Origin of the sequence: Chromobacterium vaccinii (assembly GCF_001855275.1) — a bacterium.
In the GTDB taxonomy this organism is placed as follows: domain Bacteria; phylum Pseudomonadota; class Gammaproteobacteria; order Burkholderiales; family Chromobacteriaceae; genus Chromobacterium; species Chromobacterium vaccinii.
Genome location: NZ_CP017707.1, coordinates 2,242,797 through 2,298,576 on the forward strand (window position 1 = coordinate 2,242,797; position 55,780 = coordinate 2,298,576).

At 60.2% G+C, this 55,780-nt stretch carries 52 protein-coding genes, 3 tRNA genes, 2 rRNA genes, 2 pseudogenes and 1 riboswitch (2 of these 60 only partly in view); of the genes and pseudogenes, 16 read left to right on the forward strand and 43 right to left on the reverse strand.

The window, feature by feature from the left end:
* The 4 genes from BKX93_RS10410 to BKX93_RS10425 all read right to left on the reverse strand — a co-directional run.
* Positions 1–2,095 (reverse strand): 23S ribosomal RNA (locus BKX93_RS10410) (it extends 796 nt beyond the left edge of the window).
* Between the two features lie 255 nt (positions 2,096–2,350).
* Positions 2,351–2,426 (reverse strand) — tRNA-Ala (locus BKX93_RS10415).
* Positions 2,427–2,429: 3 nt separating this feature from the next.
* A tRNA-Ile gene (locus BKX93_RS10420) sits at positions 2,430–2,506 on the reverse strand.
* Positions 2,507–2,599: 93 nt separating this feature from the next.
* Positions 2,600–4,135: ribosomal RNA gene (locus tag BKX93_RS10425) — 16S ribosomal RNA — on the reverse strand.
* The 16S and 23S rRNA genes sit together here with 2 tRNA genes alongside, the layout of an rRNA operon.
* 464 nt (positions 4,136–4,599) lie before the next feature.
* Here BKX93_RS10425 and nadB point away from each other — a divergent pair.
* Both nadB and BKX93_RS10435 read left to right on the forward strand, forming a co-directional pair.
* Positions 4,600–6,189: an L-aspartate oxidase gene (nadB, locus tag BKX93_RS10430; protein WP_046158614.1), complete on the forward strand. Its 1,590-nt coding sequence runs from the start codon at positions 4,600–4,602 to the stop codon at positions 6,187–6,189.
* A gap of 345 nt (positions 6,190–6,534) precedes the next feature.
* Positions 6,535–7,614 (forward strand): chitosanase, encoded by a 1,080-nt coding sequence (locus tag BKX93_RS10435; RefSeq protein WP_070979719.1) that lies wholly within the window; start codon positions 6,535–6,537, stop codon positions 7,612–7,614.
* A gap of 67 nt (positions 7,615–7,681) precedes the next feature.
* On the opposite strand, the gene BKX93_RS10440 is transcribed toward BKX93_RS10435, so the two are convergent.
* The 3 genes from BKX93_RS10440 to BKX93_RS10450 all read right to left on the reverse strand — a co-directional run bounded on the left by BKX93_RS10440 (position 7,682) and on the right by BKX93_RS10450 (position 9,170).
* Entirely contained in the window at positions 7,682–8,119 is a 438-nt protein-coding gene (locus tag BKX93_RS10440; protein WP_046168747.1) for a DUF411 domain-containing protein, read from the reverse strand.
* A gap of 60 nt (positions 8,120–8,179) precedes the next feature.
* Complete coding sequence (locus BKX93_RS10445) at positions 8,180–8,533, reverse strand: hypothetical protein (protein WP_070979721.1); 354 nt, start codon at positions 8,531–8,533, stop codon at positions 8,180–8,182.
* Positions 8,534–8,600: 67 nt separating this feature from the next.
* Positions 8,601–9,170, reverse strand: a complete 570-nt coding sequence (locus tag BKX93_RS10450; protein WP_070979723.1) for a histidine phosphatase family protein — start codon at positions 9,168–9,170, stop codon at positions 8,601–8,603.
* 55 nt (positions 9,171–9,225) lie between these two features.
* Positions 9,226–9,387: riboswitch (adenosylcobalamin (AdoCbl) riboswitch) on the forward strand.
* A 2-nt stretch (positions 9,388–9,389) separates the two neighbouring features.
* On the opposite strand from BKX93_RS10450, the gene BKX93_RS10455 reads away from it, so the two are divergent.
* Both BKX93_RS10455 and BKX93_RS10460 read left to right on the forward strand, forming a co-directional pair.
* Complete coding sequence (locus BKX93_RS10455) at positions 9,390–9,602, forward strand: CbtB domain-containing protein (protein ID WP_200896058.1); 213 nt, start codon at positions 9,390–9,392, stop codon at positions 9,600–9,602.
* A 13-nt stretch (positions 9,603–9,615) separates the two neighbouring features.
* Complete coding sequence (locus BKX93_RS10460) at positions 9,616–10,359, forward strand: CbtA family protein (RefSeq protein WP_046158619.1); 744 nt, start codon at positions 9,616–9,618, stop codon at positions 10,357–10,359.
* 92 nt (positions 10,360–10,451) lie between these two features.
* Here BKX93_RS10460 and BKX93_RS10465 read toward each other — a convergent pair whose 3' ends face one another.
* From BKX93_RS10465 to BKX93_RS10495, 7 genes are all read right to left on the reverse strand, one after another.
* Positions 10,452–10,730: a hypothetical protein gene (locus BKX93_RS10465; RefSeq protein WP_070979724.1), complete on the reverse strand. Its 279-nt coding sequence runs from the start codon at positions 10,728–10,730 to the stop codon at positions 10,452–10,454.
* A gap of 89 nt (positions 10,731–10,819) precedes the next feature.
* A complete protein-coding gene (locus tag BKX93_RS10470; RefSeq protein WP_070979726.1) occupies positions 10,820–12,202 on the reverse strand; it encodes an ATP-binding protein in 1,383 nt (460 codons plus the stop codon).
* On the reverse strand, positions 12,178–12,843 hold the full coding sequence (locus BKX93_RS10475) for a response regulator transcription factor (RefSeq protein ID WP_046158631.1): 666 nt from the start codon (positions 12,841–12,843) through the stop codon (positions 12,178–12,180). Before BKX93_RS10475 ends, BKX93_RS10470 begins: the two co-directional genes overlap by 25 nt.
* 141 nt (positions 12,844–12,984) lie before the next feature.
* Positions 12,985–13,620, reverse strand: coding sequence for an undecaprenyl-diphosphatase (locus tag BKX93_RS10480; protein ID WP_222103299.1), 636 nt, complete (start codon positions 13,618–13,620; stop codon positions 12,985–12,987).
* Positions 13,607–13,930 (reverse strand): PepSY domain-containing protein, encoded by a 324-nt coding sequence (locus tag BKX93_RS10485; RefSeq protein WP_046168752.1) that lies wholly within the window; start codon positions 13,928–13,930, stop codon positions 13,607–13,609. Before BKX93_RS10485 ends, BKX93_RS10480 begins: the two co-directional genes overlap by 14 nt.
* Positions 13,931–14,044: 114 nt before the next feature.
* Positions 14,045–14,458 (reverse strand): MerR family transcriptional regulator, encoded by a 414-nt coding sequence (locus tag BKX93_RS10490; RefSeq protein ID WP_046168753.1) that lies wholly within the window; start codon positions 14,456–14,458, stop codon positions 14,045–14,047.
* Positions 14,459–14,509: 51 nt separating this feature from the next.
* Entirely contained in the window at positions 14,510–15,532 is a 1,023-nt protein-coding gene (locus BKX93_RS10495) for a type 1 glutamine amidotransferase domain-containing protein (RefSeq protein ID WP_200896060.1), read from the reverse strand.
* Positions 15,533–15,598: 66 nt separating this feature from the next.
* Here BKX93_RS10495 and BKX93_RS10500 point away from each other — a divergent pair, with 66 nt between their 5' ends.
* Positions 15,599–16,837 carry an NADH:flavin oxidoreductase/NADH oxidase family protein gene (locus BKX93_RS10500; protein ID WP_070979728.1) on the forward strand — a complete coding sequence of 413 codons (1,239 nt, stop codon included), beginning with the start codon at positions 15,599–15,601 and terminating at the stop codon, positions 16,835–16,837.
* 43 nt (positions 16,838–16,880) lie between these two features.
* Here BKX93_RS10500 and BKX93_RS10505 read toward each other — a convergent pair whose 3' ends face one another.
* The 17 genes and pseudogenes from BKX93_RS10505 to BKX93_RS10585 all read right to left on the reverse strand — a co-directional run.
* Positions 16,881–17,420, reverse strand: coding sequence for a GNAT family N-acetyltransferase (locus BKX93_RS10505; RefSeq protein WP_186009519.1), 540 nt, complete (start codon positions 17,418–17,420; stop codon positions 16,881–16,883).
* Between the two features lie 10 nt (positions 17,421–17,430).
* Entirely contained in the window at positions 17,431–17,901 is a 471-nt protein-coding gene (locus BKX93_RS10510; RefSeq protein WP_046168756.1) for a glutathione peroxidase, read from the reverse strand.
* Positions 17,882–18,967 carry a hypothetical protein gene (locus BKX93_RS10515; RefSeq protein ID WP_070979729.1) on the reverse strand — a complete coding sequence of 362 codons (1,086 nt, stop codon included), beginning with the start codon at positions 18,965–18,967 and terminating at the stop codon, positions 17,882–17,884. The genes BKX93_RS10510 and BKX93_RS10515 overlap by 20 nt, the downstream gene beginning before the upstream one ends.
* A complete protein-coding gene (locus tag BKX93_RS10520) occupies positions 18,954–19,874 on the reverse strand; it encodes a cupin-like domain-containing protein (protein WP_046168758.1) in 921 nt (306 codons plus the stop codon). The genes BKX93_RS10515 and BKX93_RS10520 overlap by 14 nt, the downstream gene beginning before the upstream one ends.
* Positions 19,871–20,728 (reverse strand): cupin-like domain-containing protein, encoded by an 858-nt coding sequence (locus BKX93_RS10525; RefSeq protein WP_046168759.1) that lies wholly within the window; start codon positions 20,726–20,728, stop codon positions 19,871–19,873. Before BKX93_RS10525 ends, BKX93_RS10520 begins: the two co-directional genes overlap by 4 nt.
* Positions 20,729–20,748: 20 nt before the next feature.
* Positions 20,749–22,125, reverse strand: coding sequence for a hypothetical protein (locus BKX93_RS10530; RefSeq protein ID WP_070979731.1), 1,377 nt, complete (start codon positions 22,123–22,125; stop codon positions 20,749–20,751).
* Positions 22,126–22,127: 2 nt separating this feature from the next.
* Entirely contained in the window at positions 22,128–23,405 is a 1,278-nt protein-coding gene (locus tag BKX93_RS10535) for an arginase family protein (RefSeq protein ID WP_145929296.1), read from the reverse strand.
* 40 nt (positions 23,406–23,445) lie between these two features.
* Positions 23,446–24,351 (reverse strand): hypothetical protein, encoded by a 906-nt coding sequence (locus BKX93_RS10540; protein WP_070979734.1) that lies wholly within the window; start codon positions 24,349–24,351, stop codon positions 23,446–23,448.
* A gap of 791 nt (positions 24,352–25,142) precedes the next feature.
* The gene (gene cyoE / locus BKX93_RS10545) at positions 25,143–26,051 is read right to left on the reverse strand and encodes a heme o synthase (protein ID WP_046167997.1); all 909 of its coding nucleotides are present in this window, start codon (positions 26,049–26,051) and stop codon (positions 25,143–25,145) included.
* Between the two features lie 11 nt (positions 26,052–26,062).
* Complete coding sequence (gene cyoD / locus BKX93_RS10550) at positions 26,063–26,383, reverse strand: cytochrome o ubiquinol oxidase subunit IV (RefSeq protein WP_046156640.1); 321 nt, start codon at positions 26,381–26,383, stop codon at positions 26,063–26,065.
* Positions 26,383–26,994: a cytochrome o ubiquinol oxidase subunit III gene (gene cyoC, locus BKX93_RS10555; RefSeq protein WP_046156641.1), complete on the reverse strand. Its 612-nt coding sequence runs from the start codon at positions 26,992–26,994 to the stop codon at positions 26,383–26,385. The genes cyoD and cyoC overlap by 1 nt, the downstream gene beginning before the upstream one ends.
* Before the next feature lie 15 nt (positions 26,995–27,009).
* Positions 27,010–29,052, reverse strand: coding sequence for a cytochrome o ubiquinol oxidase subunit I (gene cyoB, locus BKX93_RS10560; RefSeq protein ID WP_046156642.1), 2,043 nt, complete (start codon positions 29,050–29,052; stop codon positions 27,010–27,012).
* 6 nt (positions 29,053–29,058) lie between these two features.
* Positions 29,059–30,003, reverse strand: coding sequence for a ubiquinol oxidase subunit II (gene cyoA, locus BKX93_RS10565; RefSeq protein WP_326980796.1), 945 nt, complete (start codon positions 30,001–30,003; stop codon positions 29,059–29,061).
* Positions 30,004–30,747: 744 nt separating this feature from the next.
* A tRNA-Met gene (locus BKX93_RS10570) sits at positions 30,748–30,824 on the reverse strand.
* Positions 30,825–30,973: 149 nt separating this feature from the next.
* A complete protein-coding gene (locus BKX93_RS10575; RefSeq protein ID WP_046156643.1) occupies positions 30,974–31,585 on the reverse strand; it encodes a thiol:disulfide interchange protein DsbA/DsbL in 612 nt (203 codons plus the stop codon).
* A 31-nt stretch (positions 31,586–31,616) separates the two neighbouring features.
* Complete coding sequence (locus BKX93_RS10580; RefSeq protein ID WP_046156644.1) at positions 31,617–32,369, reverse strand: SPOR domain-containing protein; 753 nt, start codon at positions 32,367–32,369, stop codon at positions 31,617–31,619.
* Positions 32,370–32,433: 64 nt separating this feature from the next.
* A pseudogene (locus BKX93_RS10585) lies at positions 32,434–33,102 on the reverse strand (ATP-binding protein); the annotation flags it as partial.
* Positions 33,103–33,151: 49 nt separating this feature from the next.
* Between BKX93_RS10585 and BKX93_RS10590 the strand changes: the two are divergent.
* The 6 genes from BKX93_RS10590 to BKX93_RS24645 all read left to right on the forward strand — a co-directional run bounded on the left by BKX93_RS10590 (position 33,152) and on the right by BKX93_RS24645 (position 40,009).
* Entirely contained in the window at positions 33,152–33,817 is a 666-nt protein-coding gene (locus tag BKX93_RS10590; protein WP_070981771.1) for a heteromeric transposase endonuclease subunit TnsA, read from the forward strand.
* A 1-nt stretch (position 33,818) separates the two neighbouring features.
* The gene (locus tag BKX93_RS10595) at positions 33,819–35,690 is read left to right on the forward strand and encodes a helix-turn-helix domain-containing protein (protein ID WP_070979736.1); all 1,872 of its coding nucleotides are present in this window, start codon (positions 33,819–33,821) and stop codon (positions 35,688–35,690) included.
* Positions 35,691–35,701: 11 nt separating this feature from the next.
* Entirely contained in the window at positions 35,702–36,592 is an 891-nt protein-coding gene (locus BKX93_RS10600; protein ID WP_070979738.1) for a TniB family NTP-binding protein, read from the forward strand.
* A 12-nt stretch (positions 36,593–36,604) separates the two neighbouring features.
* Positions 36,605–37,741: a TniQ family protein gene (locus tag BKX93_RS10605; RefSeq protein WP_280513639.1), complete on the forward strand. Its 1,137-nt coding sequence runs from the start codon at positions 36,605–36,607 to the stop codon at positions 37,739–37,741.
* A gap of 438 nt (positions 37,742–38,179) precedes the next feature.
* Complete coding sequence (locus BKX93_RS24640) at positions 38,180–39,646, forward strand: hypothetical protein (protein ID WP_145929297.1); 1,467 nt, start codon at positions 38,180–38,182, stop codon at positions 39,644–39,646.
* A gap of 18 nt (positions 39,647–39,664) precedes the next feature.
* Entirely contained in the window at positions 39,665–40,009 is a 345-nt protein-coding gene (locus BKX93_RS24645; protein ID WP_145929298.1) for a hypothetical protein, read from the forward strand.
* A gap of 112 nt (positions 40,010–40,121) precedes the next feature.
* Here the strand turns inward: BKX93_RS24645 and BKX93_RS23670 are convergent, their stop codons facing one another.
* The 3 genes from BKX93_RS23670 to BKX93_RS10625 all read right to left on the reverse strand — a co-directional run bounded on the left by BKX93_RS23670 (position 40,122) and on the right by BKX93_RS10625 (position 44,085).
* A complete protein-coding gene (locus BKX93_RS23670; protein ID WP_083340501.1) occupies positions 40,122–42,326 on the reverse strand; it encodes a S8 family peptidase in 2,205 nt (734 codons plus the stop codon).
* Positions 42,327–43,406 carry an AAA family ATPase gene (locus BKX93_RS23675; RefSeq protein WP_083340502.1) on the reverse strand — a complete coding sequence of 360 codons (1,080 nt, stop codon included), beginning with the start codon at positions 43,404–43,406 and terminating at the stop codon, positions 42,327–42,329.
* A 373-nt stretch (positions 43,407–43,779) separates the two neighbouring features.
* Complete coding sequence (locus BKX93_RS10625; RefSeq protein WP_070979747.1) at positions 43,780–44,085, reverse strand: DUF3892 domain-containing protein; 306 nt, start codon at positions 44,083–44,085, stop codon at positions 43,780–43,782.
* A 51-nt stretch (positions 44,086–44,136) separates the two neighbouring features.
* On the opposite strand from BKX93_RS10625, the gene BKX93_RS10630 reads away from it, so the two are divergent.
* Complete coding sequence (locus BKX93_RS10630; protein ID WP_070979749.1) at positions 44,137–44,316, forward strand: antitoxin PaaA2 family protein; 180 nt, start codon at positions 44,137–44,139, stop codon at positions 44,314–44,316.
* A gap of 23 nt (positions 44,317–44,339) precedes the next feature.
* Here the strand turns inward: BKX93_RS10630 and BKX93_RS10635 are convergent, their stop codons facing one another.
* Both BKX93_RS10635 and BKX93_RS24650 read right to left on the reverse strand, forming a co-directional pair.
* Positions 44,340–45,470, reverse strand: coding sequence for a helix-turn-helix domain-containing protein (locus BKX93_RS10635; RefSeq protein ID WP_222103300.1), 1,131 nt, complete (start codon positions 45,468–45,470; stop codon positions 44,340–44,342).
* Complete coding sequence (locus tag BKX93_RS24650; protein ID WP_070979751.1) at positions 45,433–46,050, reverse strand: hypothetical protein; 618 nt, start codon at positions 46,048–46,050, stop codon at positions 45,433–45,435. Before BKX93_RS24650 ends, BKX93_RS10635 begins: the two co-directional genes overlap by 38 nt.
* A 246-nt stretch (positions 46,051–46,296) precedes the next feature.
* On the opposite strand from BKX93_RS24650, the gene BKX93_RS10645 reads away from it, so the two are divergent.
* From BKX93_RS10645 to BKX93_RS10655, 3 genes are all read left to right on the forward strand, one after another.
* Positions 46,297–46,557: a helix-turn-helix domain-containing protein gene (locus BKX93_RS10645; protein WP_070979752.1), complete on the forward strand. Its 261-nt coding sequence runs from the start codon at positions 46,297–46,299 to the stop codon at positions 46,555–46,557.
* Between the two features lie 65 nt (positions 46,558–46,622).
* The gene (locus tag BKX93_RS10650; RefSeq protein WP_070979754.1) at positions 46,623–47,600 is read left to right on the forward strand and encodes a chromate resistance protein ChrB domain-containing protein; all 978 of its coding nucleotides are present in this window, start codon (positions 46,623–46,625) and stop codon (positions 47,598–47,600) included.
* Entirely contained in the window at positions 47,597–48,757 is a 1,161-nt protein-coding gene (locus tag BKX93_RS10655) for a chromate transporter (protein WP_070979756.1), read from the forward strand. The genes BKX93_RS10650 and BKX93_RS10655 overlap by 4 nt, the downstream gene beginning before the upstream one ends.
* An 81-nt stretch (positions 48,758–48,838) precedes the next feature.
* Here BKX93_RS10655 and arsB read toward each other — a convergent pair whose 3' ends face one another.
* Genes arsB through BKX93_RS10675 form a run of 4 tightly spaced genes read right to left on the reverse strand, consistent with a single transcriptional unit; the run spans position 48,839 to position 51,327 of the window.
* Positions 48,839–49,924 carry an ACR3 family arsenite efflux transporter gene (gene arsB, locus BKX93_RS10660; protein ID WP_070979757.1) on the reverse strand — a complete coding sequence of 362 codons (1,086 nt, stop codon included), beginning with the start codon at positions 49,922–49,924 and terminating at the stop codon, positions 48,839–48,841.
* Positions 49,925–49,972: 48 nt separating this feature from the next.
* Positions 49,973–50,467 (reverse strand): arsenate reductase ArsC, encoded by a 495-nt coding sequence (locus tag BKX93_RS10665; protein WP_070979759.1) that lies wholly within the window; start codon positions 50,465–50,467, stop codon positions 49,973–49,975.
* Between the two features lie 19 nt (positions 50,468–50,486).
* Positions 50,487–50,969 carry an ArsI/CadI family heavy metal resistance metalloenzyme gene (locus BKX93_RS10670; protein ID WP_070979760.1) on the reverse strand — a complete coding sequence of 161 codons (483 nt, stop codon included), beginning with the start codon at positions 50,967–50,969 and terminating at the stop codon, positions 50,487–50,489.
* Positions 50,970–50,991: 22 nt separating this feature from the next.
* Positions 50,992–51,327, reverse strand: a complete 336-nt coding sequence (locus BKX93_RS10675) for an ArsR/SmtB family transcription factor (protein WP_070979762.1) — start codon at positions 51,325–51,327, stop codon at positions 50,992–50,994.
* Between the two features lie 234 nt (positions 51,328–51,561).
* Here BKX93_RS10675 and BKX93_RS10680 point away from each other — a divergent pair, with 234 nt between their 5' ends.
* On the forward strand, positions 51,562–52,872 hold the full coding sequence (locus tag BKX93_RS10680; protein ID WP_070979764.1) for an MFS transporter: 1,311 nt from the start codon (positions 51,562–51,564) through the stop codon (positions 52,870–52,872).
* A 54-nt stretch (positions 52,873–52,926) separates the two neighbouring features.
* On the opposite strand, the gene BKX93_RS10685 is transcribed toward BKX93_RS10680, so the two are convergent.
* The 3 genes and pseudogenes from BKX93_RS10685 to BKX93_RS10695 all read right to left on the reverse strand — a co-directional run.
* Positions 52,927–54,723: a hypothetical protein gene (locus BKX93_RS10685; protein WP_145929299.1), complete on the reverse strand. Its 1,797-nt coding sequence runs from the start codon at positions 54,721–54,723 to the stop codon at positions 52,927–52,929.
* 163 nt (positions 54,724–54,886) lie between these two features.
* A pseudogene (locus tag BKX93_RS10690) lies at positions 54,887–55,732 on the reverse strand (YifB family Mg chelatase-like AAA ATPase); the annotation flags it as partial.
* 4 nt (positions 55,733–55,736) lie between these two features.
* On the reverse strand, positions 55,737–55,780 hold the 3' portion of the coding sequence (locus BKX93_RS10695) for an accessory factor UbiK family protein (protein WP_021478497.1). It continues 244 nt past the right edge of the window; only the last 44 of its 288 coding nucleotides appear in the window; the start codon falls outside the window, past its right edge; the stop codon is at positions 55,737–55,739.

Consider the following 55,780-nt stretch of genomic DNA (forward strand, 5'->3'; position numbering starts at 1 on the left):
AGTCTGTTCAAAGTCCAATGCAAAGCTACAGTAAAGGTTCACGGGGTCTTTCCGTCTAGCAGCGGGTAGATTGCATCTTCACAAACACTTCAACTTCGCTGAGTCTCAGGAGGAGACAGTGTGGCCATCGTTACGCCATTCGTGCGGGTCGGAACTTACCCGACAAGGAATTTCGCTACCTTAGGACCGTTATAGTTACGGCCGCCGTTTACCGGGGCTTCGATCAAGAGCTTGCACCCCATCACTTAACCTTCCGGCACCGGGCAGGCGTCACACCGTATACGTCCACTTTCGTGTTGGCACAGTGCTGTGTTTTTGTTAAACAGTCGCAGCCACCTATTCTCTGCGACCTGTCAAAGCTCCTCCCGCAGGGGATTCACCTCAACAGGCATACCTTCTCCCGAAGTTACGGTATCAATTTGCCGAGTTCCTTCTCCTGAGTTCTCTCAAGCGCCTTAGAATTCTCATCCTGCCCACCTGTGTCGGTTTGCGGTACGGTTCTTATGCAGCTGAAGCTTAGTGGCTTTTCCTGGAAGCGTGGTATCAGTCACTTCAGGTCCGTAGACCCTCGTCATCACTTCTCGGCCTTAAGGAGCGGCGGATTTGCCTACCACTCCAGCCTACCGGCTTAAACAGACTATTCCAACAGTCTGATGACCTAACCTTCTCCGTCCCCACATCGCACTGCATAAAAGTACGGGAATTTTAACCCGTTTCCCATCGACTACGCTTTTCAGCCTCGCCTTAGGGGCCGACTCACCCTACGCCGATGAACGTTGCGTAGGAAACCTTGGGCTTTCGGCGAGCGGGCTTTTCACCCGCTTTATCGCTACTCATGTCAGCATTCGCACTTCTGATATCTCCAGCATCCCTTACGAGACACCTTCACAGACCTACAGAACGCTCCCCTACCACGGACGCTTACGCGCCCATCCGCAGCTTCGGTTATCAGTTTGAGCCCCGTTACATCTTCCGCGCAGGACGACTCGACCAGTGAGCTATTACGCTTTCTTTAAATGATGGCTGCTTCTAAGCCAACATCCTGGCTGTCTGGGCCTTCCCACTTCGTTTACCACTTAACTGATCATTTGGGACCTTAGCTGGCGGTCTGGGTTGTTTCCCTCTTGACGATGGACGTTAGCACCCACCGTCTGTCTCCCATGCTCGCACTTTCCGGTATTCAGAGTTTGCCATGGTTTGGTAAATCGCAATGACCCCCTAGCCATAACAGTGCTTTACCCCCGGAAGTGATACATGAGGCACTACCTAAATAGTTTTCGGGGAGAACCAGCTATCTCCGAGTTTGTTTAGCCTTTCACCCCTATCCACAGCTCATCCCCTAGTTTTGCAACACTAGTGGGTTCGGACCTCCAGTGCGTGTTACCGCACCTTCATCCTGGCCATGGATAGATCACTCGGTTTCGGGTCTACGCCCAGCAACTAAAGCGCCCTATTCGGACTCGGTTTCCCTACGCCTCCCCTATTCGGTTAAGCTTGCTACTGAACGTAAGTCGCTGACCCATTATACAAAAGGTACGCAGTCACGGAACAAGTCCGCTCCCACTGTTTGTATGCATCCGGTTTCAGGTTCTATTTCACTCCCCTCCCGGGGTTCTTTTCGCCTTTCCCTCACGGTACTGGTTCACTATCGGTCGATCACGAGTATTTAGCCTTGGAGGATGGTCCCCCCATATTCAGACAGGATTTCGCGTGTCCCGCCCTACTTCTCGTATGCTTAGTACCAAGAATGCGTTTTCGTGTACGGGGCTATCACCCACTACGGCGGTCCTTTCCATGAACCTTCCACTAACGCAATCTCTATCACATACAGGCTGTTCCGCGTTCGCTCGCCACTACTTACGGAATCTCGGTTGATTTCTTTTCCTCGAGTTACTTAGATGTTTCAGTTCACTCGGTTCGCCTCCTCTGACCTATGTATTCAGTCAGGGATACCGCCTAAGCGGTGGGTTTCCCCATTCGGACATCGCGGGATCAAAGCTCTATTGCCAGCTCCCCCGCGCTTTTCGCAGGCTTACACGTCCTTCATCGCCTGTGATCGCCAAGGCATCCACCAGATGCACTTAGTCGCTTGACCCTATCATTTCAGCAGCCTAAACCACTAAAACAACAAGATGTGTTTGTGCGACGACTGCACCGCCCCTTTTGATATGGCGACGCAGCCTTAGATACAATCAAATACCCAAGATGACGATTTGTCCGCATGCAGAATTAACTGCATGCCTTCATCTCGCCGTCTCAATATATTCGGCTTCTTCAGTTTGTTAAAGATCGGGCGTTTATACAACGCAAACAGAATCAAACTTCTCAATTTGATTTTGTTTGCATTGAGTGGTGGAGGATGACGGGATCGAACCGACGACCCCCTGCTTGCAAAGCAGGTGCTCTCCCAACTGAGCTAATCCCCCAACTGGTGGGTCTGGTAGGACTCGAACCTACGACCCCTGCGTTATCAACACAGTGCTCTAACCAGCTGAGCTACAAACCCAGTAAACTTCTCTGCGCCAGGCCTCTCGACCCGGCTGCCCTTAACTACAAATAACCGATAGGCTGTAAGTGCTTGGCAATCGCCATTCTCTAGAAAGGAGGTGATCCAGCCGCAGGTTCCCCTACGGCTACCTTGTTACGACTTCACCCCAGTCATGAATCCCACCGTGGTAAGCGGCCTCCTTGCGGTTAGCCTACCCACTTCTGGTGAAACTCACTCCCATGGTGTGACGGGCGGTGTGTACAAGACCCGGGAACGTATTCACCGCAGCATGCTGATCTGCGATTACTAGCGATTCCGACTTCACGCACTCGAGTTGCAGAGTGCGATCCGGACTACGATCGGTTTTCTGAGATTAGCTCCACCTCGCGGCTTGGCAACCCTCTGTACCGACCATTGTATGACGTGTGAAGCCCTGCTCATAAGGGCCATGAGGACTTGACGTCATCCCCACCTTCCTCCGGTTTGTCACCGGCAGTCTCATTAGAGTGCCCAACTTAATGATGGCAACTAATGACAAGGGTTGCGCTCGTTGCGGGACTTAACCCAACATCTCACGACACGAGCTGACGACAGCCATGCAGCACCTGTGTTACGGCTCCCTTTCGGGCACCAAGATATCTCTACCAAGTTCCGTACATGTCAAGAGCAGGTAAGGTTTTTCGCGTTGCATCGAATTAATCCACATCATCCACCGCTTGTGCGGGTCCCCGTCAATTCCTTTGAGTTTTAACCTTGCGGCCGTACTCCCCAGGCGGTCAACTTCACGCGTTAGCTACGCTACCAAGGATTCAAACCCCCAACAGCTAGTTGACATCGTTTAGGGCGTGGACTACCAGGGTATCTAATCCTGTTTGCTCCCCACGCTTTCGTGCATGAGCGTCAGTGTCATCCCAGGGGGCTGCCTTCGCCATCGGTATTCCTCCACATCTCTACGCATTTCACTGCTACACGTGGAATTCTACCCCCCTCTGACGCACTCTAGTCGTGCAGTCTCCAATGCCGTTCCCAGGTTAAGCCCGGGGCTTTCACATCAGACTTGCACAACCGCCTGCGCACGCTTTACGCCCAGTAATTCCGATTAACGCTTGCACCCTACGTATTACCGCGGCTGCTGGCACGTAGTTAGCCGGTGCTTATTCTTCCGGTACTGTCATCCCCGCCAGGTATTAACCAGCGGGATTTCCTCCCGAACAAAAGTCCTTTACAACCCGAAGGCCTTCTTCAGACACGCGGCATGGCTGGATCAGGCTTGCGCCCATTGTCCAAAATTCCCCACTGCTGCCTCCCGTAGGAGTCTGGGCCGTGTCTCAGTCCCAGTGTGGCGGATCATCCTCTCAGACCCGCTACTGATCGTCGCCTTGGTGAGCTCTTACCTCACCAACTAGCTAATCAGACGTCGGCTGCTCGTATAACGTGAGGCCTTACGGTCCCCCACTTTCCCCCTCAGGGCGTATGCGGTATTAATCCGGCTTTCGCCGAGCTATCCCCCATTACACGGTACATTCCGACGCATTACTCACCCGTTCGCCACTCGTCAGCGGTGCAAGCACCCTGTTACCGTTCGACTTGCATGTGTAAAGCATGCCGCCAGCGTTCAATCTGAGCCAGGATCAAACTCTTCAGTTCAATCTCAAGCAAATTTTCTGGCACGCAAGTTCAAAGAAATAAACAAGTATCTCTTGTCTCTTGCAGTGCAAGTGTTCGGCTTTCGCCAAGCACTTACACCTATCGGTTATTCGTTCTGTTAAAGAGCAGTGCCGTCCGCTGCGTCGTCCTCACCGGAACCGTTTCGTTTCCGCTGTTTCGTTCGCTGCGTCAGCTGAGGAGGCGAACTATACGCCCGGGCCCCTGACCCGTCAACACCTTTTTCGAGAAAAAATGAACTTTCTTCGGCCGATACGCGCAAGGCGTTGATTTGCAAGAAAAGCGGCGTGAAAAAATTTCAGCCCTGCTCCCGTTGAGGTAAGAAAACCGCCACAGTCTGGCCTGGCGGGCCGCCGGAAATACGGCGGCGGCTACGCGCCAGCAGACGATTCTGCTACGCTCCCATGCGTTTGGCACGCGATGTGCCTGCCGTGGACACTCTATATATGCTCAAATTCGATGTTCTGATTATCGGCAGCGGCCTGGCCGGCATGACGCTGGCGCTGCACCTGGCGGAAAAACGCAAGGTGGGCCTGATCACCAAACGCGATCTGCTGGAAGGCAGCTCCACCTATGCCCAAGGCGGCATCGCCGCCGTGCTGGATACCGATGACTCGGTGGAGGATCACATCCGCGACACGCTGATCGCCGGCGCCGGGCTGTGCAATGAAGATACCACCCGCTTCATCGTCGAACACTCCAAGGAAGCGATCGACTGGCTGATCGAGCTGGGCGTGCCTTTCACCCGCGACGACGAGCATCAGACTGGCTACCACCTGACGCGCGAAGGCGGCCACAGCCACCGCCGCATCATCCACGCGGCCGATGCCACCGGCGCTGCGGTGACCACCACGCTGGGCCAGAAGATCAAGGCGCATCCGAACATCACCGAGCTGGAGCACTATATAGCGATAGACCTGATCACTTCGCAGAAGCTGGGCCAGGACGGCAAGCGCGCCTACGGCGTATACGCGCTGGACAAAAACAGCGACGAAGTCATCACCATCGCCGCCCAGCACACCATCCTGGCATCCGGCGGCGCGGGCAAGGTCTACCTCTATACCACCAATCCGGATACCGCCACCGGCGACGGCATCGCGATGGGCTGGCGCGCAGGCTGCCGCGTCGGCAATATGGAATTCATGCAGTTCCATCCCACCTGCCTCTACCACCCGCATGCCAAATCCTTCCTGATCACCGAAGCCGTGCGCGGCGAAGGCGGCATTCTGAAACTGCCGGACGGCACCCGCTTCATGCCGCAGCACGACCCGCGCGGCGAGCTGGCCCCGCGCGACGTGGTGGCCCGCGCCATCGACTTCGAAATGAAGAAGCACGGGCTGGACTGCGTCTATCTGGACATCTCTTACAAGCCGGCGCAATTCATCAAGGAACACTTCCCCAATATCTACGCCCACTGCCTGGAGTTGGGCATAGACATCACCCAGCAGCCGATACCGGTGGTGCCGGCAGTGCATTTCACCTGCGGCGGCATCGTCACCGACCTGGCCGGCCGCACCGACGTGGCCGGACTGTACGCGGTGGGCGAAGTGGCCCATACCGGCCTGCACGGCGCCAACCGCCTGGCCAGCAACTCGCTGCTGGAGTGCCTGGTGATAGGCAAGGCGGCGGCGGCCGACATCCAGGCGCAGGACGCTATCAAATTGCCGACGATTCCGGCCTGGGACGACAGCCGCGTCACCGACCCGGATGAAGAAGTGGTGATCTCGCACAACTGGGAAGAGCTGCGCCGCGCGATGTGGGACTACGTCGGCATCGTCCGCACCAACAAGCGGCTGGAACGCGCGCTGCACCGCATCGACCTGCTCAGAGGCGAGATCGACGAGTATTACAGCAACTTCCACGTCAGCAATGACCTGATCGAGCTGCGCAATCTGGTGCAAACCGCCGAACTGATCGTCCGCTCCGCGCTGCTGCGCAAGGAAAGCCGCGGCTTGCATTACAGCCGCGACTATCCGGACCTGCTGCCCGAAGCGGCGGAAACCGTGCTGACGCCCGAAGCCCCGCGCGGCGACTGATCTTCCCCGCTCCGCCCAAAAGCCGCCAACTGGCGGCTTTTTTCATGCCCACCAACTCGTACAGACATCAAAACAACACATTGACATTATTTATGATTATAAATAACTCAATTTGAGTTATTCGCGCTTATCATGACCCCGCGCGCAACTCGATGCCATGCGGCCGCCCAAGGCGTCTGCGCCATCGGGCCAAGCCGGCTACGGCGGCGCGGCCGACGACAATGCCGCTCGCCAGCGCGCGGCATTTCTCGAACCGCTCAACGCCCCGCGTACACCGCGCATCATTTCAGCTGTTTCATCAGGAAGCATCTCTTAGGCAGTACCACCTAGACAGGGAGAAGACCCATGAAATACGCAGCAAAACGCCTTTCCTTCCCATCCGCCATCCTCGCCGGGCTCGCCCTCCTCGCCGCCGGCTCCGCGGCCGCCCAGGGCTCCACTGCCGGCGGCGCCGAGAAGCAGGCAAGCCGCCAGCCCGACTGCGCCACCGCCTGGAACCCCGTCACGCCCTATATGGCCGGTAGCGTCGTCAGCCGCGGCGGCGTCAACTACGCCGCCGCCTTCTGGACCCAGGGCAATGCGCCGGAACAGGGCCAGGCCTGGCAGTCCGGCAAGCGCTGTCGCCCCGCGGCCCAAGCCAAAGCCGCCGACCACGACGCCAACTTCCCGCCCAACACGCTGAAATTCCTGAAGGCCAACACCGGCCTGGACGGCGAGCAGTGGGACAACATCATGAAACTGGTCAACAAGCCGGAGCAGGATTCTCTGGAATGGACCAAGTTCTACGGCTACTGCGAGGACATCAAAGACAAGCGCGGCTACACGATAGGGATTTTCGGCGCCACCACCGGCGGCTCCAATGACGAAGGTCCGGATGGCCCGACGCTGTTCAAGGAATTCGACGCCTCCAGCGGCGCATCCAATCCGTCCATCGCCGGCGGCCTGGCCCGCGCCGGCGTGCACGGCAGCATGCAGGGCAAGATCCTGAAGATCAGCGACAGCGCCAAGGTGTTCTGCGACAAGATAGGCGGCCTGCAGAACAATCCCGCCTGGCGCGACGCGATGTGGAACACCTTCTACAAGGTATACATCCAGTACAGCGTGCAGCAGGCCCGCCAGCGCGGCTTCTCCAGCGCGCTGACCATAGGCTCCTTCGTCGACACCGCGCTGAACCAGGGCGCCGCCGGCGATTCCGGCACGCTGCAGGGCCTGCTGTCCCGCTCCGGCAACAGCAGCGACGAAAAAACCTTCATGACCTCCTTCTACGCCCAGCGCAGCAAGATCGTCGACACCAACCACTACAACCAGCCGCCCAACGGCAAGAACCGCGTCAAGCAATGGAGCACGCTGTTGAATCAGGGCGAGACCGATCTGAAAAACGCCGACGCCGCGGTGCAGAAAGTCACTGACTGGGAAATGAAATAAGCCGCCCCACGCCAGGCAAAACCGCGCGCGCCTTCTCAATCGACGCGCGCGGTTTTCATTTCAACGCTTAGAAGCGGCCGTACAGCACGCCGGTCTTCTGATCCGCCGACATCGCATACACCGGCAGCGTGCCGGGCTTGGTCTCGCCCATGCCGGGCGAATTCAGCGGCATGCCGGGCACCGCGATGCCGATCAGCTTGCTGTTGCCGGCCAACAGCTGCTTGATCGCCGCCGCCGGCACATGGCCTTCCACCACATAGCGGCCCACCTTGGCGGTATGGCAGCTGCCCATGCCCGGCGTCACGCCGAGCTGGCTTTTCACCTGCTGCATATCGTCGCGATTGACGGCGGAAACGGCAAAGCCATTCTGCTTCAGATAGGCGATGTAAGCTTCGCAGCAGCCGCAGCTCGGGCTCTTGTAGACGGTGACGGGAACGGCTGCCAGAACGGGTGCGCTGGCGGCGGCCAAAGCGGCCGCGAACAGAAAATGACGCAACGGGGACATGATGCCCTCCTTTAGATGGATGTCCAGATCGATTGCGCGCGCGACAGCGCGCGGGAAGATTCAGATCCGGGCAAACTCGGGAGGACGCAACGGCGGCGGCAAGACCGGGCCGGGGAGCAGGACCGGCCGCGCCGCGATCCTCACGCCGCAACAAACCAGAACGGCCACGCCGGGCAAAGACGCCTTGATGAACAACGGCAGGCAGGCTTGCGCGCAGCCGGTAGAACCGCAAGCCGCCGCGCCATTCATCGCCGCATGCTTCGCGGATGGCTTGGCGGCCATCCCGGCGCAATCCCGCGACGCGCTCATCGCCGCGCACGCCTCGGGCGACGCCATGCCCGTCAACGGCGCATGCGCCGCCGCCATCCCGAACAGGGACAGCTGCAGCACGATCAGCAACAGCACGCGGCGCAAGACTCTCATTCCGCGACGATACCATGCCGGACGGCGCGACAAACGCACACAGATCAAATCCGCCTCATCATGCGGAGTCATCGCTCCCCAGGCGCAAGCGCCACAAATCCTGGCGCCGGGACAATTCGATCCGGGCCAGCGGCGCGACGTCGATCTGCCGATACGCCTGCGGCGGCAAGTCCAGCGCCCGCAACAGCATCGCCTTGATGGCGCTGGCGTGGGCAATGACCAGGACGTGGCCGGCCGGCCAGCGGAAATGCTCGAACCAATCGCCGACCCGCTCGATCATCGTCAGCAGCGACTCCCCCTCCGGCGCCGGACATCCCGGGTCAGACAGCCATGCATTCAAGGCCTCCGGCTCCGCCGCCGCGACCTCCCTCAACGGCAGGCCGCGCCAACGGCCATACTCCGCCTCCCGCAACGCGGCCTCCGCCTCCGCCGCGCGGCCCAGCGCGTCGGCGGTCTGCCGGGCGCACCGCTCCGGACTGCGGAGCACAAGGTCGATCAAGCCCAGCGAATCGGCCAGGCGCGCCGCCCATTCCAGCGCTTCCGGCTCCAGCGGATCATCCGCCGGAAAATGGCCGGCGCGCAGCGCGCGGGTCGCCGGCACGCACAGCAGGGTGATACGGCTCGTCATGCTCTTGGCTCTCCGTCAAAACGCCCTGAAGTTCTTTGACATTTTCTCTCGGCTCTCTAGAATCCACATCGTCTCGATGCGAGGAAGCCGGTGCGAATCCGGCACGGTCGCGCCACTGTGTATCAGCCTGATCCGCCATGCGGACAGGCATGAAAAGTCAGGTCTTCGCATCCAGCCAACCATCCGTTTCAGGACGCGTCATCCTCAAGGAGATATCTCATGCATGCAAGCCCCGTCATGGCCCCGGCGATCCAGCCCGTGTCCCTCCCCATTCGCCAACTGCTGCCCTGGGCAGTCTTCGGCGGCATTCTGATGCTGCTGGCGATCTACTTCGTCGGCGTGGAGGAAGGCGCCGCCGCCATCTTCAACAGCATGTATGTGCACGAGTTCGTCCACGACGGCCGCCACCTGCTGGGCTTCCCCTGCCACTAAGGAGGCGCCGGACATGGTGAGAAGTCTTTTGATCCGCGGCATGATCGCGGGCTTCCTGGCCAGCCTGCTGGCTTTCGGCTTCGCCAAAATCGTCGGCGAGCCCCAGGTAGAGGGCGCGATCGCCTTCGAAGAGAAAATGGAGCTGGCGAAAAGCGGCGGACACCAGCACGATGAAATGCCGGAACTGGTCAGCCGCGGCGTCCAGTCCGGCATAGGCCTGTTCGTCGGCGTCGGCGTGTTCGGCACCGCCGTGGGCGGCCTGTTCGCGCTGGCGTTCGCCTTCGTCTACGGCCGCATCGGCGCGCTGCGCGCCCGCGCGCTGTCGGCGCAGATGGCCCTGCTGGGCTTCATCTCGTTCGCGCTGGTGCCCTTCCTCAAATATCCGCCCAATCCGCCGGCGGTGGGCGATCCCGGCACCATAGGCTCCCGCACCGCATTGTTCTTCGGGATGATCGCCGTGTCGCTGGCGGCGCTCGCCATCGCGGTGTTCCTGGCCCGCAGGCTGATCGCCCGCTTCGGAACTTGGGATGCGACGCTGATCGCCGGCGCGGCCTTCATCGCGCTGGTGATCGTCGCCCAGGCGCTGTTGCCCGAGGTGAACGAGATTCCCGAGCAATTCTCCGCCGTGCTGCTGTGGCGCTTCCGGATGGCGTCATTCGGCATCCAGGCGATACTGTGGGCTGGGCTGGGCGTGGCATTCGGCAGCCTGGTGGAACGACTGCTGGAAGATCGCCGCGGGGCGTTTCAGATCAGTTGAACGAAAACGATCCCACTCCCGACACCCTCGCCCCGGCGGGGGTGTTTTGTTTCCGCAACCGCTCGATCAGCGCCGCCCGGCCGGCGGACGAATCAATGCGCCGCCCGCCTCGCTTCCTCTGCCGCCAGCTTATGCTGAGCCTGCCGGTCTCCGTGCTGCGCCTCCTTGGCGGTCTGGGCCACGGTTTCCGCAGCTTCTTGCAAAGCCCGCGCCGCATTGCTGATAGTCACCTTGTCCTGCGCCACGGGCTGGGCAGGCTGCGCCTGGACTTGAGCTTGCGCTTGCGGCGCAGATGCGGCGTCTTGCGTCGATGCGGCCGGAGGAGGCGCAGGTGTTTGAGGGACCGGAGTGGAAACGGAGGCGATCATCATGGTGTGTCTCCCGAAAGGATTCGAACGCGCAACGGCGCGATGCGGGACGCACGCGCAGCATCATGCCATTTCAACCTAGCAGCCCAGACTTAGCCCAGACTTAGCCCGCCTCGCTCCTCTCTCGCCGCCTGCATGCTGACGGACACGCGCAGGCCCGATTGGCCCGTCTCGTCCCGGAAAGACAGGCTTACCCTGGCGCCGATCCGCTCCGCGATGGTCCTGACGATGGATAAACCCAGCCCCGCGCCCTGCTGGCCGCTGCCCAGGCTGCGGTAAAAAGGATCGAAAACCCGCTCCCGTTCCTCTTCGGGGATGCCGGGACCGGTATCGTCTATCGTCAGAACCGTCCGCCCCTCCGCCTCGCCGACCGCCAGATCCACCCTGCCGCCCTCCGGCGTATAGCGGATGGCGTTGTCCGCCAGGTTCCTGACCAGCGCGAACAGGTCCAGCTCGTTCGCCCATACTTTGGCATCGCGCTCACCCTCCACGCCGATGTCGATATGTTTGGCTTCGGCCAAGGGCAGCAGGTCTTCCAGCACCCGGCGGTAGACGGCCAAAACCGAAACCGGCGACAGCGGCGGCTCCACCGCCGATTGCGCCCGGGCCAGCGCCAACAACTGATCCAGCAGATCGCGGCCGCGCGCGATGCCGCCGCGCAGCGCGGACAACCGCTCCCGCGCCGCATCGGACATCTCTGCGTCGGCCAATCGCTCCGCCTGCAACGATAGCGCCGCCAGCGGAGAGCGCAGCTCATGGGCGGCATCCGCGACGAAGCGCCGCTGCGCCCGCATCGATTGCGCGACACGCTCCAGCAGGCGATTGATGGCAGACACGAACGGTTTGATCTCCACCGGCACGCCCTCCGCATCCAGAGAGTGCAGCTGCAGCTGCAGCTCCGCCCGCCGGTCCACCTCGCGGGACAGCTCGGCGATCGGCTGGAACATGCCCCGCACCAGCCTAGCCACCATCAGCAACAGCAACGGAATCAGCAGCAGGAAAGGCATCACCGCGCGCAGCGCGCCATCCCGGGCGATCTCGTCGCGAAAGCCTTCCTCCTGTGCAACGGCGATCCGCTGCCCGTCCTTCATCGTCCGCACCAGCACGCGGAAATTCTCCCCATTGGTCGCTACGGTCAGCAAGCCGTCAGGAAGGGACTTCTCCAGCCTCAGCACGCCGCCGGCATCAATGCCAGGCGCCGATGGCCTCCAGCTTCCCAGCCGCTGCACGATTACCCGGGACTCCTCGTTTCCCCCCTGGATTCCGCCCTCTGGAAAATCCGCCGGCAGCCGCTCCCGATCCAGCAGCGCAGCCACCTGGCGCAGCACGTCGTCCTGAAGCTCGTGCGCCTCGTCGAGCGCGGAAACAAAAGAAAAAGCGCCTGCGACCGCGCCGAAAACCAGGATGCCCAGGGTCAGCGCGAAAGACAGCCTCACTTGCACCGATTCGTTCAAACGCCTTTTGATACCATCCATCCCGCGCCCCTGACATTCTTGATGACCTCGCTGCCCAGCTTGCGACGCAGCGAGTGGATCAGAAACTCGACCGCATTGCTTTCCACCTCTTCGCCCCAGCCGTAGATCCTCTCTTCCAGATTGCCGCGCGACAGGATGGCGCCCGGACGGATCAACAGCGCATGCAGCAAGGAGAATTCGCGGTTGGACAACGGGATCGGCGCGCCGTCGGCGACCGTCGCCATCCGCGTGGCCGGGTCCAGGAACACCACGCCGTTGCCCAGCAACGGCGCCGCGCTGCCGCCTTTCCGCCTCAGCACGGCGCGCATGCGCGCCAACAGCTCCGCCATCTCGAACGGCTTGGCCAGATAGTCGTCAGCGCCGCCGTCCAAAGCGCGCAAACGGTCGTCCAGGCCGTCGCGGGCGGTGATGACCAAGAGCGGGATCTCATCGCCGCCGGCGCGGATGGCGGCCAGCACCGACAGCCCGTCCTTGCCCGGCAAGCCCAGATCGAGCAAGGCCAGGTCGTAGCGCTGGCATCCCAGCGCGGTCAGCGCGGAATACCCGTCCCGTACCCAATCCACCGCCTGCCCCTCGTCCCGCAACGCGGCCTGGACCGCCTCCCCTATCATCGGATCATCCTCGATCAGCAATACCCGCATCATTCTCTCTCCATCGTTCCTGGCCCGCCTCCTGGCAGTCGGACGCGTCGGCCTTGGCTTCACGCGGCCTCCGCCGCTTGTCCTGCCGCCTGGCCGGCGCGGCGCGGGCCGCGCGCTTGCCCTGTCCATCCCCCGCAGCGCTCAGGCGCGGAGCCATCCGGCGGCGATGAAACGGCTGAGCAGAGCGCGGCGCGCATGCTGCGCGAAGCGGTGGATCGGTTCCAGGCGCCGTTCATTTCGCGGTCCGGTCAGCCAGGCCGCCGTCAGCGCCGTCGCGGCGGCGCCCAGCATGTCCAGCGGAAAATGGACGCCCAGATAAATGCGCGCCCAGGCCATGGGCAACCCCAGCGCGGCCAGCGCCCAGCCGACGCGGCGACTGCCAGGCCGCAGCAGCAGGCTGAAGGCGGCGGACCACCACAGCGTCAGGTGGTCGCTGGGAAAAGAAGAGTCCGCGGCATGCGGAATCAAAGTATGTCCGAGCCCTATCATGAACGGCCGCGGATGCTGCCAGGCCAGGCTGATCAGCAGATTGGCCGACAGCCCCGCCAACCCGGCCAGCGCAGCCGCCTGCATGGCCCTGCGGACGGACTCTCTCCCGCGCAGCCAAGCCAGTCCGATTCCGACGGGAACGGCCCAGATCAGGGATTCGGCGCAGAACGTTGCCAGATGCAGCATCGCCGGCGCCGGACGCGCGGGCGCGTTCAGCCACGAGAACAAAGTAAAATTAAGGTTTTCCATGACCTTGACCATGCGAATGAGGCCGTCAGTCCAGTTCATCGCGATCCGCCTTGTCCTCCCGGGACGAAACCACCGTCCCCGAGTCGGGATCGACCCTGACATCGAGCACCTTGCCGCCGCTGGCCACCGCTACCGCATACGCCCAGCCTAGGCTGGCGCGTTCGTACTCCGCGCGAATGGCTTTGCCGTTGGCGTGCCGTTCGGCGGCCATAATGGCCTGGGTCAACGGGATTCTGGCCTTGGTTGTGGCCAGGACATCGCTCTCCGCGCCGTTTCTCGCGGCATAGGCGGCCGCGCCGCAGATGAAAACGACGATGGCCAGGAAGGAAAGCTTGGAATAGCGGTGCATCTGGTTTCTCCAGGTAACGCTCGAAGCGCGTGGACCGGAGAATAGGGCAACAAACTTAGCGAAGGCTTAGAAGCGCCCGGAGAGCTGGCAGACGAAACCGGACTGGGACACGGCCTATTTATCGACGGCCATGCCCATGCTTGCCACCACCCTGGCCGCATTGGCCTGGCAGTCCATATCATCCGGTTTGGCGTCTATCAGCTGGATCAGCGTCTGGATATGCGCCTTGCTCTGCGCCAGCCGCGCCTCCAGCGACTCGATATCCTCAACCTTGCGCCTGAGCGCGGACAGCAGCTGCTCATGCTTCCACGACAGAAAATCCGCCGGCAGAATCTGCTGGATCTCATCCAGCGTGAAACCGGCTTGCTGCGCGTCGCGAATGATGGACAGCACCGCCACCGTCTCGGGCGGGTAGTCGCGATAGCCGTTCGCCTGGCGGCTGGCCGCCTTCAGCAAGCCCTTCGATTCATAAAAGCGGATCGCCGAGGCCGCCATGCCGCTGCGCTTGGCCAGTTCTCCGATTTTCATGCCGCTCCAGACCGAGCTCTTGCCTGAGTCTCATCGGACACCGCGGCCGGCCTACCGCGCTGGCTCATTGCGCAACGCCGCCAGCAAGGCCTGCGCCAGCGCCTTGCTGGAACGCGGATTCTGGCCGGTGATGAGGCGGCCGTCCGTCAGCGCGAAGCTGCCGAAGGGCATGACAGCCTTCTCGTAGCGCCCTCCTCTGGCCTCCATCTCGCTTTGCAGTTGATAGGGCACCTGGTCCTTCACCCCGGACAGCGCCTCCTCGAAATTGGAGAAGCCGGTCACGCGGCGGCCCTCCAGCAGCGGCCGGCCCTCCTCGGTCTGCAGATCGAGCAGGCCCGCCAGGCCATGGCACACCGCCGAGACGATGCCGCCGCTGCGGTAAATGCTTTCGGCGACCCGGTTCAAATCGGCGTTGTTGCGAAAATCCCAGATCGTGCCATGGCCGCCGGTGTAGAAGATGGCGCGGTAAGCGCCGGGGTCGATGTCGGCCACCGCCCGGGTCGATTGCAACAGCGCCATGAAGGCCGGGTCGTTCAGACGGGCCTTGGCGGCGGCATCGGCATGGGGCCAACCCAGGCTGCGCGGGTCCAGCGGCACGGCGCCGCCGTTCGGGCTGGCGAAATCGATGGCGTAGCCGGCTTCGGTCAGCGCATCGTAAACGTGCGTCAGCTCGGCGAGCCACAATCCGGTGCGCTCGGTTCGGCTCGGATAGCGGTCATGATTGGTCATGACCATCAGGATCTTGCCGGCGCTGGCGGAGGGTTCCTGGACCAAGGGCGCGGCGTCTGCTGCTGCGGTTTGCATGATTGGCATGGACATGGCGACCTGAACGGGCTTGTTGAAAATGGGCACGGACAACACCTTCTGCATGATAGTACATCGCGCCATTTTGCCTTCCGGACAAATACCATAAGCATTGAAATGAGCGCCAAGCTCCATGCTAAGATTAAAGCCAGCTTTAATGTCAACAAGCTCTTTCCCGCTTGATTCCACGCTCCCCAGTCCCGCCCCTCGCCCGCTCAAGCGCTTGATCTCAAAACCGGTCTTCCGGCGCGCCTGCAGAAATTTCTTCATCGGCAGACTTGACCTTAAAGTTGGCTTTAATCCTATCGTGCGCTCATCGCTACCCCGGAGACCACGATGAATCCCTTCGCTTCCCTCACTCTGCCCAATGGCAGCCTGCTGCCGAACCGCCTGGCCAAAGCCGCCATGGAGGAGAACATGGCCGACCGCGACCACGCGCCGTCCGACCAACTGATCCGCCTCTACCGCGCCTGGGCGGAAGGCGGCGCGGGGCTGATCATCACCGGCAACGTCATGGTGGACCGGCGCGCGATGACCGGCCCAGGCGGGGTGGTACTGGAATCGGCGCGATTCGGCGAACGCTTTGAGAAGTGGTCCGCCGCCGCCCGCGCCCAAGGCGCGCAGATCTGGATGCAGATCAACCACCCGGGCCGCCAGATGCCGGCCGCGCTGGGACAGGAGACCATCGCGCCATCGGCGGTGGCGATGAACCTGGGCAATTTTTCCAAACAGTTCGCCGCGCCGCGCGCGATGTCCGAAGCCGATATCGCCGACGTGAAAGCCCGCTTCGTCAACACGGCGCGGCTGGCGGAGCGGTTCGGCTTCAGCGGCGCGCAGATCCACTCCGCCCACGGCTACCTGATCAGCCAGTTCCTGTCCCCTATCACCAACCAGCGTACCGACCGCTGGGGCGGCAGCCTGGAAAACCGCGCCCGCCTGTTGCTGGACATCGTCCGCGAAGTGCGCCAGGCCGTGAGCGCCGGCTTCGCCGTGTCGGTGAAAATCAATTCGGCCGACTTCCAGCGCGGCGGCTTCAGCGCCGAAGACGCCAAACAGGTGGTGGCCATGCTGAACCCGCTGGGCGTGGACCTGATCGAGCTGTCCGGCGGCAGCTACGAAGCGCCGGCCATGCACGGCCAGACCCGCGACGGCCGCACTCTGGCCCGCGAGGCCTATTTCCTGGAATTCGCCCAGGACATCGCCTCGGTCGCGCAGATGCCCATCATGGTGACCGGCGGCATCCGCCGCTACCCGGTCGTCGAACAGGTGCTGAACAGCGGCGTCGCCGTCGCCGGCATGGCCACCGCGCTGGCGATCAACCCCAACCTGCCCAAGGCCTGGAGCAGCGACGCGTCGGCCGCGCCCCGGCTGCGCGCCATCCCGTGGAAAAACAAGATGCTGGCCTCGGTCGGTTATATGGCGATGGTGAAATACCAGTTGCGCCGCCTCAGCCTGGGCAAGCGCACGCGGCCCGATGTCGCCCCGGCCTTGGCGCTGCTGCGGCAGCAGTGGGACGCCAAGATCCGGACCGGACGCTACCGTCGCTGGATCCGGCGCCAAGCCGCATCCGCATGACGATGGCGGCGGGCCCCCCTATGGTTTTCTATGCCGTCGATGGTCAGAATGAGCGATCAGGCTGGCGGCGGCGCTCCCACTCGCGCCGCAGGATGCCGTAATAGAGAGAGTCGCGGCGGCGGCCATCCGGACAATTCCAAGCTTCGCGGAAACGGCCTTCCAAGGCATAGCCGCAGTGGCGAAACACGGCCTGCATCGCGAGATTGTCGTCCCGGGTATTGCCTGCGAGGCGCTGCAGCTGCGGGTATCGTTGAAACATGAGGCCGGTCAGCCAGTCCAACGCCTGGCGGCCCAAACCATGTCCGCGCGCGCTTTCTGCCAGCCGGAGGTCGAACATCGGATTGCCGTCGTCGATATCATCCAGATCGAATACCCGGATCAGTCCCAGGCGCAGCTCATTGCCCATGATCCAGTAGCTTGCCTGATCGTCGCCGCTGAAGCCCCCATTGTCTATCCGGCTCAACGCCTCATCGAAATGGATGTCGCCGCTGGCGTGATACGGCCAGGGGTGGGCGCTGAGCCAGCCGGCCAGCGCCTCCCGGTCTTCAGGCAAGCGCAGCGGGGCATAGATGGGATGAAACACGTCGGGTCTCCTAGTCTCGGGCCAGCGCGTGTTCCAGCGCGGCAAGCAAGGCCGGATGGTCGGGAGCGCAGTCCGAATCGAAGCGAGCCAGCACCTCGCCGTTGCGGCTGACCAGGAATTTCTCGAAATTCCAGCGCACCGGCAGCCCCGCGCCCACCGGGCTGTCGATTAGCGCGGCATACAGCGGCGAACGATGCGCGCCGCCCACATCCTGCTTTTTCAACAACGGGAAACTGACGCCAAACTCCAGCCGGCAAAAGGCGGCGATGTCTTCCGCGCTGCCAGGCTCCTGATCGCCAAACTGGTTGCAGGGCACGCCGATCACTTGCAGCCCGCGATCTCCGTAGCTTCGCTGCAGTTGCTCCAGCGTCTGGTATTGCCCGGTGTAGCCGCAATAACTGGCCACATTCACGATGAGGCGGACTTTGTCTCGGTAGCTGGCCTCAGGCAGCGGAGAACCATCAAGTAGTTGGAGTTGCATGGAGGATTCCTGTAGAAGCCGCCGCGGCGGCGCGCGGCAGAAAAAAACTGGCGGGTTGCGGCAGACCGTGCAGCGAGGCGGCGATGCTCGCCGCGTACGCGCCCATGGGAGCGAACACGAGCCTATCTCCCACTTGCAGCGGCGGAGCCGGCGAGGTGGCGGCGAACAAATCGCCCTCATAGCAGCTGGGGCCGACGATGCGGGTGGGCTGGCTCCACGGTTCGGCGCGGTCGCAGGCCCACAATTGCCGCGGCTCCCATTCGCCCAGATTGAAGGCGCTGCAGTCCACCACCGCGAACTGTAAGCCGGCGCGCCGCTTCACCGCCAGCACGCTGGCGAGCAGCACGCCGCAGCGCGCCACCACGGCCTTGCCGAACTCGAACACCAGGCGCGCGCCGATGCGCTGGCCGAAGCCGCCGAACAATTCGAACGCGGCCTCCAGCTCGTCCGCCCTGTTGCTGAGCACGCCATAGCCGCCGCCGAAATTGATTTCCTCCACCTCGCAGCCGGCAAGCAGGGTTTCGATGCGGGCCAGCCGGCGAGCCAGACTGTCGCAATCGCCGATTTCTCCGCAGTGGAAATGGAAGCGGCGAAAATGACAGCCGAAGCGCTGGCGCAGCGTAGCCGCCGCGTCCGGCCACTCGAAGCCGAAGTGGCGGTAGTCGCCGGGCATGGATACGCGCGCGCCGTGTTTCTCCAGCCGCAACCCCGCCTGACTCGCGGCGGCGATTTGCGGTTCGTGGTCGAAATAGATCGTGGCCCGGGCCGCGTCCAGTCTGGCCAGCGCTTTGCCGCTCCACCCCGGCGAGGTGGCGCTGAAAATAGGCATTCCCGCATTCACGGCGGCGTCCAGCTCCGCTTCGGAAGCGACGTCGGCGCAGAAACCGGCGGCGGCCAGCTCGCGCAGCACTTCAGCCTCCCGATTCGCCTTCACCGAGTAACAGGCGATCCCGCCGGCGCTTTCCGCCAACGCTCGGAGACGCAAGGCCGCGGCGCGCAGCTTGTCCAGATCGTATACCAGCGCCGGCGTGGGAATGCCGTCCAGTCGCGGGTCAGGCTGCCGCATGTCCGCCCTCCCTTCCGCTGGCCAATACGGCCTCGAACTGCGCGCACTCCCGCAACTCCGCCTCCAGATCGGCGCGCAGGTCCGACAGCGCCGCTTCCAAATGGGCGCCGAGCAGCTCCCGCGCGGGGCCTGCGGCCATGTCGTGCAGGCGATTCAGTTCGGTCACCAGCATGCGGCGGCCATGCCATTGCTTCTGATAGAAGCGCCGATGCAGGCTGAAATTGGCGCCGTCGACAAAATTGCCGGTTACGCTCAGGCAGGCGGCATCGTTGCGGGCGGCATGCCAGCGGCCTGCGGGCACGAATAACACGTCGCCGGCTTCCAGCCGCGCCTCCAGCACCTCCAGCCCGGCGATGGCCTCGTCGTCGAACAGGTCCAGCCGCGACATCGCGGCGGCGGACAGCCCTCCGGGATCGGCAAAACGCACTCGCTTGCGGCCGCTCAGCACAGCCAGCCAGGCGCTGCTGCCATAGTTGTCCAGATGGGTTCCGCCGCCGGTGCCGGCATCGCCCAAATAAATCCACAGCAGTTCAGGCCGGGCGGCCGCAGGAATCAACGGCACCCAGTCCAGCGCCAGTTGCGGCAGGCCGCCGATATCCTCGGCCAGCTCGGGGTAGCGGGGGCGAAAATCCCAGTCCACCACGTAAATGTGGCGGCGGATGGCATCCGGCAGCGCGAAATAGTCGGCCAGCCGCCCATTGCCGCGCCGCCCGTCGCGGCAGTCCTGCCATTCGATGACCGCCTCGCCGTAGCGCTGGAGCAAGAAATCGGGCGTCCAGCGGACGCGGCAGGGCCAATGGGCGGCGGCCCCGCGCAGCACTGCCGGAATGGCGGGCCGCAGGTGCTGGATCAGCATGGTTTCAAACGGCGCATCCGGCTCATGGATCGCCACGGCGTGGACGCTCATTGCCACTCTCCCTTCTGGCGCAGCGTATGCTCGGCTTCCGCGATGTATGCCCGCCAATTGCTGCCGTCGATCCAGTCGGCGCTGTAAGTGATCGATGCCTCCAATGTTTCGACGTAATGCAGCCAGCCGGCCGGCATCAGCAGAAAGTCGCCCGGTCCCAGCTGGCCTTGCCAGCCGATGACATCGGCGAAACGGGGATCATCCCGCATGGCCGGCACAATGCCGCTTTGCTCCTGATACAGCAGCTTGGCGTCCGCGGGAGCGAACAGCACCGCCTCTTTTCGTCCGGATATCTGGGCGAGAAAGGCATGGGTGGACCAGAAGTCGTGATGCAGCGGGGTGACGCCGCCGGGCACCGATAGGTAAACGAAATAGTGGGACTGGACTTTCAGGCTGAGATCGCGAAACCGCGGATTGAGCAGGTCCAGCCAGTTGTCGATGAAATCCGGCAGTTTCGGCACATCGGCGAAAATGCGCTCCGGATCTCCGTGAACGGCGTGCGCCGGATTGAAATTGCCCGCGTAAAGCGTAAGGCCGCTGCGGCGTAGCGATTCGGCGTCGCCCTTCAGCCACTCGCCGGCGATCGCTCCTTGTTCCGGCGCCTTGAGATAGTCGATGTAGGCGCTCAGGCGAGTACGCACAGACCAGCGTGCGACAGTGGGAAACTGGGGCGCGTGGGCGACCACCGGGAAATCGCCGAACGTCTGGGCGAAATAATCGAAGCTCCAGCGCCGCATGGCTGGCCAATCGCGCATCACGGTCGTGAGGATCAGCGGCGAAGCGGGCTTGGCCAGATAGGCGGTCAGCGCCTTGGCGGACAGATAGGGAATGCGGGGAATGGGCTGGAATTTCATGCGGGTCTCTTGCTTGAGGATTAATTGGCTTTCCAGGCCTGTCGCGCCTGCGTCAGGGTGTCGAACGAAGCCAGTTCGTTCAGCAGATCAAGAATGGCCTCGAAGCGCGCGCCCTGATAACAGCCTGCGGCCACTTTGAGCACGCCTCCGGGAGTGAACTTGCCGTACTCGTCCGGCAAAATGGTTTCGAAGCGGTCGCTGCGAAATCCGAAACTGCCGGACATCTGCCAGCTCAAGCCCCGGCGCCGCGCCTCGGCCTCCAGCAGCGCCGCCAGTTGCCGGTAGGCGTCGCTGCCGCCATCCCGCAGTCGATAGAACACGAATGGAACATCCCAGCCGCCAGCCGGCAGCACGGTCTGGGCGAAGAGCTCGCCGCTCAGCGCGACCTCCTCGCGCAGGCGACGGGCCGAGGCGAAGATCCGCCGGCTGTAATCTCCCAGGCAAGCGGAATGCAGCACGAAGGATGGCGCCAGCTGGCAGGCTTGCTCCCAGCCGACGCCGCAGCCGGAGACGACGCGCGCGGCCCGGGCCGCGCGGGAGAAGCGCGCCAGCAAGACGGCATCGGACGACCAGCCTTCCTGCACGCCCAGATTGGCCAGCTCCAGTCCTTGCTGATCCAGCTTGAGGCCGGACCGAGCGCACAACACCAATGGCGCGGGCGAATCGATCAGCTTGCTTAATATCGATGCCCAGCGCAGACAGCCGCCGCTCAGCGTGCTGTCCAACAGCAGGACTGGCGGCCGCGGGCTGCGCGCCAGAGCCGTCAGAATCGCGTCCCAGTCGCAATCTCCCTGCAACCAGTCATATTGCACGGGTTCGATCAGAGCGACGCCGCATTCGCCCCCGGCGATGGCGGCGGCCAGCTCGGCGCTGTCGTCCGGCCGGCGCCAACGATTGGCGTAGGGAGACAGCTTGAGCAAGGTGTGGGTTTCAAAATAGCTGGCCAGCGCGAACAGCGGACGCTCGTCGCCCAGCGTAGCCAGCGCCTGCAGCGCCACATGCAGCGCGGACATGCCGCTGGCGCAGAGCTGCGCGGCGTGGGTGCGGTGCGGAAAGACGTTGCCGAGCCGGACCTCGAGTCCCTGCGGAGCATGCTGTCGGTCGTAGGCATGGTCGTAGCGAAAGTCGCTGCCGGGAAACCGCTCCATCCTGCCCGTTGCCGGCGTGCGCCAGCGCAGGCTGGTCCGCGCGGCCATTGCCTGCAAATAACCGGCCCGCAAGTGGCCATGCGCATGCGTCAGCCGCTTTTCCGCCTCCAAAGCGTCGCCCGGCAGGGATGGCAAACGGCGCAGCAAGGGTTCCGGCGAGGCCTCAGCCGCCGCCGCCAGTTCGCGCGCCAGCCAGGCCAATTGGTCCGCCTCCTCGCGCATGTGCCGCCAGGCTGCGGCGGACGCCACGGCTATGCCTCCGCGCCGCGGGCGGAAAACACGCTGGCCAGAGTTTCGAACATGAGATAGGAAACCGTGGTGCCTTCGCGGTAGTCGTCAGCCGAAGCGGCCGGCATCAACTCCACCCAGTCCATGCCGACGATGCGCCGGCTGGCCAGACGGCCGAGCGCGCGCGCTGCCTCTTTGTAGCTCAAGCCTCCCGGCACCGGAGTGCCGGTTTGGGCCACCACGGCCAGATCGAGGCAATCGACATCGAAGGTGAGGTAATACGGCCTATCCCGCGGCAGCGTGTCCAGAATGAAGTCGAGATGGTCGAGAAAACCATCCCCCCAATAGCTGCAGACCTTGTCTGGACGGTGCGGCGCATCCGGCGTCAGGTGGCGCAGGCCGAACTGGTGAACGCTGGCGACGTTGGGATTGGCCGCGACCCAGGACATGAAGTTTCCATGGCTGCAATTGCGGCGCCAGTCTCCCATGTCGTCCAGCGCTCCGATATCGCCATGGGCATCGAAATGGATGACGCCAAGGCCCGGATGCAACGTCGCCGCCGCCGTGATGGCTGGCAGGCTGACGGAATGGTCGCCGCCCAGCAGCACCGGAAAACGGCCGGCTTGGAACAAGCTGTACAGCACATCGTAAATCCGGTCGAAATCGTCGTCGTTGCGCGGGCCCTCGCCCACCACCAGATCGCCCAAATCCGCAAACCGCACGCCCTCCAGCACCCTGCGCTGGCCGAAAGGATGCCACCATCCCTGCGCGCGGCCTGCCTGTTCGGTGTAATCGAAAGCGGTTTTGCTGCACTGACGAATGTAGGCAGGCCCGCCGGCCGAACCCTTGCGGCCGGTTGCGCCTTTGTCGTAAGGCATTCCGACGAATAGAACCTGGGCCCCGTCCGACTGAAGCGCCTGCTCCAACGTCTGGCTTGGACAACCGAACATCCCTCTCGGCATCCGGGTCGCCGATGCAGCTTGCGCAATGCGAGCCGTGCGGGCTCCAGGGATCAGCCAGCCTCGTTCCACCAACTCGCAAACCGCATCCAGCGCGGCGGCCGGCGCGTTGCCCGGCTGCATCGATTCCAACTGGGCGACGCCATCGCGGAAGGTTTTGGGTTCCGCGAAAATGGCCAGCGCCGATAGCGCCGCATCGTTCAGCCCGGTGGCGCTTGCGTCTGGCGCATGGGGGGTCAGTTCTCCGCTGGGTTGCCGGCTCAATTCAATGCCGTCGGCTAGACAATAAACAGTGTTCAGGGAAATAGATGCGGACATGGTTTCTTCTTGCTGAGATGGCACAGCAGCCCGGCGGAACCGCCCGGGCTGCAAGGAAGGGTTATCAAGCCTGAGTCTTGCCCATATCGTCCTGAACCGCTGCCAGAGCCAGCGGACGGTTATGACGGATCATCAACTCAGCCTCCTTCTCTTCCACAGCCATCGCCAGCAACGGACGGGTGTGGCGGATCATCAGCTCAGCCTCCTTCTCCTCCGCCGCCATCGCCAGCAGCGGACGGGTGTGGCGGATCATCAGCTCAGCCTCCTTCTCTTCCGCCGCCATCGCCAGCAGCGGGCGGGTGTGGCGGATCATCAACTCAGCCTCCTTCTCTTCCACAGCCATCGCCAGCAGCGGGCGATTGTGGCGAACCATAGGCGCAGCCTCTTTCTCCTCCGCGGCCATCGCCAGCAGCGGGCGGGTATGGCGAACCATAAGCGCAGCCTCTTTCTCCTCCGCGGCTATTGCCAGCAACGGACGGTTGTGGCGAACCATAGGCGCAGCCTCTTTCTCCTCCGCGGCCATCGCCAGCAGCGGGCGGGTATGGCGGATCATCAGCTCAGCCTCTTTCTCTTCCGCAGCCATCGCCAGCAGCGGACGGGTGTGGCGGATCATCAGCTCAGCCTCTTTCTCCTCCGCGGCCATTGCCAGCAGCGGGCGATTGTGGCGAACCATAGGCGCAGCCTCTTTCTCCTCCGCGGCCATTGCCAGCAACGGACGGTTGTGGCGAACCATAGGCGCAGCCTCTTTCTCCTCCGTTGCCGTCGCCAGCAGCCTGCGGTTGTGGCGGACCATCAGCACTGGCTCGCCTTGGCTTTCCGTATTGAAAGCTGCAAACTGGGTCGTTGCAGGTTGCGTAGAAACCACCGCGCCTTGCATCGCCGCGTCCAGACTCGGCTTGGCGATGGCCGGGGTGGAGGCGACCAGCAAGGAGGCGAAAGTAGCTAGGGTCAGGTCCATTTTTTTCGTCATGAAGGAATTCCTCTTATTCGTGTTGAGTGGTGTGTTCACGGCTTAGCCGCTTGCAGGGAATGAGCAATATTTGGTTCAGAAGCTCTCCTTGTATGGGTGGGGCGAGAGATCTGGCTGGCCAGTCAGAACAAGTGGAGTCCATTCAGCAGAATGTTCATGGAGAGGCCGCGCTGTATCGCTCATCACCGCGCCGCCGACCTTTATCAATGGGATATGTTTATTACGAAATTATTCGCATATCATATTTTATTGGCGCAATTGAGCAATTCGTTCTAAAGGACAGTTGAGCCACTGGCTGACAAACTCAAAGCGGCAGACGAACCTGTCCTCTTCCGAATTGAATGCGCAACGTTCTTAACGCAGAAAAGCAAACTCGAATATGTTTGGCCGCCTATCGGACACCATCCGGCTTTTCACGCTTTTGACGCATCGGCAGACGACTCCTCTCTGGATGCCCCGGTCTCACCAGCGCATCCGGCATCGCCATGGTCAATTTGTGCAGAATTTGAGCGCGATCGCGCTTGAAGAGAAAATCGAGCGCCGGCGGCGCTCGCCAGCATTGCGCAATCTCGCGCCTGGCTAAAGAGAGCGCCAAGCGTTTTCCACGCCGATGCCGGCAGCGCCACGGAAAGAATGGACATACCCGCAGATAGGCGCGCGCGACGAGCCGACACGGACCTCCGGGGATCCCAACTCCGTCGGCAATGCCATAGTCCTCCCCCGACCGATGGCCAAACAAAAACGGGGAGCAGCGCAAGCTGCTCCCCGTTTGGCATGGAACGGTATCGATCTTAGCGGTAGTGGCCCGCATCCGCGGTCATCACCACGCGGCTGTGCGGCGGCGTCTGCCCGTCCACCGCCATCATCACGCTCAGCGAGGTGATGGTGATGATGGAGAAGAAGAACACCTGGCGCGCCCAGACGCGGTCGTCGGTTTCGCGCTTGTAGCCGGACAGCGCCATCTTCAGCCACCACAGGCTGGTGGCCACCGCCACCGCCAGGTAGCCGTAGCCGGCGTAGCCGCCGTACACCAACATCACGGTCGCCGCGGCGAAAGCCAGGATGTAGAGCACGATCTGCTGCTTGGCGGCGGAGATGCCCTTCACCACCGGCAGCACCGGGATGCCGGCCGCTTCATAGTCCTTGAAGCGGAAGATGGCGATCGCGTACGAGTGCGGCATCTGCCACAGGCTGAACATCAGCAGCAGGATGGCCGCGCCCATGTCGAAGCGGCCGGTGACGGCGCAGTAGCCGGCCACCGGCGGCACCGCGCCGGACAGGCTGCCCACCAGGGTGCCGTACACCGAGTTGCGCTTCATGTACAGGCTGTACACGCCGACATAGATCGCGAAGCCGAACAGCACGCAGCCGGTGGCCAGCGGATTGGTGCAGAACCACAGCAGGGCGAAGCCCGCCAGGCCCAGCAGCACGCCGTGCGCCAGCGCGGCCTTGGTGCTCATCGCGCCGGTGACCAGCACCCGTTTCTGGGTGCGGGCCATCTTGGCGTCGATGTCCTGATCGATGCAGTTGTTGATCGCGCAGCCGGAAGCCACCACCAGCGACAAACCGATGACGGTGGCCGCGAGCAGCCACCAGTCCACCGATCCCTGCGCCGCCAGCAGGAAACCGCCGGCGGCCGAGATCAGGTTGCCGAAGATGATGCCGGGCTTGGTGACCTGAAGATAACGCTTGAACTTCAACTCAGCCTCGCTCAGCGCATCATCAGCGCGTCGGCGGTGTAGATGATCCAGATCGACAGGCCCACCAGCAACACGATCACCATGCCGGTGAACAGGAAGGAGAAGGTGTTGAGCTTGCCTTCCTTGCTGAAGTCCAGGTGCAGGAAGTACTTCAGCTGCACCACGATCTGCACCACCGCCATCGCCAGGATGCCGATCAGCGTCGCCTGCTTGGTGAAGGCCCCGCCCATCACCATCCAGAACGGAATGGCGGTGAGGACCACCGACAGCACGAAGCCGACCATGTAGCTCTTCACGGTGCCGTGGCTGGCATTGTCATGCGCGTGACTCATCACATGGCTCCTTTCAGGTAGACGACGGTGAACACGCAGATCCACACGATGTCGAGGAAGTGCCAGAACAGCGACAGGCAGTTCAGGCGGGTCATGGCGCGGCCGGTCAAGCCGGTCTTGACCACTTCGGCCATCATCACGCCCATCCACAGCAGGCCGGCGGTCACATGCAGGCCGTGCAGGCCCACCAGGCCGAAGAAGGCCGACAGGAAGGCGCTCTTCTGCGGGCCGTGGCCTTCGGAGATCAGATGATGGAATTCATTGATTTCCATGCCGATGAAGGCGGCGCCGAACAGGAAGGTCACAGCCAGCCAGCCGAGAACGGCGGACTTGTTGCCCTTGTGGCCGGCGATCATCGCGAAGCCATAGGTGATGGAGGACAGCAGCAGGGCCGCGGTTTCCACCAGCACGTATTGCAGATCGAAGATGTCCTTGCCGGACACGCCTTCCGCCACGTTGCGGAACAGGACTGCGTAGGTCGCGAACGCGGTCGCGAACAGGATGCAGTCGGTCATCAGGTAGAACCAGAAGCCCAGAACGGTTTGCGAACCGCTATCGTGGTGCTCGTGGTCGTCGTGCGCGGCGTGCGCTTCTTTTACATAAGTCGTCATGTCAGATTCAACCCGTTACGCGGTGGTGGTCGGACGCGCAGCCTTTTTCGGCTGGGCCGGATCACGCTCGGTGTAGTTGTCGACGTCGATGCCCAGCTTCTCGAAGCGGGCGCGCTCGATCGCTTCCACTTCGTCCACCGGCACGTAGTAGTCCAGGTCGTTGTCGTAGGCGCGCGCCAGCATGCAGCCGACGATGCCCACCAGGCCGACGACGGCCAGCCACCAGATGTGCCAGATCAACGCGAAGCCCAGCACCGTGGTGAAGGCGCCGATATAGATGCCCACCGCGGTGTTGCGCGGCATGTGGATCGGTTCGTACGACTTCGGCACGGCGTAGGCGATGCCCTTTTCCTTCATGTCGGTGAAGGCGTCGATGTCATGCACCTGCGGAAGCTTGGCGAAGTTGTAGAACGGCGCCGGGGAAGACGTGGACCATTCCAGAGTGTGGCCGTTCCACGGATCGCCGGTTTCGTCGACCAGCTTCTTGCGGTCGCGGATGCTCACCACGATCTGCAGCAGCTGGCAGGCGATGCCGGCGGCGATCAGCAGCGCGCCGAACAGGGCGATGTACAGCCACGGCTCCCAGGCCGGGTTGTCGGTGTGGTTCAGACGACGGGTCATGCCCAGGAAGCCCAGCACGTACAGCGGCATGAAGGCGAACATGAAGCCGATCTGCCAGAACCAGAACGAGGCTTTGCCCAGCTTGTCGTTCAGCTTGAAGCCGAACACCTTCGGGAACCAGAACGACACGCCAGCCAGGTAGCCGAACACGGCGCCGCCGATGATGGTGTTGTGGAAGTGGGCGATCAGGAACAGGCTGTTGTGCAGCACGTAGTCGGCGCCCGGCACTGCCAGCAGCACTCCGGTCATGCCGCCGATGGAGAAGGTCACCATGAAGCCCAGGGTCCACAGGATCGGGGTTTCAAAGCGCAGGCGGCCTTTGTAGATGGTGAACAGCCAGTTGAACAGCTTCACGCCGGTCGGGATCGAGATGATCATCGTCGCGATGCCGAAGAAGGCGTTCACGTTGGCGCCGGAGCCCATCGTGAAGAAGTGGTGCAGCCAAACCATGAAGCCCAGCACCGAGATCGCGCCGCTGGCGTAGATCATGGACTTGTGGCCGAACAGGCGCTTGCCGGCGAAAGTGGACACCACTTCCGAGAAGATGCCGAACGCCGGCAGAACCAGGATGTACACCTCGGGGTGGCCCCAGGCCCAGAACAGGTTCAGGTACATCATGGCGTTGCCGCCCAGTTCCGCGGTGAAGAAGTGGAAGTCCAGGTAGCGGTCCAGCGCCAGCATGGCCAGCGCGCCGGTCAGGATCGGGAAGGAAGTGGCGATCAGCACGTTGGCCCAGGTGCAGGTCCAGGTGAAGATCGGCATGTCCATCAGCTTCATGCCCGGGGCGCGCATCTTGATCACGGTCACCAGGAAGTTGATCGCGGTCAGCGTCGTCCCGATGCCTGATATCTGCAAGGCCCAGATGTAGTAATCCACCCCCACGTCAGGGCTGAATCCCAGCTCGGCCAGCGGCGGATAGGCCACCCAGCCGGTGCGGGCGAAGTTGCCCACGCCCAGCGACAGGTTGACCAGGATCACCGCGGACACCAGCAGCCAGAAGCTCAGCGAGTTCAGGAAGGGGAAGGCCACGTCGCGCGCGCCGATCTGCAGCGGCACCACGATGTTCATCAGGCCCGTCATGAACGGCATCGCCATGAAGATGATCATGATCACGCCGTGGGCGGTGAAGATCTGGTCATAGTGCTCGGGCGGGAATACGCCGTGGGCGCCGCCGGTGGCCATCGCCAGCTGGGTGCGCATCATCAGCGCGTCGGCGAAGCCGCGCAGCAGCATGATCATGGCGACGATGATGTACATCACGCCGATTTTCTTGTGATCGACCGAAGTCAGCCACTCTTTCCAGAGATAGCCCCACTTGCCGAACTTGGTGATCAGCGCGAACAGCATCAGCCCGATCAGGCCGGCGCCTCCCAGCGCCCCCATGATGATGGGCTCATGGAACGGGATCGCGTCCAGAGTCAGTTTACCTAACCACATCGATTGTTACTCCTTCACAACCGGCGGCGTGATCGCGGCGCACAGTTCTTTGGTCATCTTGGTCAGCTTGATGGCGTCGTCGCTGTCGGCCAGCGATGGGCGAGCGGCCATGTACTTGTGCTGCACGGCCTCGAACAAGTACGGCGTGGTCGACGCGTAGTATTCCACCGCATTGTTTTCGCTAGGCTTGAGCAACTTCAGGTACGCGGGCGCGTCCAATGCCTTGCCGGAAGCCTTGGCCTTGGCTACCCAGGCTTCGAATTCGGCAGGGGTCTTGGTGGCGACGGCGTTGAACTTCATGCCGGAGAAGCCGGCGCCGCTGTAGTTGGCGGAGAAGCCCTTGTAGGTGCCCGGTTCGTTGGCGATCAGATGCAGTTGGGTCTGCATGCCGGCCATCGCGTAGATCTGGCCGCCCAGCTGCGGGATGAAGAACGAGTTCATCGCCGCGTCGGAAGTGATCTTGAAGCTCACCGGGGTATCGGCCGGGAATACCAGCTCGTTGACGGAAGCGATTTGCTGCTCGGGGTAGATGAACAACCATTTCCAGTTCAGCGCCACCACCTGCACCTGGATCGCCTTCTTGTCCGACTCCAGCGGACGATAGGGATCGAGCTTGTGCGTGCTCTTCCAGGTCAGCGTCGCCAGGAAGGCGATGATGATGCAGGGGATCAGCCAGACCACGATTTCGATCTTGGTCGAGTGCGACCATTTCGGTTCGTAGGCGGCGTCCTTGTTGCTGGCGCGGTACTTCCAGGCGAAGACCAAGGTCATCACGATCACCGGGATGACCACCAGCAGCATCAGCGCAGTTGCCGTCAGGATCAGGGACTTCTGCTCAGCGGCGATCTGGCCCTTGGGATCGAGAATGCCGCCTTGGCATCCCGACAGCAGGGCGATCACCACAGGCGCCAGCCCCCGCATCAGGCGGGAGGGTCTATGGTTTCTCATCATACGACTTTTCGGGTTAAAAATCCTTTGGCGCGCAGATGCGCAACAGGCGTTGCGAGCCATGCTCCAACGCCAAGAAAACAGTTCCCTGCCGGACCAAGAAGCGACAGCGCCGAGCGCAGTCGCATCAGTCCAGACCAAACCAGAAGTTTAGGGATCGCGGATATTCCGCGACCGGCCCCACCGGCGGCCTGCGCCGGATACGGCGGGAAGCGACTCCACAATCGCTTCCGGACGATGGCGTGACAGCTGAAGATCACTGCCCGAGTGAAACGCCGCATGCGGCGCGGGAAGACAGGAATTCGGCAAGCACAAACATCAATGCCCGACGCCGTCGCGCTGCGACAAATCGTCGCGGCCCTCAAGGGCGGGCGGGCGTATTAGAAACAGTTCCAGCCAATATTTCAAGAGTCTTGACTATGATCAAGACCGCGCCGCCACCAGATATGCCATTCAATTGATCAAAATCAAGGACGGCGCTCGCCGTATTCTGCCGCAGCAACAACCACTTAGGACAAAGTCATTAACATGACTTGGACATGTCTGCGGTTGCAAACCGTTACAAAAAAATATTTCTTTCGGCACAGCGCCAAACCAGAGAAAGTTTTAACAAGAAGCAAAAATGGAAATCCCAATTGTCACGTGGCGGGAGCGGGAAACTTTGCCGGGGAAAACGCGCGCGATGAAATAGAGACGATAGAAATGCAAAAAGCCGAATCAGAACATCGATTCGGCTTTCATGGCATTTGGTTGCGGGGGCAGGATTCGAACCTACGACCTTCGGGTTATGAGCCCGACGAGCTACCAGACTGCTCCACCCCGCGTCAGAGAGATTGCATATTAAGGCAATGCTAAAAGCGCGTCAAGAACTTTTTACATAAAAATACCTGCCATCCGCGGTCTTCCCGATCAGACAGACGCCGCGGCAACAAAAAAGCGGCCCAAAGGCCGCTTTCTCGCTTCAAGCCAACAATCACTTCTTCTCGGCGCGGGCCTTGGCCACCAGCTCGTTCATCACCTGGATCATCCGTTCCGGCGTGCTGGTCACCACCACGTACTTGCCGTTGACGATCACGGTCGGCGTGCCCTGGATCTGGTAGTCGCGGGTGATCTTGGTCGCGCGCGCCACCTGGGCGTTGATGCCGAAGGAGTTGTAGGTCTGCAGCAGCTTGGCGCTGTCTACGCCCTTCTGTTGCTTGATCCAGCTGGTGAACTGCTCAGGCTTGGACAAATCCATGCGCTGCTTGATCTGCGCGTCGAAAGCCGGGCGGTGCAGCTTGTCGAAGGTGCCGGTGGCGTTGAAGGTGGCGAACATGCGGGCGAAGCCTTCCATCGACTTCTGCCACACGATCTGCTCCTTGCGGAAGCTCACGTCGGCCGGCAGCGTCTTGGCCCAGGCATTGAGGGCCGGATCGTCGTCATAGCAATGGATGCAGTGGTAGGAGAAGAATTCGATCACTTCCACCCTCTTCGGGTCGGCCACCGGCTGGGGCGTGCTCAGCATCGTGTAGTCCTTGCCCAGCTGGATCGCGGCATTCGCCATGCCGCTGACCGCCAGCATTGCCAACAACAACCATTTCTTCATGTTCTTTTCCCGTTATTTGGAGAGATGAGACTTACTCGGCGGCCTTCACCACATTGGCGCTGATGCCGTCCTGCTTCAACTGCGCGCGGATGCGCTCCACATCGTCCTGACGGCTCAGCGGGCCCACGCGGACCCGGTGGACCATCCCCTTGTCAGGCACGTTGACCGACTGGATCTTTGCCTCGACGCCCAGCAAAGCCAGCTTGGCCTTCAGGTTGTCGGCCTCGTCCTGGTTCTGGAACGCGCCCAGCTGCAAATAAACTTTTTTGGCAGGCGCCGATGCCGAAGGTTCCCCCGAACGCGAGGACTTGGCGTCGGACGTGACCGCGTCCACCTGGCCCGGCAGAATCTTGTAGAAATCGAAGCGCTGCTCATCCTTGCCGGTCTTTGCCGGTGCTTGCGGCGCCGGTTTGGGCTTGGCTTCGTGCGGGGTCGCCGGCGGAGGCAGCGGCACCGTCTCGGTGGAGTCCAGCGTGGCCTGTTGCTGCGCTTGCGCCGGAGCCGGCGCGGCCGGCGTCGTGGCCGAAGCGGCCTCGGAAATGCGGGTGCCCGGCGCCAGCAGCTCGGTCGGCGGCTGCGGCGCTTCCGCCTTGCGCTCGTTCTTGGGCTGGAAAGCGGCCGGCGAGCGGTTCAAATACATCGCCAACCCCACCGCCACCGCTACGCCGACGATCAGGCCGATGATGATGCCCGCCATCATGCCGCCTCCGCCGCTGCGCGACGAGGAGGAGTTGCCGCGCCCGCGCGACGGTCTGGGGGAGTTTTTCAGGTCTCGATTAGCCATTCACCACTACCGCTATGTCTGTCGGACGGCCACCATGCCATCCGTATTTAATTGATCAATTCTATCAAGCGCCGCCTTGCATGACGCGCCTGAGCTGGATCGCCTGCAATACATGGTTGCGGCTTATCGTTTCGACGCCTTGCAAATCGGCGATGGTGCGCGAAACCCGCAGTATCCGATGATACGCCCGCGCCGACAAGCCAAGTTGTTGCAAAGCCTTGGCCAGCACCGCCAGCGCGCGCTCATCGCCGCGGCAATGCGTCTCCAGCGCCTCGCCCTGCAGCGCCGCGTTCAAGCCGCCTTGCCGCGCCAACTGGCGCTCCCTGGCCTCGAACACCCGCTGGCGCACCGCCTCGCTGCCTTCACCCGGTCCGGAATGCTGCAACTCCTCCGCCGTCAAGGCCGGCACCTCCACCTGCAAGTCGATCCGGTCCAGCAAGGGGCCGGAGATTTTACCCCGATACTTCGCCACTTGCTCGGGCGAGCACTGGCAGCGACCGGAAGGATGGCCATGGTAACCGCAAGGGCAGGGATTCATCGCCGCCACCAGCTGGAAGCGCGCCGGGAAACTGGCCTGCCGCGCCGCGCGCGAGATATGGATCACTCCGCTCTCCAACGGTTCCCGCAGCACCTCCAACACCTTGCGGTCGAACTCCGGCAGCTCGTCCAGGAACAGCACGCCGTGATGCGCGAGACTGATCTCGCCAGGCCGGGGCTCGCTGCCGCCTGTAATTTCCACAAATAAATGCAAAAATTAGTGGAATTTATGGCGGAGCATGCAAATGAATCATCTCCAGCGATACACCCCTGTCAGGGACATCGTCTACAACAGCCGTAGCGTGACCGGCATGGTCCCGCTATTGGGCGACTACGAGTCCACCTTGGAGCGCGATCTCATGGAGATCCTGCGCTTCGACCCCAGTGTCGAGCATTTCACCGCCCAACCGATCACCATCGGGTATTTCGACCAGTTCGGCAAGCTACGCACCTACACACCGGATGGTCTGATCCAGTTCAAGCCGACAGTGTCGTTGACCCCGCAACCCGTATTGTACGAGGTCAAGTATCGCGCCGACTTCCGACAGGACTGGAGAAACTTGCTCCGTAAGTTCCGGGCCGCAAAAACGTATGCCTTGGACCAAGGGTGGCGCTTCGAAGTTTTCACCGAGCGCGAAATTCGTACCCCCTACCTCGACAACGCTAAATTCCTCTGGCGTTACCTGGAGCAGAGTCCATCACCGGATGCACGCCGGCAGATTCTCCAGGTACTTTGGGATCTCGATGAGACCGATCCGGAAATGTTGCTGTTTGCCCTCTGCCGTGATGCCCACAACCGTGCCCGGCTGATTCCCACCCTTTGGCATCTGGTGGCGATCGGCGCCATCGGCTGCGACCTGAATGTGCCGCTGACCATGCGTTCCCGCCTCTGGCCAGTGGAGGAGTGCTGATATGAAAACCATCCGCCCAGGCCAAGTGGTCTATTGGCGCGATCAAGCCGCCATCGTCCTGGAGCTGAAAGGCTTCTCCGATGCCATCCTGCGCACCATCGATGGCTCGCAAACCGAAATCGCCGCGGTCAGCGACCTCAGCCTGGCTCCGGTCTCGTCTTCCGATCCCGCGGCGCCGCACCTGCTGGCCAAGGAAAAGGACTGGGACCTGGCGGTGCAGCGCTACGAGTGCATACGCCCCTTGCTGGATCTGCCCGGCCGCAGCACGAAAGACGTACAGCGAGTGGCCGACGCCACCGGCAAGAGCCTGGTCACCATCTACCGCTGGCTCAACCGCTTCGAGGAAACCGGCCTGGTTTCCTCTCTGCTGCGCACGCCGCGCTCGGACAAGGGCGGCAGCCGTCTATCTGACGAGGTGGAGCAGATCATTTCGCTGCAGATCCAGCATTACTACCTGAAGCAGGAGCGGCCCTCGGTCCTCAAACTGTACAAGCTGATCAAGCTGGCCTGCCAGGAGGCGGATCTGGATCCGCCCAACCAGAACACGGTGTATGCGCGCGCCTACGCCATCGACCAGCGGGAGATACTGAGCAAGCGCTACAGCCCCCGGCGGGCACGCGAGAAGTTCGAACCGCTGCGCGGCCAGTTCCCCGGCGCCGACTACCCCTACGCGGTGGTGCAAATCGACCACACCAAGGTCGATGTGGTGATCGTGGATGAGGCGCACCGCTTGCCGATCGGCCGCCCCTATCTGACCGTGGCCCTGGATGTGGCGACCAAAATGGTCGCCGGCTTCCTGATGACGCTGGATCCGCCGGGCTCGCTGTCGGCCGGCTTGTGCGTGGCCCACGCGGTGATGCGCAAGGAGCATTGGCTGGCGAAACGCGACATCGTCGCGGAGTGGCCGGTCTACGGCAAAATGAGCAAGATCCACGTCGACAATGCCAAAGAGTTCCACGGCAATATGCTCAACCGCGCCTGCGAGCAACACGGCATCATCCTGGAGCACCGCCCGAAAGGACAGCCGAACTACGGCCCTCACATCGAGCGCGCCTTCCGCACCTTCATGGGGGAGTGCCAGAGTCTGCCCGGCACGACCTTCTCGAACGTGCAGGCCAAGATGAACTACGACTCGGAAGGCCGCGCCTGCATGACGCTGGCCGAGCTGGAACTGTGGTTCACGGTCTTCGTGGCCTACTGCTACCACCACCGCGCGCACAAGGGCATCAACGAGGTGCCGCCGATCAAGCTGTATCACCAGTTCGTCCACGGCACCGCCGAGCGTCCGGGAATCGGTCTGCCGGCGCCGATCGAGGATGAGGAGAACTTCCGTCTCGACTTCACCCCCTATGTCGAGCGCACCATCCAGCGCCACGGCGTGGTCATCGACAACATCCACTATTACGCGCCGACCCTGCGCCGCTGGGTCGAGTCCGAAGATCGCGCCACCGGCAAGGGGCGCAAGTTCCTGTTCGCGCGCGACCCGCGCGACATCAGCGTGGTGTATTTCCTGGATCCGGAAACCCGCTGCTACAGCCCGGTGCCGTATCTGAATAACACCCGGCCGGCCATCAGCCTGTGGGAGCTGCGCGCGACGCTGCAGCGGCTGAAGCAGGATCCGGTCAGCCACGTCGACGAGGAGATGATCTTCCAGGGCATCCGCCGGATGCGCGAGATCGAGGCCGAGGCGGTCGAAAAAACCCGCCTGGCCAAGCAGCAGCGTGCGACGGAAAAGCGTAAGCGCCGCATGGCAGAGCGACGCAACGGCTGGGCCGGCGTGCACGCGGCGGCCATGCCGGCACCACAGCCCCCGGTACTGCCGACGGCCAATGACGACGATATCCAACCCTTCAGCGACATCCAGCTCGGTTAGGGAGACCCATCATGAGCGCATACCCTCACCTCCACCCCAGTACGGCCGAGCAGGCCGAACTGGATGCGGCCAGCCGCATCACCTGGCTGAAGCGGCCGCGCTGGATTGGCTACCCGCGGGCTCAGGACATCCTGGCCAAGCTGGAAGACTTGGTGCACCACCCGCGCGAGGCGCGCATGCCCAATATGCTGCTGATCGGCGGCAGCAATAACGGCAAGACCCGGCTGATCCAGCACTTCGCTCAGCGCCACCCCGCGGAAGAAAACCCCGGCGGCGAATACATGATTGCGCCGGTGATCTACATCCAGGCGCCGCCCACACCCAGCGAGGCCGGCTTCTATTCGGGCATCCTCAATGCACTATTCGAAAGCGTCCCGACCTCGTCCACCGATGCCAAGCGCGCCCAGGTGATTCGCGTACTACGTGGCATTCAGCTGAAGGTGCTGATCATCGACGAGCTGCACAACGTGCTGGCCGGCTCGTCGGTGAAACAGCAGCAGTTCCTCAACATGATCAAGTTTCTGGGCAACGAGCTGCAGATTTCGATTGTCGGCTGTGGCACCGGCGACCTGCTGCGCGCGGTCAGCGTCGATCCGCAGATCCAGAACCGCTTCCTGCCGGAGCTGCTGCCGAAGTGGCAGATGAATAAGGCGTTCCGCCAGCTGCTGATGTCGTTCGAGCGTGTACTGCCGCTGCAGCAGCCGTCCAACCTGCACGAGGCGATGCTGGCCGCCAAGATCCTCGCCATGTGCGAAGGCACTATCGGCGAGCTGTCGATGCTGCTCAATCAGGCGGCGATTTACGCCTTGCGCCAGGGCGAGGAGCAGCTTACCGCGGAGACGTTGAATGCCTGCGGCTACGTCTCGCCCAGCGACCGCACCCGCCAGGCCGCCCATGTGTAGACCATGCTGCCAATGCACCCCCAGCCGTGCCCAGGGGAGATCCTCTCTTCCTGGATGGTGCGACTGGCATTCGCCAACGGCTTCCTACTCCACACCTTCTACGACAAGCTGCTGGGCTACCACACGCCAATCTGGAGTCGCGACATCGATCGCGACCCACCCCTCTCACTGTTGACGCTGCTGGCACGCCATACCGGCCACGCGGTGGCCGAGCTGCAGGCGTTGACGCTGCTCTCCTACCAAGGCCAATTGTTCGAGCGGCCGGCCACCGGCCATTGGTCTTGGGTGCGGCCGGTCGGGGTCTATCATCGCCAGCGCAAACGTCCCGGCATGCAGTTCTGCCCGCTGTGCCTGGCTCAGCCTCCGGAGGCCTACTACCGTCTCCAATGGCGGCTGGCCCTCTATGTCGTCTGTGAGCACCATCAGTGCCTGATGGAAGAATGCTGCCCGGCCTGTCACACGCCAATCGCCTTTCACCGCCATGGCATTGGGCGCCGCAAGACGATTGACGATCAGGCCCTGCGGTTCTGCGGCCGCTGCCACTTCGACCTCGCCAGCATGAGCCCGGTCTTCTACGCCTGGCCAGATCCGCCATCCTGGCAGCGACTGCGCCACCTCATCGCCGCGATCGAGCACAGCCCCTGGGACTGTGGCCCGCTGACCCCGCCCTGCAGCTTGCCGTTCTTCATCGGGGTTCGTGCCTTGATCGGCGTGTTGAGCGGCCGTAATGGGCGGCAACTACGCCAGCACCTCGGGGATGCGCTGGGTGTGGAGATCCCGTGGTATCCACCTGGTCAACACGATGAGTTCGAATACCAGCCGCCCGCCGCGCGCCTCATCTTACTGCTCGCCATAGCCTGGCTGCTGGAAGACTGGCCGTCGCGCTTTCTCTCCCTCTGTACTCAAGCCCATTTCACCCGTTCCCGACTGGCCGAGCGCGTGGGCCTGCTGCCTTTTTGGCTGGCCTGCGTGGCCGACACACATCTGGACCGGCGCCGTTATCTGCCGAATGCAGCGGAAACCCATAGCGCCGGCCGCTACCTGCAGGCTAAAGGGGTGCCGGTAACACCACGCACACTGGCCAGCATTCTGGGGCTGACAACCGACTGCATGAAGCTGGTATGGGAACAGTGGACTGGGTACCGCTAAACGATGTGCTGGTGAACAACGTCAATGCGAAGCTTGGTATCAGTGCATTCCCCAAACCAATCACATCTATCTTAATCTTGCAGGAAAAAACAGTAAGTTTCCTTGACATGCCGCCGCTAGTTCACACTCGATCTCCATGCTACCGGTGACCATAGCTGGGCCTCGCCCACAGTGGCGCCCTTCAGGTCCACTGTCACTACGGGACAATCCATTAGACGACTATAGACAAGTCCTTTTAGGTAATTCCTCGCATAGATTTGCGTGAAGACTATTCTACCTTGCAATATGTTCTAGTTAGTTCTTTCTTTAACATAGCCAACTTCGATACCTTTGAGTTGAGACGTCAACGGGATATACCGATTTCTCGGGCTATCTCGAGAAATTTCAATTCACTTGTAGTTCAGCCTATCTTAATTAAATTATTGGGAGGGACATCGGATGAAACACCTCTATAGCTCACTTTTCAGCTTGCCTGCAATAGCTATTCAATTAGCAGGATGCGCATCAGTACATCAGGATGCCGCAGTCTCCTTCCATGACGAAGGTGCAAAATTTACGTCTTCAGTTACAACTATTCAGAAGCAGTTACTTGAAGCACAAAACTATCAAATGCGTCGAATGATTGATACCGATGCCAACGGTACCTGTCGCCTACGAAACTTACCGGTATTCATTCGCTATCAGTATGGAGTCCATCCTGAGGCGGGGCCATCAGCCCTCTACTTGCAGGGGCATGATAGCGTATGGAACGTGTTAAAGTCGCGACCTGGCGACCAGCCCAGTACGAGCAGCTCCAATTCGAAACTAGAACAAGGCTGCCACCAGCTTCAAATGTGCGAGCAACAATCAAACTGGCATCGCCCCGAATGTGCAACAACTTGCTATTCTGAAGCTGAAAATCTGTGTGTTACAACCATAGCCCATGAAGCCACACTGGTCCCCCCCTCCGGATACTGGGCGAAAGATGACTTGGTAGCGATCAGAGACTCGCTGGCAAGAAATCAGTCCCCCGCGACAGAAGCTGCCTCTCTTCCAGCTTTTACTGCCGCCATTACTGCTTTTTCAGATTATCTGGATCTCCTAAACACGGCATCAAAACCACAACCCACTTGGTTTGATCATCTCCTTGGTTCCAGCAGGGAGGACTTGTCCAAGTCCGTTCAAGATCAGGCCAAGGATCTCAGCACACGTCTCCAATCATGGCGTGATGATTACAACAAGGTTGCTCCATTTATCAACTCTCCACCCATGAATGGCGTGTCAAATGATCGCCTTACTACAGAGTCGAATGCGATTGGTGGCTTGATTGATGTACTGAACACCATTGCGGAGCAAAACGGTTCTGCCAATGCTATTCACGCGGTGCTACTCACCAAAGTCGACAAGAACTGCCTACCAACCAAGGACAGTAGCCGCAGCATGCCCCGTTATGTTTGCATCAATCAGCTCATGGATGCGATGAAAAGTGGGCTCAGTCATGATCTGAATTTAACCTACACAAGCAACGCTTTGGCGGATGAGGCAACTCTCACTAATTACATGCTGCTAATCGACCACGAACACCTCGCGATGCGTAAGGCGACACAGGAGCACAAGCAATGCCACAAGCAAGCAGCAGTTTGCGATGCCGCACGCGACTATGCGCTCGCCCAAGCACAGGATAGATTGGACGAGCTCCAAACAAAAATAGAAAAGATCAACCCTCCCACACTCAAGCAATACTCGATCGTGCAAAACCAGATTTCCAAAGACATTCCCCAAACAATCCAAAAACTCGAGGAGGCTCACACCAAACTAATCGATACCTGGGACAAACCTGATCGGAAAGCTGAGGCCAAGGCAGCATTCATGAGCGTCAAAGCTCTGGCAACCTCTATTGCCGATGTCGCCCAACTTCTTAAATGATACGCTGAGGATCTAATCATGGAAATTATTGAGGAACTGGACAGCTTAATCGCCGATATACAAAAACTGAGTGCACTGCTCTCAACATGTGCAAATAGTCCATGGACACCTTTCGACATGCCGCAGACCGATCCAGGCAAGTTAAAAAGTCGTGCCGAAGCGCTCTTGAATATCGATAGTAGACTCGCTGAACTGTCAGCCGGTGGGGTAGTTAGGTCGGCCGCTGCAGATATTGACGCTTGCGACCATACCACGCAGGTCAGCCTCACAATGATGGACAGTCAGCATTCATCAGCCTATACAGCAGATGTTATTTATCGGCAGATAGACAACCTTATCCAAACTGCAGCAGCCCTTCGCTAGGAATTAGGTTTACGGAGCAGATCAGGTGTACCATCAAATAAAAAGGGGGATACGTACTCCGTACCCCCCTAAATCTAAAACATAAGATCATATATAATCTTATATTTTCACATCATGCTGCCGGCAAATCGATATCGACCCTCAACGCAACTGGTTGTAGAACCTGGTATCTCTGACGAATCATATTATATAAGTCAGGCATTCCATCAACACTGACAGATATAATCATCGCATACCTCATATCAGGAACCGATTCAACAGGGATACCTCTACTTGTTGCTCGCGCATGATAACGGATATCAAAAACGGGATCGCTAAGCTCAGTCTCTACATCAAATTTCTTTTCTCGATGAAGGCAAGTTTCCCATTTATGTCCATCATCACGGTATTCGCGCTCGGTCTTATACTGAGTATTTCGTCCAAAGAATTCAGTAGTTTTAGTATCTCCCAGCCCAAAAACAGGCCGAAATGAAACCTGCATTCCAGCACGCGTATAGTTTATCGAATGCTCTGGATCTGTTGGTGCTTGAATACAAAGAGTGGCCTTCAATGTCACCGCTCCATGTATCGGCATATCAGGAAAAGGGACTTTCGCTCTTAAATAATCGCCTTTAGCCAGCAAACCTTGGTAAATAACAGTAGCAACTCCATTCTCACATTCAATCAGCTTGATTGGATTCTCTACAAAACGCCCCCACCCAATCTCTTCTCTAGGAATTCTAGCTCGGCCTTCTGCATGATGGATCAATAAAGCCTTGATCGCTATAGCATCTAATGGGTAAGTCGTTAATGCTGCAGCACCACATGCTGTTCTTAAAGCCAAGGGAGCCGCATAACTAGTCCCAGCAACTGCAGATACACCTCCAACCCATGGGTTGAATGCAAAAAATGGGTTTTGCTCTGTACCACCAAATGCAACACCATCAGGTTTTACCACCCCAGGGCTTCGGCCTGGCCCAATGCAACTATAACTAGCTCTATTCCATTTTTTCCCATAATCACTTGCAGCTCCAACTGCAAGAGCATTTACCATATCTGAGGGAGGCTGCAATCTAGCATTATCTCCCATCAAATCACCATCATTCCCCACCGCGATGGTTGCTAAAATTCCATGCTTTGCACAAATTTGATCCAGGGTCGCCGTCCACACATGGACCTCATCATCTTCAATCGGCATTCTAGGACCTAGGCTTAAATTAATATACTTATATTTACCCTCATCCAAAACACCTCTTATTCTTAGCAATACATCAAATAAATCTACATCCTGTGTATTTGCAGGTGAAATAACTCTATAATGATCAACCCCCATATATGGCTGACCAAGCACTGGATCCTCTTTATCTACTCTACCAAAAAGAAAAGTAGAGGTTACCTCTGTACCATGATGCAAGTATGCCGTATCTGTTTTCTCTGTATCTTGAAAGTAAAACTCATTAACCCATGGAGATAAATCACTTGCACCAATTCCTCCATCAAAGATAGCAACTCTATTTTCAGAATCTAAAGGTGGCAATTCTGGCAACCCTTGAATTTGAAAATCGGCACTCTTTCTCAAGGCATTGGGCAAGGCCACTCTAAGCTCTGGCATTTTTCGAATAGCTCGCAAAAACGTAAAACTAGCTATCCTCTTCATTGCAGAAATAGAGCACTGCAATGGCACAAAAGTCAAAGCCCCCACCAAAATACGCTTCTGCGGATAAACTTCTGCCCCATGCTGTCTAGAAAAATTAATAAAGGCTTGAAGGATATCATCCTCTCGCTGCCCAGCATGAACTACCGCCTCGAACAATGCACGCTCATCACTCTCAGGTGAGTTGCTTTTTATTTTATCTTCTGGCTTGTAAAAATCAAAATCTTCAATTTGAATGGCTTGCTTGATTAAATACTTTGGTGTCTTCGCATCAAATATGATGCTTTCCAGACTACGTAGAGCGGACTCTTTTCCAGCAACAAATATCTGTGCGGTCGCAAGAGACTTTCCCGCATCCCGTTCGTTAGTAGTTTTCCTCGGAGCCATTCTTACCTGTCGGCTACCAATATCACGAAAACCACTACGACGTATTAACTCATCAGGAAAATAGCTCTTACCCAGGAAAGCGGGATGCAATGTAAGTTTAAACACCCCTTCCCCACGAGGCTTCACATCGCCACTGATCAGAGAGAAATCTTCTGTAGCTTTTGTTATTTTTCCTTTAATGAAAGCACGAACCTCCTCTATGGTGTATGGGACTTTCTTCGGACCAGATCCATTTGGTATTTCACTAGTACTTGTAAGCGTCTCTCCATTTCCCAAAAGCAGGTTGCGCTCAGCCATTTATATTTTCTCCATTACTTTCTTTAAAGTTCTACCAACAGTCGGGTGTGAAATTCCTAAAACACTAGCTATCTTTCTATCAGACAATCCATTCAAATGGTGATGAATTATTGTAAGTGTCTTCATATTTTCAGCATCTGCTATTTCAGTCACCTCATGAATTATTGTTTTAATCAATGCTGAAACAAAGTCTTCCCCCTCTAAAACAGCCTCTTTTTTAGAGTGATTAATAATTCTTCTTAAAGATGCATAAGAATTACCAACCAGCATCTCTGATAGAGTGGCAGCAAGTTGAGAAGGGATATTGTTCTCAATCAAGAATCGGCCAATTTGCTCTGCTCGAGGATTATCATAGTTTATAACTACCTCGAACCGTCTCCACACAGCAGGATCCAACATGCTTGCATGATTTGTAGCTGCAATCAATATCGATGTTGATGGCCATTCATCAATAGCTTGAAGTAGAACATTTACCAGTCGTTTCAACTCACCAACATCTCGATCATCATCCCGTTTTTTTGCAATAGCATCAAATTCATCCAGCAAGAGCACGCACGGAAAGCCTTTTGCATACTCGATAACTGATTTGATGTTATTGCCAGTCTTCCCCAGAAGACTGCTCATTACAGATGACAAATCTAGTGTTAACAACGGCATATTCAGTCGCGCCGCAAGGTAGTGAGCTGTCAATGTCTTTCCAACACCTGGAGGACCAGAAAATAGCAATGACTTTGCTGGGGATAATCCAGCTTCAAGCAATTGAGTTGATTTATTCCTCTCAAGCACAAATCTTTCAAGCCTTTGTTTAATCTCAGGAGGAAATACTGGCTCTACGTCCACCGCAGCAGGAAATATTTCTTGTAATAACTTTCGTCGCGAATCGCTATCAACCGGGACAGGGTTGACACTTGCCCGATGGACGGACGTAGCCAGAATGCTAGCAAGTGATGATGCGAGGTCTGGATCAGAACGCTTGATCCTTGACGTCATCCTTCTGCACAGCATGGCAAAGTTAGCAGTGCTTCCTGAAACACCATGGGCAACCAGCTCCAGGAGCTCTTCGGGCTTTATCTGTACCATTAAATTTCCTAAAAATCAGATACTTACATAAACTGGTACCTTTTTAAGTTGAATTATATTGCATTGCGTACCAGCTGGAAAGGTACAAATTGTCAGTCCTCACATTCTAGTGTTCGCAAATTGTGCGAAATTTAGTCGATATTCATGATAATGCTGGGGTCATATTTCATGTCCGCCACCCTCTAGTCGGAGGTGTGATATGGAAATATTGGAATGAACACAACGAAACGACGCACTGAAACGCCGTTTAACCTCAACCATATGATCATGATAAATTTGAGGTGAAATCAAATTCATAGCTTATCCGACCCTCACAGAAAAAACGCCGATGCGCTTCCGGGCATCGGCGTATTCAAAATCTCGTTAGGCGAACTTACTTCAACGGCAAGGCCAGCAAGTTGTCCGTCTTGCGACCATCCGCAACTGTCTGGACGTACTTGATACGCCCATTACTGTGGACATGGACCCAGGCGCTCTGACGTTGTGGATCACGATCCGGGCACCACACCGAGGTATTCCCGTTCTTCTCGATGTAGGCGACCATCTGATCCCGAGTAAAGTATCCGCTTTCCAACACTTTCTTACCGTCTTCCATGCGGTCCCACCAGAGATGACTGATGTGTTCATGACCTGCGCCACCGGCCATGCGACGCGCTGTACACTTAAGTGTTATTGCCATGTGAAGCCCCTTTTTGAAATACACTAAAAGCGAAAGTCAGGAGAAGACCCCATGTCACAGCCAGAGCCGATTCCCCCCACTCCCGAATCTACGATTTCTTATGACGAGTATGTTCGCCAAGCCGTCCAGGTGGCGCTGGATGATCCGCGCCCTGGCATTCCGAATGAGGAAGTCAAACACTACTTCGCCCTCAAGCGCGCCGCGCTACTGCAGCGCTCGAAGTCCGACTAAGCGGTACAGGCTGGATCGATCCGTTAGGCCAGGCGCAAGGGTTTGGCAGCCTGACGTCCATCCACCAGCTGCAGCCGGTTCTTCCAGTTACTCAACTCATAAAGTTGGGGTACATCCTCTGGATACAGCCCCAGGAGCTCGGAGATTTCTTCCTCGTTGTACTCCAGTTGTCCCTTGTAGTGTTCGAACACACTGGGCACAAGCGTCGTGCGCTCGCGAGGAATGCTCAGCTCGGCCGGCTCGGCTGTCCGATAGCCCAGCATGGACATGGTGCGCCACAGATAGGTGGACTGTCCCTCGGTGATCTTCTGCAATCGTTTGGCGCGGACCAGCAAGGCGCCCATGGAAACCTTCCAGATCGGCTTGAGCATGCCGGCTCTGGCCAAATCGATATTGCGCAGATCGCGGCCGATGTCCTTCTCCGGCATCAGCAGTTCCGAAGCGAACTCATTGGCCTGATCTTCCATTTCTGGATTGGGATAGGCATGCATCACCAGGTGGCCCAGTTCGTGAGCCAGCGTGAAACGCCAGCGATCGCCGGGCAGATCCTTGTTCAGAAAAATCAACGGCGGCAAACCGGCGATCCGATAGCTAATGCCGTCGATCTTGGCCTCGCTCATGTCACAAGCGAATACCAAGCAGCCCGCGCGCTCACACAGCACCGTCAGATTGGCGATCGGACCATCCGGCAACTGCCAGGCCCGACGCACGTACTGCGCAGCTTGAACCGCGCCCTTGGGCAAATCGTCCAGGTCATACTGCGGCAGCGGGAAGTCCGGCTGCATCTCCAAACCAGACAACATCAACCGGAAATGGGCAATCCGGGCATTCACATCCGCCAGCAGCTTATCCAGCACCTTCTGTCCGACCGAGGCGTGTTTGCGGAACATCGGGTGGGTGCTCAGCGGCGCCCCGTAAATGCGCTCGGAATGCGCGAAGAAGCTCCTGCGGCACCTCAGTACATCGCACAGTTTGTCCAGCAAGGGCTCATCAATCTCTTTGAGGCCCTGCTCCAGCTTAGAAAGAAAGCCTTGGCTTACGCCAAGGCTGTCCGCAACATGCGCCTGGGTGTAACCCAGCATCCGGCGACGAAGCAATATCATCTCATGGTTGAGGTCATGCTCCACCGCCTGCATCTTTGAAATCAGCGTCATCTTTGTTACCTGCACCCGGCTGTTTGATGATGTGGGCGGCCGAGTCTGTTCCATCCAGCGACGGTTGCACTGGGGTGAACGGAGACACATTGGTCGCCGGCGGGGCATTTCGATTCAATTCAACGTCTACAACAATACGGCCTTTATGGCGTTGCACCAACAGCACCGACTCGATTTTCACACCGGCTTTGTCCAGTACGTACAGCACTTCCATCCGATGTATGCCACCGAACAGGTCCACATCCTGGTCATGAAACTGCATCGCGGTCAGGGTCGGATAGTTGGACGACTTGCGCCGCGTATTCCCCTTCTTGAAGCGGATGAAGAAGCGCTGATCGATCAGCAGACCGAACTGCGCTTTCAGCTTGACCCACTTGGCGCGCGGATGGCCTTCGAAGCGCTCTTCGGCAAAGCGCACCATCTCATTCCAGACGCCCATGCTTTCCACCGACCGCGTCACTGCCCTGGCCGCCATCGGGTTCGCCTTCCAAGAATCAAAGGCGTCATACGGGATGCCGGCCAGTGTTTCAAAGAACATAGACAGCTTTTCGACTGCATACTCAGATGAAATTATAGACATCAGTTTCCCTTTTTGTGAAGCGCCAAAGCATTGACTATCAAAGGTTTCCGCGCATACAACAACAAATAGCACAGTAAATTATTCCGGGAAATATTTTTCGTCCTGAATCAACCATTTAGTACATGAACATGTACTTTTGAAAACCATTGTCATATTGATCAAACTTGAATCTTGTGATTGTCATTTGTCATAAAAACAGGCAGCATCGCCGCCATCACGCTCAGAAAATATGAAAAATGAGAATCGATGGAACTCCATGACTTCCTCCGCCTCGCCCAGCGCATGCTGTCCAGACAGCAGCAACGCAGGCTGACACAGCGCCAGATGGCATCCCTCATCGATATCAGTCCACGCACCTACGTCGAGTATGTGCGTGGCATGCATCGCCCCAAGGGGATGCTCGCCCTGCTGGATTTGTTGTGTCTGCTCGAACAAGCAGATCGCGACAGCTTGCTCCAGGCCTGGCGTAGTCGCAGAAAACGACCATCAGCGTTGCCACCGGAATAAGCAGCAAACTTTTCTTCACATCATCTCCATTTCAGATTGCGTAATCTGAATAACAGGGAGGTGATATGGATGCATGTGAATGGTTGGTGCTGATCGCCAGCATCCGCGGCAACAACAGCAACCCCCGGGTCAGGCTATGGCGGCAGATGAAAGCCTTGGGAGCGGCAAGTTTGGTGGATGGCGCCTATTTGCTACCCGCCTTGCCCACGCTGCAACAGCACCTGGGTAATTTGCAGGAGGAGCTGATTGCGGCTGGCGGCAACGCCTATTTACTGCGCGTGCGAGAAGACGACCCGATACAACTTCGGCAATGGCGGGACTTGTTTGATCGCAACGAAGCGTACTCGCAATGGACGCTGGCGCAGACGGGATTACTGGCGGCGCTGCCAGATTCGGAAAGTGACGCGCGGCGAAGCTTGCGCCAACTCCGCAAAGAGCTGGAAGCCATCGCGGCGACCGACTATTTCCCCGGGGAGCCGCTGACGCAGGCGCGCCGGCAGTGCAATGACGCCGAGCGTCAGCTGACCCGGCATTATTCTCCCGACGAGCCGTTGTCCGTGGATGGCGAGATTGCACGGCTCGACCGCGCCGCTTATCAGGGCCGCATCTGGGCCACCCGCGCCCGGCCCTGGGTGGACCGCGTGGCCTCCGCCTGGCTGATCCAGCGCTTCATCGATCCCACCGCCTGCTTTCTCTGGCTTGCCGATAGCCGGAACTGCCCGCCCGACGCGCTGGGTTTCGACTTCGACGACGCGACCTTCACCCATGTCGGCGAGCGGGTCACCTTCGAAACGCTGCTGGCCAGCTTCGGACTGGAGCAGGATGGCGGATTGCTCCGATTGGGGGCGATGGTGCATGCGCTCGATGTCGGCGGCGTCATCGTGCCGGAAGCTGCCGGCTTCGAGGCGATGCTGGGCGGCACGCGCCAACGGCTGGCGGACGATGATCAGCTGCTGGCCGAGATTTCGCAGGTGCTGGATTCCTTGTATGCCCATTTCACGCCAACCCACAGCCGATTGGCGATCTCAGGAGTCGAATCATGACAGCCTCCCCCCTCACGCCAGCCACCTACCGCTTGTGGCAGCTGACACGCTACTTCCTGAAGCTGGGCGCATTGGGCTTTGGCGGCCCGGTGGCGCTGGTCGGCTATATGCACCGCGACCTGGTCGAGCAGCGCGGCTGGATAGCCGAGGCCGATTACAAGGAAGGCCTCGCGCTGGCGCAGATCGCACCGGGGCCGCTGGCGGCCCAACTGGCGATCTACCTGGGCTATGTCCACTACCGCGTGTTGGGCGCCACCGCGGCGGGTTTCGCCTTCGTGCTGCCGTCCTTCCTGATGGTGCTGGCGCTGGGCTGGGCCTACCAGGCCTTTGGCGGCCTGCCCTGGATGCAGGCGGTGTTCTATGGCGTGGGCGCGGCGGTGATCGGCATCATGGCGATCAGCGCACATAAGCTGGCCACCAAGAACCTGAAAAGCGACCGCTTGCTGTGGGCCATCTTCGCGGTGCTGGCGCTGGTCACCATCGTCACCCAGTCGGAAATCGCCTGGCTGTTCATCACGGCCGGGCTGTTGGTCTGGCTGGTGCGCTGCCGGCTGCGGCCGTCTCCCGGCGCGCTGGGCGCGGCCTTGCCGCTACCACTGTTACCCGCCGCAGCGGATCCGAGTCTGCTGCTGCAGCTGACCGTGTTTTTCGCCAAGGCAGGTGCCTTCGTCTTCGGCTCCGGTCTGGCCATCGTGCCCTTCCTCTATGGCGGAATCGTCAGCGAGCATCACTGGCTGACCGACAAGCAGTTCATCGACGCGGTGGCGGTGGCGATGATCACGCCGGGTCCGGTGGTGATCACCACCGGCTTCATCGGCTACCTGGTGGCGGGCCTGCCCGGCGCGTGCCTGGCGGCGCTGGCCACCTTCCTGCCGTGCTATCTGATCACAGTGCTGGCCGCGCCGCATTTCAAGAAGCACGGCAAGCGCCCCGGTCTGATCGCCTTCGTGGACGGTATCACCGCGGCGGCGGTCGGCGCCATCGCCGGCTCGGTGGTGGTGCTGGCGCAGCGCTCGCTCACGGATCTGCCTACCGCGCTGTTGGCCATCGCGACGGCGGTTTTATTATGGAAACTGAAGAAGCTGCCGGAGCCGGTGATCGTCGCCGGCGCAGCGCTGTTCGGCGTCATGCTCTTCCCTCTGATGCATCACCTTTGAGTCATTAGCCGCGACTACTCCTGCTTCTGGCCCCGCTTCCACATGCCAAATTGAGATGCACCGCCGACGGCTCGCAAATACCTAGGGAAGCTGGGATGCTTCATTCTTTTCGTACCAGTCTTTGCTGGCATTCACGATGCGCACCACCAACAGCATCACCGGCACCTCAATCAACACGCCCACGACTGTGGCTAATGCGGCACCGGACTGAAAGCCGAACAGGCTGATCGCGGCCGCGACGGCTAGCTCGAAGAAGTTGGAGGCACCGATCAACGCCGATGGGCAGGCCACCGAGTGTTCTTCCCCGACCTGGCGGTTGAGCCAATAGGCCAGCGCCGAGTTGAAGAACACCTGAATCAGGATGGGCACGGCCAGCAGCGCGATCACCAGCGGCTGCTGCAGGATGGCCTTGCCCTGGAAGGCGAACAGCAGCACCAGGGTCAGCAGCAACGCGGCGATCGACCACGGTTGGATCCGGTGCATGGCGGCATCGAACACCGCTTGGCCCTTGTCCAGCAGCGTCTTGCGGATGGCCTGCGCGATCAGCACCGGCACCAAGATATACAGCCCCACCGAAGTCAGCAGCGTGGCCCACGGCACGGAGATGCTGGAAACGCCCAGCAGCAGGCCGACCAGCGGCGCGAAGGCGAACACCATGATCAGGTCGTTCAGCGCCACCTGAGACAGCGTGAAATACGGATCCCCGCCGGTCAGCCGGCTCCAGACGAACACCATGGCGGTGCACGGCGCGGCAGCCAGCAGGATCAGGCCTGCGATGTAGCTGTCAAGCTGCGCCGCCGGCAACAGTGGCGCAAACCATACCCGGATGAACAGCCAAGCCAGAAAGGCCATCGAGAACGGCTTGACCAGCCAGTTGATGAACAGGGTGACGCCGATTCCCCTGATATGCGCCTTGACCTGGTACAGCGCGCCGAAATCGATTTTCAGCAGCATCGGGATGATCATTACCCAGATCAATAGACCAACCGGCAGGTTGACCTGGGCGATTTCCCAACCGCCGATCGCGTGGAACAGGCTGGGGAAGGCCTGTCCCAAGCCGATGCCGGCCACAATGCAGAGGGCGACCCAGGCGGTCAGGTAGCGCTCGAATAGGCTCAGCGAGGCGCCGGCGGCGCAGGGATGGGCGGCTTCAGATGGGGAGGACATGCCATTCTCCGTGGGGTGGGGCGATTCTGCGCTGCGGTGAGGGCAGTGTCAGGGGAGCAGCGTACCGATGCGATCCAACTCTACTTTGAGCAGGGGGCGATCCTGGCGCAGCAGGTCCAGCGGTAGGGCCAGGAACGCCTCGATCCGAGCCCTCAAGATGCGATAGGCCGTCAGGAAGGCTGCGTCGATCTCCTGATCACTGCCCGCCGCATGGGCAGGATCCTCTACACCCCAGTGGCTGCGTAGCACCGGGCCCAGATACGCCGGGCAGGTCTCGCCGGCGGCGCTGGCGCACACCGTGATCACGATGTCCGGCGTCGCCGACAGATGATCCCAGGACTTGCTGTGGTAGCCAGCGGTGGCGATCCCTTCGTGCGCCAGCAGGGCCAGCGAGCGCGGATGAACTTGTCCGGTCGGCTGGCTGCCGGCGCTCATCGCATGCCAGCCCGCCGGCGCCAAGTGGTTGAAGACCGCTTCGGCCAGGATGGAGCGACAGGAGTTGCCGGTGCAGAGGAACAGCACATTGACCGCGGCTTGGTTCATGGCAGGTTTCCTTTGGCGCTCAGCAGCAGCCACTGCCGGGCGCACAGGTGTTCTTGGGTGTGATCTTGACGGTAGCGGTCCTCGGCGCACAGCAAGCGCTGGTCGGTTCGTCAGGCGCAGACTCGCCGCCATTGAATGTCGGGATCGACGCCAGCGTCTGATAGCTCTCCCAGGCGAGGCCGGAAGGGTCGGTCACCCAGTGCTTGTTCGACTCGGCGTAGCAGCAGGCGGTGCCAGTCTGCGTCACCATGCTGATGTCGGCCGCCTGCAACTGGTGCTGCAACTGCGCCAGCTCTTCCTCGCTGTCCACCTGAAAGCCCAGGTGGTCGATGCCAGCGGCGCCGCCGCGGCTGGAGATCGCGAAGTTGAGGCGCGGATCCTCCAGCATCCACTTGGCGTAATCGGTCTTCTGCACCGTGGGCTGCGCGTGGAACAGCGCCGAATAAAAGCGAATGCTGTCTTCCAGATTGGCCACCGCGACGTGGACGTGAAAGCGTTTCATGATCGAACTCCCGTGTGAATCGTTACTGGCACGCGCCATCGCAAGGCGAGATGCTGCTCCCTGGCGTGCAGGCCTCGCCGCGGCAGCAGTTCTCGGTCAGAAAGCCCAACAGGCCGTTCATCTGCTCGTAGTTGGCCGAGTAGTAGATGAAGCGCCCTTCCTGGCGAGCCAGGATCAGACCGGCATGGGACAGCTCCTTCAGGTGGAAGGACAGCGTGGCATTGGCCACGGCGAGTCGTTCACCGATCTGACCGACCGCCAGGCCTTCGGGGCCTTGCTGGACCAGCAGTCGGTAGATCGCCAGGCGCGTATCCTGCGCCAGGGCGGCCAAGAGGGTGACAGCGTTTTTTGCTTCCATATTTCTATATTTATCGAAATGATAAATATCGTCAAGATAAAGAGCTTCTGGCTCCGGTTACATGGAGGCCACGGCTTGTTGACCGATGATTGGCAAAAGATTGGCATCCAAATACTGGGGGGCAGTATAGTGGCAGGCATTGGCGCAACAGCAGACACTGCGCAGTGATTTCTTCCCGGATACCCTCTCATGCGGTCGCGAAGCAGGCGATCGCTTTGATCGAACAGGTGATACATGCTGAATGTTTTAGCCAATCGGACGTACCGGCATTTGTTCTTAGCCCAGGTGGTCGCGCTTATCGGCACCGGTTTGGCCACCGTAGCGTTGGGCCTGTTGGCCTATGATCTAGCCGGTGGCAACGCCGGCGAAGTGCTGGGCACTGCGCTGGCAATCAAGATGATCGCTTATATCGGCGTGGCGCCGGTCTCTACCGCTTTCGCCAGCCGCTGGCCGCGGCGGAGCATGCTGGTGACGCTGGATCTGGTACGGGCGGCCGTGGCGCTGGCGTTGCCATTCGTCACGCAAGTGTGGCAGGTCTATGTGCTGATCTTTGTCTTGCAGTCGGCGTCGGCCGCGTTCACGCCGACTTTCCAGGCGACAATTCCCGATGTGCTGCCAGACGAGGAGGACTACACCCGCGCGTTGTCACTGTCGCGCCTGGCCTACGATCTGGAAAGCGTGGCCAGCCCGATGCTGGCGGCAGCCTTGTTGTCGGTGATCAGCTTCCACAGCCTGTTTGCCGGCACCGTGGTGGGGTTTCTCGGCTCTGCGGCCTTGGTGGTCTCGGTGACCTTGCCCAAGGCGGCGCCGGCTATCCGTCGCGGCATCTACGACCGCACCACGCGCGGGATCCGCATCTACCTGAGCACACCGCGACTACGCGGCTTACTGGCACTGAACCTGGCCGTGGCTGCGGCCAGCGCGATGGTGATCGTCAACACCGTGGTATTGGTCCAGGCCCATTTCGGTCTGACGCAGCATGCGACCGCCTGGGCCCTGGCCGCCTTCGGCGCCGGTTCGATGACGGCCGCGCTGGCGTTGCCGCGGTTGCTGCAGGGCATTCCGGATCGAAGCGCCATGCTGGGCGGCTCGGCGGTGCTGGTCGTCGGCTTGCTGCTGGGCGCCTGGCTGGACCGCTACGCCTTGCTGCTGCCGCTGTGGTTTGTCCTGGGGCTGGGATACTGCCTGGTGCAAACGCCTTCTGGCCGGCTGCTGCGTCGTTCAGCGCATGCCGAGGATAGGCCCGCGCTATTCGCTGCCCAATTCGCGCTATCGCACGCGTGCTGGCTGATCACCTACCCGCTGGCCGGCTGGTTGGGCGCCAAAGCCGGCTTGCTGGCGACCTTCATCATCTTGGGCGTACTGGCTGGCGTGGCGGCGTTGATCAGCATGCGGATCTGGGCCTATCACGATCCGGATCAGCTGGCGCACAGCCATGATGACTTGCCGGTCGGCCACCCGCATCTGGCCGAACATGAGGCGGATCAGATTCATGAGCATGTTTTTGTGATCGACGACCTGCATCCTCGCTGGCCCAAGGCCTGAGCTCGCCAAAGTGACAGGCTTGAGGCCGCCACTGGCGGCCCTGCCTGATTCGGCTTATTGGACGACGCTGACCGGGTCTGCCACCTCTTCCGAGAAGTCTGGAAACACGCCATCGATTTGCCCCAGCATCGAACCGCTCCAAGGTCCAGGCTTCAAGTTGTCCTCAACCGATGAGTCTGGATGTCGGAGCCCATGCACATAGATCTTCATAAACAGCGCTTGCGCTCGCAGAAAGTCCGCTTCTTTTTTCCATTTACTTCCGGGATTCGGCCATCGCCCTCGAGATACCGTAAGCTGGAGCAACGCCAGGAGCGTCGCTTCATCCATCCACTGGAAGTCTGGGGTGTGAACCAGAAGCGTACACTGACTCGGTTGCTCGGTCGGCTTCAACTCCATTTCCAGCAGATAGAAATACGGCCCATCCGCACTGACCTTGATCTCGGCGCAAACCAGCTGGCGCCGGCGCTGCTCGGTACCCGGAGCGCCGATCAAATGCCATGTCTTTCTGGAACCCATCGGCTCCGGGAAATACGTCACCCAATCCTCTCCGGAACGGGTGCTCTCGCGGCCTGGACGAGTCGCGATGTCCCAGCCTCGGGCGCGTGTCCGCGTTTTCAACGCGGCCAATGCCGCCAAGAACAGCGACAAATCGCGATCCACCCTGCCATCGTCGCTCAAAAATTCGCTGAGTCCCAGATTGCCTTGGGCGTCTTGACCATTCTGCCCCTCGTTCTGCGTCAACGCATCGACAGGCACGCCAATGTCCGCGCCCGGCTCACTGGCGATGGCTGGGACTTGAGGGCGCTCATGATGAAATTTCACGGTGTCGAAACCCGCAAAACGACTACCGTACTTCAGCACGGCGAGCCGGGCGAGACGCCCGTCAGCGGGGACATCGTCGACCAGCAGCTCATCCTCCTCACCATCATCCGGCAAGAGCGGATGGAAGTGAGGTGGCCGGATCCTCACGGGCTCTCCGCCCTCCACGACTTTGGCCTCCCAAGGCTTATCGCTCTTCCAAAGCAGGTTGGCAAACTCAAGCGGGCGTGAGCAGTGCTCAATTTCCATAACAAATTTCGCCCATTGTTCTTTCCTCTCCCCACTCGATAAGAGGACACGCTTGCCCCAGACTCGCAACGTCGTTTCCCCACGCAGCGGAAAACTGGCCTGAATATCGAGAGGGCTCTGTTGATCCAAGGGAAGGGTCTGATTATTGGTATACGTCGCAGTGAGCCGTTGGCGAACGCCAAGTAACGCCGCCCGAAACGGATCAGACGCAATCGCCCGTGCGAGTACGGCAGCCTCAGAACGGCTGATATCCTCCTTGACTTGCAGTACCGGCCAAACGCCATCCATTTTTGAGCGAGACCAATCGATATAGTCCCCCAGGCGACCTGACAAGGTGGCGGCGAGAAAGCGGGAGGAAATACCAAAATAGAAGCGGATAAGTTCAATGCTTGGGATGAGTAGCCATTGCGGCCCACGGTCTTCAATCGTCGGCACCATTACATAACGGCTGGTGGCCAAGGCCTGCCGGGTATTGGTCAGATTGAAATAGACGTCCGGCAAAACGGTATCGATGGATGCGCCCCCCACATCCACCACTTCTTCCAGCGCAACCTCCCGCGCCTGACTGGCGTCAATCCGGAAGGTTTTAGGACTGCCGATTTTCGGCCGGGAAATACAACGACCATCGCGCCACAACGTACCGACCTTGAACTCTTCCAATGTCGCAACATGAGCCGGCAAAGCCAGGCTGACATCGGGCAGAACCGCGTTCTTTTTAAAGGGGTCACGCCATCGATCAGGATGAATGCCGGAGAAGTGCACAACCGTTCGGGTGCCCAGCAATCCAGTAGGCCTGATTGGCCCTACGCCATCGACTCGCCAAATTCCAGGATGCTTTGCCAAGTTCTTGAATGGAGCGCTGGGCATATTTTGCAATCCGCATTAACAGATATTGCGCAATATTCTCATTCAATATTGGCGGTTTGCAAATATTTTTAGAACTTACACCGCCGCCGACCAGCGCCACCGCCGAGGCGGTGTGATGGGGAGAGCGATACGGCCGCACCCGCCAGCGACCCGGCTGGAAGCCCTGGGATCCCAGCGACTGCACCGCCGCGCTCTCCAGCGCCTCCCGTTCGGACAAGGGCGGCAGCAAACCCGGCAGCCTGGCCGCCAGCATGGACTTGCCGGTGCCGGGCGGCCCCATCAACAGCAGGCTGTGCCCGCCGGCCGCGGCGATCTCCAGCGCGCCGCGCGCGATGGACTGGCCTTTGACATCGCCCAAATCGGGATAGTTCGGCCACTCTACGCCCAACGCGCCGGCGAAAGGCTCCAGCGGCTGCAAACCGTTCAAGAAGGCGCAGGCCTGCGGCAAGGACGCCACCGCGTAAATGGCCGCGCCGCCGACCACCGCGGCTTCCGCCGCGCTGTCGGCAGGCAACACGAAGGCCCGGCCCGCCGCATGGCACTGGCAGGCCATCGCCAACGCGCCGCGCACCGGACGCACCGCGCCGCTGAGCGCCAACTCGCCGGCGAATTCATAATGGGCGATATCGTCGTTCTTCACCTGGCCGGAGGCCAGCAGGATGCCGATGGCGATGGGCAGGTCGAAGCGGCCGGAGTCCTTGGGCAGGTCTGCCGGCGCCAGATTGACGGTGATCTTGCGGGCGGGAAATTCGAACCCAGAGGTGAGGATGGCGGCGCGGACGCGGTCCCGGCTTTCCTTCACCTCGGTGTCGGGCAAGCCGACGATGTTGAACGCGGGCAGGCCGTTGGCGAGGTGGACCTCGACGGCTACCTCCGGCGCGTCAAGCCCGGATAGCGCCCTGCTCGCCACCACCGCCAGCGTCATGGCGTCAGGAGTGGCCGAGTTCGGACTGTTCTTCCGCTTTAGCCGCAG

Excerpts from the sequence above, each read along its gene's own strand:
- nadB (WP_046158614.1), top strand. The coding sequence starts at position 4,600 with ATGCTCAAATTCGATGTTCTGATTATCGGCAGCGGCCTGGCCGGCATG.
- BKX93_RS10435 (WP_070979719.1), top strand. The coding sequence starts at position 6,535 with ATGAAATACGCAGCAAAACGCCTTTCCTTCCCATCCGCCATCCTCGCC.
- BKX93_RS10440 (WP_046168747.1), bottom strand. The coding sequence starts at position 8,119 with ATGTCCCCGTTGCGTCATTTTCTGTTCGCGGCCGCTTTGGCCGCCGCC.
- BKX93_RS10450 (WP_070979723.1), bottom strand. The coding sequence starts at position 9,170 with ATGACGAGCCGTATCACCCTGCTGTGCGTGCCGGCGACCCGCGCGCTG.
- BKX93_RS10455 (WP_200896058.1), top strand. The coding sequence starts at position 9,390 with ATGCATGCAAGCCCCGTCATGGCCCCGGCGATCCAGCCCGTGTCCCTC.
- BKX93_RS10460 (WP_046158619.1), top strand. The coding sequence starts at position 9,616 with ATGGTGAGAAGTCTTTTGATCCGCGGCATGATCGCGGGCTTCCTGGCC.
- BKX93_RS10465 (WP_070979724.1), bottom strand. The coding sequence starts at position 10,730 with ATGATGATCGCCTCCGTTTCCACTCCGGTCCCTCAAACACCTGCGCCT.
- BKX93_RS10470 (WP_070979726.1), bottom strand. The coding sequence starts at position 12,202 with ATGGATGGTATCAAAAGGCGTTTGAACGAATCGGTGCAAGTGAGGCTG.
- BKX93_RS10475 (WP_046158631.1), bottom strand. The coding sequence starts at position 12,843 with ATGCGGGTATTGCTGATCGAGGATGATCCGATGATAGGGGAGGCGGTC.
- BKX93_RS10480 (WP_222103299.1), bottom strand. The coding sequence starts at position 13,620 with ATGAACTGGACTGACGGCCTCATTCGCATGGTCAAGGTCATGGAAAAC.
- BKX93_RS10485 (WP_046168752.1), bottom strand. The coding sequence starts at position 13,930 with ATGCACCGCTATTCCAAGCTTTCCTTCCTGGCCATCGTCGTTTTCATC.
- BKX93_RS10490 (WP_046168753.1), bottom strand. The coding sequence starts at position 14,458 with ATGAAAATCGGAGAACTGGCCAAGCGCAGCGGCATGGCGGCCTCGGCG.
- BKX93_RS10495 (WP_200896060.1), bottom strand. The coding sequence starts at position 15,532 with ATGAAGAAATTTCTGCAGGCGCGCCGGAAGACCGGTTTTGAGATCAAG.
- BKX93_RS10500 (WP_070979728.1), top strand. The coding sequence starts at position 15,599 with ATGAATCCCTTCGCTTCCCTCACTCTGCCCAATGGCAGCCTGCTGCCG.
- BKX93_RS10510 (WP_046168756.1), bottom strand. The coding sequence starts at position 17,901 with ATGCAACTCCAACTACTTGATGGTTCTCCGCTGCCTGAGGCCAGCTAC.
- BKX93_RS10515 (WP_070979729.1), bottom strand. The coding sequence starts at position 18,967 with ATGCGGCAGCCTGACCCGCGACTGGACGGCATTCCCACGCCGGCGCTG.
- BKX93_RS10520 (WP_046168758.1), bottom strand. The coding sequence starts at position 19,874 with ATGAGCGTCCACGCCGTGGCGATCCATGAGCCGGATGCGCCGTTTGAA.
- BKX93_RS10525 (WP_046168759.1), bottom strand. The coding sequence starts at position 20,728 with ATGAAATTCCAGCCCATTCCCCGCATTCCCTATCTGTCCGCCAAGGCG.
- BKX93_RS10540 (WP_070979734.1), bottom strand. The coding sequence starts at position 24,351 with ATGACGAAAAAAATGGACCTGACCCTAGCTACTTTCGCCTCCTTGCTG.
- cyoD (WP_046156640.1), bottom strand. The coding sequence starts at position 26,383 with ATGAGTCACGCGCATGACAATGCCAGCCACGGCACCGTGAAGAGCTAC.
- cyoC (WP_046156641.1), bottom strand. The coding sequence starts at position 26,994 with ATGACGACTTATGTAAAAGAAGCGCACGCCGCGCACGACGACCACGAG.
- cyoB (WP_046156642.1), bottom strand. The coding sequence starts at position 29,052 with ATGTGGTTAGGTAAACTGACTCTGGACGCGATCCCGTTCCATGAGCCC.
- cyoA (WP_326980796.1), bottom strand. The coding sequence starts at position 30,003 with ATGATGAGAAACCATAGACCCTCCCGCCTGATGCGGGGGCTGGCGCCT.
- BKX93_RS10575 (WP_046156643.1), bottom strand. The coding sequence starts at position 31,585 with ATGAAGAAATGGTTGTTGTTGGCAATGCTGGCGGTCAGCGGCATGGCG.
- BKX93_RS10580 (WP_046156644.1), bottom strand. The coding sequence starts at position 32,369 with ATGGCTAATCGAGACCTGAAAAACTCCCCCAGACCGTCGCGCGGGCGC.
- BKX93_RS10590 (WP_070981771.1), top strand. The coding sequence starts at position 33,152 with ATGAATCATCTCCAGCGATACACCCCTGTCAGGGACATCGTCTACAAC.
- BKX93_RS10595 (WP_070979736.1), top strand. The coding sequence starts at position 33,819 with ATGAAAACCATCCGCCCAGGCCAAGTGGTCTATTGGCGCGATCAAGCC.
- BKX93_RS10600 (WP_070979738.1), top strand. The coding sequence starts at position 35,702 with ATGAGCGCATACCCTCACCTCCACCCCAGTACGGCCGAGCAGGCCGAA.
- BKX93_RS10605 (WP_280513639.1), top strand. The coding sequence starts at position 36,605 with ATGCACCCCCAGCCGTGCCCAGGGGAGATCCTCTCTTCCTGGATGGTG.
- BKX93_RS24640 (WP_145929297.1), top strand. The coding sequence starts at position 38,180 with ATGAAACACCTCTATAGCTCACTTTTCAGCTTGCCTGCAATAGCTATT.
- BKX93_RS24645 (WP_145929298.1), top strand. The coding sequence starts at position 39,665 with ATGGAAATTATTGAGGAACTGGACAGCTTAATCGCCGATATACAAAAA.
- BKX93_RS23670 (WP_083340501.1), bottom strand. The coding sequence starts at position 42,326 with ATGGCTGAGCGCAACCTGCTTTTGGGAAATGGAGAGACGCTTACAAGT.
- BKX93_RS23675 (WP_083340502.1), bottom strand. The coding sequence starts at position 43,406 with ATGGTACAGATAAAGCCCGAAGAGCTCCTGGAGCTGGTTGCCCATGGT.
- BKX93_RS10625 (WP_070979747.1), bottom strand. The coding sequence starts at position 44,085 with ATGGCAATAACACTTAAGTGTACAGCGCGTCGCATGGCCGGTGGCGCA.
- BKX93_RS10630 (WP_070979749.1), top strand. The coding sequence starts at position 44,137 with ATGTCACAGCCAGAGCCGATTCCCCCCACTCCCGAATCTACGATTTCT.
- BKX93_RS10635 (WP_222103300.1), bottom strand. The coding sequence starts at position 45,470 with ATGACGCTGATTTCAAAGATGCAGGCGGTGGAGCATGACCTCAACCAT.
- BKX93_RS24650 (WP_070979751.1), bottom strand. The coding sequence starts at position 46,050 with ATGTCTATAATTTCATCTGAGTATGCAGTCGAAAAGCTGTCTATGTTC.
- BKX93_RS10645 (WP_070979752.1), top strand. The coding sequence starts at position 46,297 with ATGGAACTCCATGACTTCCTCCGCCTCGCCCAGCGCATGCTGTCCAGA.
- BKX93_RS10650 (WP_070979754.1), top strand. The coding sequence starts at position 46,623 with ATGGATGCATGTGAATGGTTGGTGCTGATCGCCAGCATCCGCGGCAAC.
- BKX93_RS10655 (WP_070979756.1), top strand. The coding sequence starts at position 47,597 with ATGACAGCCTCCCCCCTCACGCCAGCCACCTACCGCTTGTGGCAGCTG.
- arsB (WP_070979757.1), bottom strand. The coding sequence starts at position 49,924 with ATGTCCTCCCCATCTGAAGCCGCCCATCCCTGCGCCGCCGGCGCCTCG.
- BKX93_RS10665 (WP_070979759.1), bottom strand. The coding sequence starts at position 50,467 with ATGAACCAAGCCGCGGTCAATGTGCTGTTCCTCTGCACCGGCAACTCC.
- BKX93_RS10670 (WP_070979760.1), bottom strand. The coding sequence starts at position 50,969 with ATGAAACGCTTTCACGTCCACGTCGCGGTGGCCAATCTGGAAGACAGC.
- BKX93_RS10675 (WP_070979762.1), bottom strand. The coding sequence starts at position 51,327 with ATGGAAGCAAAAAACGCTGTCACCCTCTTGGCCGCCCTGGCGCAGGAT.
- BKX93_RS10680 (WP_070979764.1), top strand. The coding sequence starts at position 51,562 with ATGCTGAATGTTTTAGCCAATCGGACGTACCGGCATTTGTTCTTAGCC.